Annotated in this window: 54 protein-coding genes, 1 tRNA gene, 5 pseudogenes and 1 riboswitch (2 of these 61 cut by a window edge); of the genes and pseudogenes, 22 read left to right on the forward strand and 38 right to left on the reverse strand. The window is 43.0% G+C overall.

What is annotated here, in order from left to right:
• From EAE92_RS10090 to nudF, 6 genes are all read right to left on the reverse strand, one after another.
• Positions 1–658: the 5' portion of a 1-acylglycerol-3-phosphate O-acyltransferase gene (locus EAE92_RS10090; protein ID WP_214067985.1), read on the reverse strand. It extends 86 nt beyond the left edge of the window; only the first 658 of its 744 coding nucleotides appear in the window; the start codon lies at positions 656–658; the stop codon falls past the left edge of the window.
• A gap of 30 nt (positions 659–688) precedes the next feature.
• Positions 689–2938 carry a DNA topoisomerase IV subunit A gene (gene parC / locus EAE92_RS10095; protein WP_214067986.1) on the reverse strand — a complete coding sequence of 750 codons (2250 nt, stop codon included), beginning with the start codon at positions 2936–2938 and terminating at the stop codon, positions 689–691.
• A gap of 43 nt (positions 2939–2981) precedes the next feature.
• Complete coding sequence (gene parE / locus EAE92_RS10100; protein ID WP_214067987.1) at positions 2982–4877, reverse strand: DNA topoisomerase IV subunit B; 1896 nt, start codon at positions 4875–4877, stop codon at positions 2982–2984.
• 72 nt (positions 4878–4949) lie between these two features.
• The gene (yqiA, locus tag EAE92_RS10105) at positions 4950–5558 is read right to left on the reverse strand and encodes an esterase YqiA (RefSeq protein WP_036808689.1); all 609 of its coding nucleotides are present in this window, start codon (positions 5556–5558) and stop codon (positions 4950–4952) included.
• Between the two features lie 131 nt (positions 5559–5689).
• Positions 5690–6529 carry a 3',5'-cyclic-AMP phosphodiesterase gene (gene cpdA / locus EAE92_RS10110; RefSeq protein ID WP_036808688.1) on the reverse strand — a complete coding sequence of 280 codons (840 nt, stop codon included), beginning with the start codon at positions 6527–6529 and terminating at the stop codon, positions 5690–5692.
• 99 nt (positions 6530–6628) lie between these two features.
• Positions 6629–7270 (reverse strand): ADP-ribose diphosphatase, encoded by a 642-nt coding sequence (gene nudF, locus EAE92_RS10115; protein WP_036808686.1) that lies wholly within the window; start codon positions 7268–7270, stop codon positions 6629–6631.
• 359 nt (positions 7271–7629) lie between these two features.
• Between nudF and tolC the strand changes: the two genes are divergently transcribed.
• The gene (tolC, locus tag EAE92_RS10120) at positions 7630–9003 is read left to right on the forward strand and encodes an outer membrane channel protein TolC (RefSeq protein ID WP_105399012.1); all 1374 of its coding nucleotides are present in this window, start codon (positions 7630–7632) and stop codon (positions 9001–9003) included.
• A gap of 121 nt (positions 9004–9124) precedes the next feature.
• On the opposite strand, the gene EAE92_RS10125 is transcribed toward tolC, so the two are convergent.
• Positions 9125–9526, reverse strand: coding sequence for a DUF2628 domain-containing protein (locus EAE92_RS10125; protein WP_214067988.1), 402 nt, complete (start codon positions 9524–9526; stop codon positions 9125–9127).
• Positions 9527–9951: 425 nt separating this feature from the next.
• Here EAE92_RS10125 and EAE92_RS10130 point away from each other — a divergent pair, with 425 nt between their 5' ends.
• From EAE92_RS10130 to EAE92_RS10140, 3 genes are all read left to right on the forward strand, one after another.
• Positions 9952–10656, forward strand: a complete 705-nt coding sequence (locus EAE92_RS10130) for a DUF1190 family protein (RefSeq protein ID WP_040148865.1) — start codon at positions 9952–9954, stop codon at positions 10654–10656.
• Positions 10657–10662: 6 nt separating this feature from the next.
• Positions 10663–11823 (forward strand): glutathionylspermidine synthase family protein, encoded by a 1161-nt coding sequence (locus EAE92_RS10135; protein ID WP_214067989.1) that lies wholly within the window; start codon positions 10663–10665, stop codon positions 11821–11823.
• 101 nt (positions 11824–11924) lie between these two features.
• Complete coding sequence (locus EAE92_RS10140) at positions 11925–12404, forward strand: Hcp family type VI secretion system effector (RefSeq protein WP_036808674.1); 480 nt, start codon at positions 11925–11927, stop codon at positions 12402–12404.
• Between the two features lie 1297 nt (positions 12405–13701).
• Here EAE92_RS10140 and EAE92_RS10145 read toward each other — a convergent pair.
• From EAE92_RS10145 to ribB, 3 genes are all read right to left on the reverse strand, one after another.
• Positions 13702–14985: a DUF1835 domain-containing protein gene (locus EAE92_RS10145; protein ID WP_214067990.1), complete on the reverse strand. Its 1284-nt coding sequence runs from the start codon at positions 14983–14985 to the stop codon at positions 13702–13704.
• Between the two features lie 188 nt (positions 14986–15173).
• A complete protein-coding gene (ygiD, locus tag EAE92_RS10150) occupies positions 15174–15959 on the reverse strand; it encodes a 4,5-DOPA-extradiol-dioxygenase (protein WP_214067991.1) in 786 nt (261 codons plus the stop codon).
• A gap of 194 nt (positions 15960–16153) precedes the next feature.
• On the reverse strand, positions 16154–16807 hold the full coding sequence (ribB, locus tag EAE92_RS10155; RefSeq protein ID WP_214067992.1) for a 3,4-dihydroxy-2-butanone-4-phosphate synthase: 654 nt from the start codon (positions 16805–16807) through the stop codon (positions 16154–16156).
• Between the two features lie 154 nt (positions 16808–16961).
• Positions 16962–17138, reverse strand: a riboswitch (FMN riboswitch).
• A gap of 136 nt (positions 17139–17274) precedes the next feature.
• Here ribB and ubiK point away from each other — a divergent pair.
• The gene (gene ubiK, locus EAE92_RS10160; RefSeq protein ID WP_040148857.1) at positions 17275–17562 is read left to right on the forward strand and encodes a ubiquinone biosynthesis accessory factor UbiK; all 288 of its coding nucleotides are present in this window, start codon (positions 17275–17277) and stop codon (positions 17560–17562) included.
• Positions 17563–17630: 68 nt separating this feature from the next.
• On the opposite strand, the gene EAE92_RS10165 is transcribed toward ubiK, so the two are convergent.
• The 6 genes from EAE92_RS10165 to EAE92_RS10190 all read right to left on the reverse strand — a co-directional run bounded on the left by EAE92_RS10165 (position 17631) and on the right by EAE92_RS10190 (position 25132).
• Positions 17631–18293, reverse strand: coding sequence for a DUF799 domain-containing protein (locus tag EAE92_RS10165; RefSeq protein ID WP_214067993.1), 663 nt, complete (start codon positions 18291–18293; stop codon positions 17631–17633).
• Entirely contained in the window at positions 18290–18649 is a 360-nt protein-coding gene (locus tag EAE92_RS10170) for a DUF4810 domain-containing protein (RefSeq protein WP_214067994.1), read from the reverse strand. The genes EAE92_RS10165 and EAE92_RS10170 overlap by 4 nt, the downstream gene beginning before the upstream one ends.
• 21 nt (positions 18650–18670) lie before the next feature.
• The gene (locus EAE92_RS10175; RefSeq protein ID WP_046397001.1) at positions 18671–19342 is read right to left on the reverse strand and encodes a CsgG/HfaB family protein; all 672 of its coding nucleotides are present in this window, start codon (positions 19340–19342) and stop codon (positions 18671–18673) included.
• A 474-nt stretch (positions 19343–19816) separates the two neighbouring features.
• Positions 19817–21241, reverse strand: a complete 1425-nt coding sequence (hldE, locus tag EAE92_RS10180; RefSeq protein WP_214067995.1) for a bifunctional D-glycero-beta-D-manno-heptose-7-phosphate kinase/D-glycero-beta-D-manno-heptose 1-phosphate adenylyltransferase HldE — start codon at positions 21239–21241, stop codon at positions 19817–19819.
• A 75-nt stretch (positions 21242–21316) separates the two neighbouring features.
• Positions 21317–24160 carry a bifunctional [glutamate--ammonia ligase]-adenylyl-L-tyrosine phosphorylase/[glutamate--ammonia-ligase] adenylyltransferase gene (glnE, locus tag EAE92_RS10185; protein ID WP_214067996.1) on the reverse strand — a complete coding sequence of 948 codons (2844 nt, stop codon included), beginning with the start codon at positions 24158–24160 and terminating at the stop codon, positions 21317–21319.
• Between the two features lie 33 nt (positions 24161–24193).
• On the reverse strand, positions 24194–25132 hold the full coding sequence (locus tag EAE92_RS10190; protein ID WP_214067997.1) for a CYTH domain-containing protein: 939 nt from the start codon (positions 25130–25132) through the stop codon (positions 24194–24196).
• A 262-nt stretch (positions 25133–25394) separates the two neighbouring features.
• Between EAE92_RS10190 and EAE92_RS10195 the strand changes: the two genes are divergently transcribed.
• A complete protein-coding gene (locus EAE92_RS10195) occupies positions 25395–26015 on the forward strand; it encodes a TIGR04211 family SH3 domain-containing protein (RefSeq protein WP_214067998.1) in 621 nt (206 codons plus the stop codon).
• Positions 26016–26032: 17 nt separating this feature from the next.
• Complete coding sequence (locus EAE92_RS10200) at positions 26033–27298, forward strand: multifunctional CCA addition/repair protein (RefSeq protein ID WP_214067999.1); 1266 nt, start codon at positions 26033–26035, stop codon at positions 27296–27298.
• Between the two features lie 59 nt (positions 27299–27357).
• Here EAE92_RS10200 and bacA read toward each other — a convergent pair whose 3' ends face one another.
• Both bacA and folB read right to left on the reverse strand, forming a co-directional pair.
• Positions 27358–28176, reverse strand: a complete 819-nt coding sequence (gene bacA / locus EAE92_RS10205) for an undecaprenyl-diphosphate phosphatase (protein WP_046396997.1) — start codon at positions 28174–28176, stop codon at positions 27358–27360.
• Positions 28177–28362: 186 nt separating this feature from the next.
• Entirely contained in the window at positions 28363–28713 is a 351-nt protein-coding gene (gene folB / locus EAE92_RS10210) for a bifunctional dihydroneopterin aldolase/7,8-dihydroneopterin epimerase (protein WP_214068000.1), read from the reverse strand.
• 106 nt (positions 28714–28819) lie between these two features.
• Here folB and plsY point away from each other — a divergent pair, with 106 nt between their 5' ends.
• Positions 28820–29467: a glycerol-3-phosphate 1-O-acyltransferase PlsY gene (gene plsY, locus EAE92_RS10215; RefSeq protein ID WP_214068001.1), complete on the forward strand. Its 648-nt coding sequence runs from the start codon at positions 28820–28822 to the stop codon at positions 29465–29467.
• An 80-nt stretch (positions 29468–29547) separates the two neighbouring features.
• On the opposite strand, the gene tsaD is transcribed toward plsY, so the two are convergent.
• Positions 29548–30561 carry a tRNA (adenosine(37)-N6)-threonylcarbamoyltransferase complex transferase subunit TsaD gene (tsaD, locus tag EAE92_RS10220; protein WP_214068002.1) on the reverse strand — a complete coding sequence of 338 codons (1014 nt, stop codon included), beginning with the start codon at positions 30559–30561 and terminating at the stop codon, positions 29548–29550.
• Between the two features lie 294 nt (positions 30562–30855).
• Here tsaD and rpsU point away from each other — a divergent pair, with 294 nt between their 5' ends.
• The 5 genes from rpsU (at position 30856) to EAE92_RS10245 (ending at position 36293) form a co-directional block, all read left to right on the forward strand.
• Positions 30856–31071, forward strand: coding sequence for a 30S ribosomal protein S21 (gene rpsU, locus EAE92_RS10225; protein ID WP_001144069.1), 216 nt, complete (start codon positions 30856–30858; stop codon positions 31069–31071).
• Between the two features lie 120 nt (positions 31072–31191).
• Complete coding sequence (gene dnaG, locus EAE92_RS10230) at positions 31192–32937, forward strand: DNA primase (RefSeq protein ID WP_214068003.1); 1746 nt, start codon at positions 31192–31194, stop codon at positions 32935–32937.
• A gap of 170 nt (positions 32938–33107) precedes the next feature.
• A complete protein-coding gene (gene rpoD / locus EAE92_RS10235) occupies positions 33108–34958 on the forward strand; it encodes an RNA polymerase sigma factor RpoD (RefSeq protein ID WP_036778300.1) in 1851 nt (616 codons plus the stop codon).
• Between the two features lie 469 nt (positions 34959–35427).
• Positions 35428–35504: transfer RNA gene (locus tag EAE92_RS10240), tRNA-Ile, on the forward strand.
• Positions 35505–36017: 513 nt separating this feature from the next.
• The gene (locus EAE92_RS10245; protein ID WP_214068004.1) at positions 36018–36293 is read left to right on the forward strand and encodes a helix-turn-helix domain-containing protein; all 276 of its coding nucleotides are present in this window, start codon (positions 36018–36020) and stop codon (positions 36291–36293) included.
• Between the two features lie 368 nt (positions 36294–36661).
• Here the strand turns inward: EAE92_RS10245 and EAE92_RS10250 are convergent, their stop codons facing one another.
• The 4 genes from EAE92_RS10250 to EAE92_RS10265 all read right to left on the reverse strand — a co-directional run bounded on the left by EAE92_RS10250 (position 36662) and on the right by EAE92_RS10265 (position 39790).
• The gene (locus EAE92_RS10250) at positions 36662–37072 is read right to left on the reverse strand and encodes a type II toxin-antitoxin system HicB family antitoxin (RefSeq protein ID WP_036808644.1); all 411 of its coding nucleotides are present in this window, start codon (positions 37070–37072) and stop codon (positions 36662–36664) included.
• A gap of 53 nt (positions 37073–37125) precedes the next feature.
• Complete coding sequence (locus EAE92_RS10255; protein ID WP_011147672.1) at positions 37126–37299, reverse strand: type II toxin-antitoxin system HicA family toxin; 174 nt, start codon at positions 37297–37299, stop codon at positions 37126–37128.
• Positions 37300–37418: 119 nt separating this feature from the next.
• Complete coding sequence (locus tag EAE92_RS10260) at positions 37419–39068, reverse strand: type VI secretion system Vgr family protein (RefSeq protein ID WP_214068005.1); 1650 nt, start codon at positions 39066–39068, stop codon at positions 37419–37421.
• The gene (locus tag EAE92_RS10265; RefSeq protein ID WP_339959371.1) at positions 39068–39790 is read right to left on the reverse strand and encodes a recombinase family protein; all 723 of its coding nucleotides are present in this window, start codon (positions 39788–39790) and stop codon (positions 39068–39070) included. Before EAE92_RS10265 ends, EAE92_RS10260 begins: the two co-directional genes overlap by 1 nt.
• A gap of 304 nt (positions 39791–40094) precedes the next feature.
• Here EAE92_RS10265 and EAE92_RS10275 point away from each other — a divergent pair.
• Positions 40095–40982, forward strand: a pseudogene (locus EAE92_RS10275) (terminase large subunit domain-containing protein); the annotation flags it as partial.
• Positions 40983–41030: 48 nt separating this feature from the next.
• On the opposite strand, the pseudogene EAE92_RS24545 reads toward EAE92_RS10275, so the two are convergent.
• The 8 genes and pseudogenes from EAE92_RS24545 to EAE92_RS10310 form a co-directional block, all read right to left on the reverse strand.
• Positions 41031–41276: pseudogene (locus EAE92_RS24545) on the reverse strand (replication endonuclease); the annotation flags it as partial.
• Positions 41230–41685: a hypothetical protein gene (locus tag EAE92_RS10280; protein WP_214068006.1), complete on the reverse strand. Its 456-nt coding sequence runs from the start codon at positions 41683–41685 to the stop codon at positions 41230–41232. The pseudogene EAE92_RS24545 and the gene EAE92_RS10280, both read right to left, overlap by 47 nt.
• 25 nt (positions 41686–41710) lie before the next feature.
• Positions 41711–42013 (reverse strand): DUF3850 domain-containing protein, encoded by a 303-nt coding sequence (locus EAE92_RS10285; protein WP_214068007.1) that lies wholly within the window; start codon positions 42011–42013, stop codon positions 41711–41713.
• A 206-nt stretch (positions 42014–42219) separates the two neighbouring features.
• Positions 42220–42519 (reverse strand): TraR/DksA family transcriptional regulator, encoded by a 300-nt coding sequence (locus EAE92_RS10290; RefSeq protein WP_246545124.1) that lies wholly within the window; start codon positions 42517–42519, stop codon positions 42220–42222.
• Positions 42443–42646 (reverse strand): DUF2732 family protein, encoded by a 204-nt coding sequence (locus tag EAE92_RS10295; protein ID WP_214068008.1) that lies wholly within the window; start codon positions 42644–42646, stop codon positions 42443–42445. The genes EAE92_RS10290 and EAE92_RS10295 overlap by 77 nt, the downstream gene beginning before the upstream one ends.
• Positions 42647–42725: 79 nt before the next feature.
• Positions 42726–43079, reverse strand: coding sequence for a DUF5347 family protein (locus EAE92_RS10300; protein WP_214068009.1), 354 nt, complete (start codon positions 43077–43079; stop codon positions 42726–42728).
• A gap of 146 nt (positions 43080–43225) precedes the next feature.
• Positions 43226–43736, reverse strand: a pseudogene (locus EAE92_RS10305) (phage regulatory CII family protein).
• A 29-nt stretch (positions 43737–43765) separates the two neighbouring features.
• The gene (locus EAE92_RS10310; protein ID WP_112878857.1) at positions 43766–43987 is read right to left on the reverse strand and encodes a regulator; all 222 of its coding nucleotides are present in this window, start codon (positions 43985–43987) and stop codon (positions 43766–43768) included.
• A 139-nt stretch (positions 43988–44126) separates the two neighbouring features.
• On the opposite strand from EAE92_RS10310, the gene EAE92_RS10315 reads away from it, so the two are divergent.
• The 4 genes and pseudogenes from EAE92_RS10315 (at position 44127) to EAE92_RS10325 (ending at position 46866) form a co-directional block, all read left to right on the forward strand.
• Positions 44127–44717, forward strand: a complete 591-nt coding sequence (locus EAE92_RS10315) for a phage repressor protein CI (protein WP_214068010.1) — start codon at positions 44127–44129, stop codon at positions 44715–44717.
• A gap of 247 nt (positions 44718–44964) precedes the next feature.
• Positions 44965–45406, forward strand: a pseudogene (locus EAE92_RS25380) (phage integrase); the annotation flags it as partial.
• Positions 45407–45481: 75 nt separating this feature from the next.
• Positions 45482–46027: a tyrosine-type recombinase/integrase gene (locus EAE92_RS25385; RefSeq protein WP_422616053.1), complete on the forward strand. Its 546-nt coding sequence runs from the start codon at positions 45482–45484 to the stop codon at positions 46025–46027.
• Positions 46028–46635: 608 nt separating this feature from the next.
• Complete coding sequence (locus EAE92_RS10325) at positions 46636–46866, forward strand: helix-turn-helix domain-containing protein (protein ID WP_214068011.1); 231 nt, start codon at positions 46636–46638, stop codon at positions 46864–46866.
• A gap of 483 nt (positions 46867–47349) precedes the next feature.
• Here EAE92_RS10325 and dinQ read toward each other — a convergent pair whose 3' ends face one another.
• Positions 47350–47421 carry a damage-inducible type I toxin DinQ gene (gene dinQ, locus EAE92_RS25390; protein WP_369293964.1) on the reverse strand — a complete coding sequence of 24 codons (72 nt, stop codon included), beginning with the start codon at positions 47419–47421 and terminating at the stop codon, positions 47350–47352.
• On the opposite strand from dinQ, the gene EAE92_RS10330 reads away from it, so the two are divergent.
• On the forward strand, positions 47414–47626 hold the full coding sequence (locus tag EAE92_RS10330) for a hypothetical protein (RefSeq protein WP_214068012.1): 213 nt from the start codon (positions 47414–47416) through the stop codon (positions 47624–47626). The genes dinQ and EAE92_RS10330 overlap by 8 nt on opposite strands.
• Positions 47627–47882: 256 nt before the next feature.
• On the opposite strand, the gene EAE92_RS10335 is transcribed toward EAE92_RS10330, so the two are convergent.
• The 3 genes from EAE92_RS10335 to idi all read right to left on the reverse strand — a co-directional run bounded on the left by EAE92_RS10335 (position 47883) and on the right by idi (position 49896).
• A complete protein-coding gene (locus tag EAE92_RS10335; protein WP_246545125.1) occupies positions 47883–48080 on the reverse strand; it encodes a hypothetical protein in 198 nt (65 codons plus the stop codon).
• A 202-nt stretch (positions 48081–48282) separates the two neighbouring features.
• Positions 48283–49227, reverse strand: coding sequence for an SAM-dependent methyltransferase (locus EAE92_RS10340; protein WP_214068013.1), 945 nt, complete (start codon positions 49225–49227; stop codon positions 48283–48285).
• 135 nt (positions 49228–49362) lie between these two features.
• Positions 49363–49896: an isopentenyl-diphosphate Delta-isomerase gene (gene idi / locus EAE92_RS10345; protein ID WP_105395935.1), complete on the reverse strand. Its 534-nt coding sequence runs from the start codon at positions 49894–49896 to the stop codon at positions 49363–49365.
• Between the two features lie 565 nt (positions 49897–50461).
• Between idi and EAE92_RS10350 the strand changes: the two genes are divergently transcribed.
• On the forward strand, positions 50462–51397 hold the full coding sequence (locus tag EAE92_RS10350) for a VirK/YbjX family protein (protein ID WP_214068014.1): 936 nt from the start codon (positions 50462–50464) through the stop codon (positions 51395–51397).
• Positions 51398–51450: 53 nt separating this feature from the next.
• On the opposite strand, the gene EAE92_RS10355 is transcribed toward EAE92_RS10350, so the two are convergent.
• Positions 51451–52050 carry a GNAT family N-acetyltransferase gene (locus EAE92_RS10355; RefSeq protein ID WP_036808631.1) on the reverse strand — a complete coding sequence of 200 codons (600 nt, stop codon included), beginning with the start codon at positions 52048–52050 and terminating at the stop codon, positions 51451–51453.
• Between the two features lie 405 nt (positions 52051–52455).
• On the opposite strand from EAE92_RS10355, the pseudogene asd reads away from it, so the two are divergent.
• Positions 52456–53561, forward strand: a pseudogene (gene asd / locus EAE92_RS10360) (aspartate-semialdehyde dehydrogenase).
• A gap of 348 nt (positions 53562–53909) precedes the next feature.
• A complete protein-coding gene (locus tag EAE92_RS10365) occupies positions 53910–55931 on the forward strand; it encodes an oxidoreductase (RefSeq protein WP_214068015.1) in 2022 nt (673 codons plus the stop codon).
• 104 nt (positions 55932–56035) lie between these two features.
• On the opposite strand, the gene sstT is transcribed toward EAE92_RS10365, so the two are convergent.
• Together sstT and EAE92_RS10375 are read right to left on the reverse strand one after the other, a co-directional pair.
• The gene (sstT, locus tag EAE92_RS10370; RefSeq protein ID WP_214068016.1) at positions 56036–57283 is read right to left on the reverse strand and encodes a serine/threonine transporter SstT; all 1248 of its coding nucleotides are present in this window, start codon (positions 57281–57283) and stop codon (positions 56036–56038) included.
• 290 nt (positions 57284–57573) lie between these two features.
• A protein-coding gene (locus EAE92_RS10375) for a TerC family protein (protein WP_214068017.1) crosses the window boundary here: on the reverse strand, positions 57574–57671 show its 3' portion. Its footprint extends 865 nt past the window's final position; the window shows 98 of its 963 coding nt (coding positions 866–963); the start codon falls outside the window, past its right edge; it ends in the stop codon at positions 57574–57576.

The following is a 57671-nucleotide window of genomic DNA, read 5'->3' on the forward strand; positions in this document are numbered from 1 at the left end:
CCGCCAGTTCACGCACCTGATCTTTGGTATATCCAGAAGTATCAATGGGTGGCAACATTTCAACAATGACTGAGCCATTATTCCAGCGATTCAACTTAATATTGTCATTAGTAATGGAAGAAACGCAGACCGGGACAATCGGTACTCCCGCCGAGATCGCAGCGTGAAAAGCACCGGTTTTAAACGGCAACAAACCTCGGCCACGACTGCGGGTACCTTCCGGGAACATCCAAACAGAAAGACGACGATTTTTAATCTGCTCCACAACCTGGGCAATCGTGCCATGTGCTTTAGCACGGTTAGCACGATCAATTAGGATATTACCTGCCAGCCAATAAAGCTGACCAAAAAATGGGATCAGCACCAGACTTTTTTTACCTACCGTCACAGTACCAGGCTGAACCGCATTGGACATGGTTATCATGTCATAGTTGTTTTGGTGGTTGCCAATGTAGATACTCGGACCATAATGCCTGGCTTCCGCAGGAATACGTTCAATAATTTTGACGCCAAATATTTTCGACAACCGACCAAACATATTACCAAACACCATAACATGGTCAGGATGACGTGGCCTGAATAAACAGTAAATAGCACCAGAGACACACACTACAATCGAAAACAGAATAACAATAATGCCGCGAATAATTGCTAACATAATCCCCTCTTATTTAATCCTACTATTTAGTTACGCAATAGCAGATGGTGTCTCAACCTGAACCCGTTCAATACGCTGCAACCCACGTGGTAGAGGGGTTCCCTTACGACCACGTTCTGCCCGGAATTTCTGAAGATCTTCAGGACGCAGCGTCAATTTACGCTTGCCAAAGTAAAGTGTAATAGACGATTGTGGCGATAGTATCAATAACCAACTCAACAGGTCATTTTCTGAGACTGACTGAACAGAAATTATCTTATTCCCTTTCCCTTTAGAAAGCTGAGGCAAATCTGCAACCGGGAACATTAACATCCGACCTGAGCTGGTTATTGCCAACAGCATATCATCCTGCGGGTGAGTTATTTCCAGCGGCGTCATGACGCGAGCATTTTCCGGCAAGGTAATCAGTGCCTTACCCGCTCGGTTTTTAGCGACCAAATCACTAAAATTACAGATAAAACCATAACCTGCATCAGAAGCCATCAGAAACTTCTGTTCATCAGGCGCCATCAATACATGCTCCACCGTTGCCCCAGCAGGTAAAGTCAGTTTCCCCGTCAGTGGTTCCCCTTGCCCTCTGGCAGAAGGCAAATCCCGAGAATCAAGCGAGTAACTGCGACCTGTTGTATCAATAAAAACAACCGGCTGGTTACTCTTACCTCGGGCTGCGCCACGGAAACTATCGCCCGCTTTGTAATTCAACCCGGCCGGATCGATATCGTGGCCTTTCGCACTGCGAACCCAACCCATCTCAGACAATACGATAGTCACCGGCTCAGAAGGCGCAATGTCATGCTCACTCATCGCTTTGGCTTCATCACGCTCTCTCATTGGAGAACGACGCTCATCGCCATAAGTGGCCGCATCAGCCACGATCTCTTTCTTCAACAGCGTGTTCAGTTTGCGCTCAGACCCCAGAATCGCCTGTAACTTATCACGCTCTTTTGCCAGCTCATTCTGTTCGCCACGGATTTTCACCTCTTCTAGTTTAGCTAAGTGGCGTAATTTCAGCTCAAGAATAGCTTCTGTTTGTGTCTCACTTAAACCAAAACGTGACATTAATACCGGTTTTGGTTCATCTTCACTACGGATAATGTGAATAACTTCATCAATATTGAGAAATGCGATCAGTAAGCCTTCCAGCACATGCAGGCGCTTAAGGACTTTTTCCAGACGGTGGTTCAGACGCTTACGAACGGTTTCCCGGCGGAATACCAGCCATTCGGAGAGGATCTCAACCAACCCTTTCACAGTCGGACGGTTATCCAACCCAATCATATTCAGGTTGACACGATAACTCTTTTCCAAATCTGTGGTCGCAAACAGATGATTCATCACCAGTTCCAAATCAACCCGGTTTGTGCGAGGGACAATAACCAGACGCGTTGGATTTTCATGATCCGATTCATCACGTAAGTCATCAACCATCGGCAGCTTCTTAGCCCGCATTTGGTTAGCGATCTGTTCCAACACTTTGGCGCCAGAAACCTGATGCGGCAGCGCAGTGATCACGACATTGCCATCTTCTTTCGACCAAACAGCACGCATCCGTACTGAACCACGGCCATTTTTATAAATCTTACGGATATCTTCGTGAGAAGTGATGATCTCTGCTTCGGTCGGATAATCAGGGCCTTTAACATGCTCCATCAAATCATCAAGGGAACTCTGCGGCTTATCCAGCAGCATAACCAGTGCGTTCGCCACTTCACGAGCATTATGGGGCGGAATATCTGTCGCCATCCCCACCGCAATACCGGTGGTGCCATTTAGCAAAATATTTGGCAGACGCGCCGGCAGCATTTTCGGTTCCTGCAACGTGCCGTCAAAGTTTGGCACCCAGTCAACAGTACCGTGGCCTAACTCAGTCAACAGCAACTCGGCATATTTGGACAGGCGAGACTCGGTATAACGCATCGCGGCGAAAGATTTGGGATCATCCGGCGCCCCCCAGTTGCCTTGCCCATCCACTAAAGGATAACGGTAAGAAAATGGCTGCGCCATGAGCACCATCGCTTCATAACAGGCGCCATCGCCATGTGGATGGTATTTACCCAGTACATCACCCACGGTACGAGCGGATTTCTTAAATTTGGCGGTATTGTTCAAGCCCAATTCCGACATGGCATAAACAATACGGCGCTGAACCGGTTTCAAACCGTCACCGATAAAAGGCAGCGCCCTATCCATGATGACGTACATGGAGTAGTTCAGGTAGGCGGTTTCCGTAAATGAGTGGAGCGGCAAACGCTCCACGCCATCGTGAGTTATCTCACTCATTCGTTAATTTCCTCAAAATCTTCTTTGACTATCCCTGTGGGTGTTACACTTCAATTTCTACACTATCGCCCTTCTCTTGCAGCCAGTTACGGCGATCTTCTGAACGCTTCTTCGCCAGAAGCATATCCATCACAGAGAAGGTTTCCTGATAGTTTTCATCATCGATAGTCAATTGCACCAGACGGCGGGTATTCGGGTCTAACGTTGTTTCACGCAATTGCATGGGATTCATTTCACCTAATCCTTTAAAACGCTGTACGTTAGGCTTACCCCGTTTGCGGCTTAGGCGATCCAGTACCGCGCTTTTTTCCTCTTCATCCAGTGCGTAATACACTTCTTTACCTAGATCAATACGATATAAAGGCGGCATTGCCATATAAACATGGCCATTTTTAACCAACGTTGGAAAATGGCGGACAAACAGTGCGCATAACAGCGTCGCAATATGCAAACCGTCTGAGTCTGCATCCGCCAGAATACAGATTTTGCCATAACGTAACTGGCTGAGATCGTGGCTATCCGGGTCGATCCCAATCGCAACGGAAATATCATGGACTTCCTGTGATGCCAACACTTCATCCGAAGAGACTTCCCAAGTATTCAGAATCTTCCCTTTCAGCGGCATGATCGCTTGATATTCACGGTCACGCGCCTGTTTTGCCGAGCCTCCCGCAGAATCGCCTTCCACCAGAAACAGCTCCGTGAAATTGAGATCCTGTGATGTGCAATCAGCCAGTTTCCCCGGTAACGCCGGGCCGCTGGTCAATTTCTTACGCACAACCTTTTTCGCGGCACGCATTCTACGTTGTGCGCTGGCGATCGCCAGTTCAGCCAGTTGCTCTGCCTCCTGAACGTTCTGGTTCAGCCACAAACTGAAAGCATCTTTAACAACACCAGAAACAAAGGCGGCAGATTGGCGCGAAGAGAGGCGTTCTTTTGTCTGACCAGCAAATTGCGGGTCCTGCATTTTTACCGACAGAACATAAGTACAGCGATCCCAAATATCATCGGCGGCAAGCTTCACGCCACGTGGCATGATATTGCGAAATTCGCAAAATTCACGCATTGCATCCAGTAATCCCTGACGCAGCCCGTTTACATGTGTTCCACCCTGCATCGTCGGGATAAGGTTCACATAACTTTCAGCCAGTAATTCTCCCCCTTCCGGCAGCCAAAGCAACGCCCAGTCAACCGCTTCGGTTATGCCACTGAAAGTACCGACAAAAGGTGCTGCCGGCAATGTTATCAGGCCATTAACCGCCGCCATGAGATAATCAGTCAGACCATCGGCATAACACCATTTCTGTTCTGTATCGTTGATCTTGTCTTTAAAAACAATTTCTACTCCCGGACATAAAACCGCTTTCGCCTTCAACAAATGAGTCAAGCGAGAAACCGAGAAACGTGGGCTGTCAAAGAAACTTTCATCAGGCCAGAAGTGAACACTGGTACCGGTGTTGCGTTTACCACAACTGCCTATCACTGTCAGTTCCTGCACTTTATCGCCATTTTCAAAAGCAATCTGATAAACCTGACTATTACGGCGAACAGTGACTTCAATCCGCTTGGACAAAGCGTTAACCACCGAGATCCCCACACCGTGGAGGCCACCAGAAAATTGATAGTTTTTATTCGAAAATTTACCACCGGCATGTAAACGGCTCAGGATCAATTCAACCGCTGAAACCCCTTCTTCTGAATGAATATCAACCGGCATGCCGCGGCCATCATCAATGACCTCCAGTGACTGATCGCTATGAAGGATCACTTCAATATGTTTAGCGTGCCCCGCCAAAGCTTCATCCACGCTGTTATCGATCACTTCCTGTGCCAAATGGTTCGGACGAGTTGTATCAGTGTACATTCCCGGACGACGGCGAACCGGCTCCAGACCACTGAGAACTTCAATGGCATCTGCGTTGTAACTAGATTGAGTCATGTTGTAATTCTGTTGGTTGCTTCTTGATTAAAGGGCTAATCAGTTTTGTATACTGTTGATAATACCAGTCGTTCAAACATTTTTGGCAAGTTTTTTCTCACCATCATTAGAAAGCCCAAGAAAATTGATGATTTGTGGGAAATAGTGTTCAAACCCGATAAAGGCATGATTACCGCCAGATTCAATAGTTTGCTTACATAATACCAGATAAGCAACCGCCTGGCGGTAATCAAGTACCTCATCTCCGGTTTGCTGCAATAACCAGATAAGATCCGGTGACTCCAGAGGTTCAATCTGCATGATTTTGAGATCATGAACATGGCGCGGTTCCAACGTATATCGTTGGTTGGTATAGGGATTAATATTTTCCCCAAGATAATCCCGCAGTAACTCAAACGGACGCACGGCTGGATTGACAACGACAGCAGGCAAACTGAAACATTGTGAAAGCCATATCGCCAGATAACCACCGAGAGAAGAGCCAACGATACCCAAATTATCCCCGGCGCGCTCCATCACCAAATTTTCCAGCAACTCAGCCGCTTCTTCCGGATAAGGCGGTAACTGAGGCACCAGCATTTCAATGTCAGGATGATGCTGATGCAGCCACGCTTTTAGGGCATTTGCTTTTGCAGACTGTGGGGAACTGTTAAAACCGTGCAAATAGAGTAACGTTGACATCAGGCCGTGCTCCTCAATTGTGCGTAAATACCACCGGCCACTACACTCCTGTGCAACAAGCCACAAATGGTGAGGCTTGATAAATCCAATAAACAGAGAGTAACACAGCGGCACAAAGAGACAAACACAACCTAATATCCATCCGAATCTAAATCAGGGCAGAACTCATTGCTCTCCAGTCGATGGACCTGAGTTGTCAGACCAAATTCGCCACGGTCAGAAATAGACAATTCGAGATAACGCCACCCCGGCGCGACCGTATCAAGCGTAAAATTAGTGCAATGTGGCTTGAATTGCACGCTTGTTGATGGTGTCGCCATCATACGGATGCCATTCCAATCCATATCCATCTCCTGATGGATATGTCCACAAAGCATCGCCTTAACCCGTGAGTAACCTTGCAGATACTGGGCCAGAATATGTGAATTGCGCAAACTATGCTGATCCAGCCAAGTACAACCTGATGGTAATGGATGATGATGAAGCAGGATCACCGTGTAACGTTCAGGGTACTGATCCAGGCACTTTTTCATCCATTCAAGCTGATATTCCGACAACTCCCCATGAGGAACGCCCTGCACCTGACTATCAAGCATCAGAAGTTGCCAGTGCTTACCGACTAAAATTTGTTTCGACGGAGAAACGCCAGCCGCCGCCAAGGCATCCACCATCGCGGGCTGGTAATCATGATTACCCGGCAACCAGACACAAGGCGCCGGTAAACGGGCAATACCATCAGCGAAATGTCGATAAGCTTCCAGCGACTGATCTTGCACCAAATCACCTGTCGCTACGATTAAATCAATATCAGCATTTTGCTTGAGGACGGCATCCAGCACCGCCTGGTAACTGCGATACGTATTGATACCCAATAAAGTATCTTCTTTGCTGGCAAAAAGATGCGTATCTGTTATTTGCAATATTTTGGCTGTGGTTCCCTCTACCACAGGCAGTTCAAACTGGCTTTCCAAATGGTTTCCTTGTCCTATAAGTCATCGGCGAGCATCATAACTCGTTTTAACGCAAGAGATCTGCTGACTGGCACACACTTCCCTTTTCTCGGTTAAAAATTAGGAATTATCTGAATTCCACTCTTTTTTTAATTTTTCATGGTGTAATGCCAGCCATTGTATCGCAATAACGGAAGCAGCATTATCAATAATTCCTTCTTCCATCCAATGATAAGCTTGTTCACGACTGACTACATGCACCCGAATATCTTCATGTTCACCAGATAATCCATGAATACCCGTCGCTGTCGTAGCATCCACTTCCCCCACCATCACAGAGATACGTTCAGTTGTTCCTCCTGGGCTGGAGAGATAACTCAACACCGGCTTGCAACGTTTAACTTCAATTCCTGCCTCTTCCATTGTTTCGCGGCGTACCACCTGTTCCACCTCTTCGCCCTCTTCAATCATACCGGCAACAATTTCCAGTAACCACGGCGTTGCTTTCGTCTCTATTGCCGGAATACGTATCTGCTCTATCAACACAACCTCATCACGACGTGGATCATAAGGCAACAACGCACCGGCATGGCCCCGCTCAAAAACTTCACGGCTAACCTCTTCACTCCAACCACCAGCAAACAAGCGATGACGGAAGCGGTAATTTGTCAGTTTAAAGAACCCATTGTATAAACTTTTTTTCGTGATAATTTCCACATCCTGCTTATCTAATATGACTGGTGTTGACGGCTTCTTATGCATAAAATTCTCCTAAATAGTTTCTTACTTGCTAGCCACTAAGATGATATTAATCAAGCGGAGTTAAAAAATTCATCCTTTGGTGGTGTAAAGTTAAGCTAAATTAAGGCAATATGGCACAAACGGCTACCTTTGGCTGATAGCATACTCTGCTAGAATCAGTAACATTTCGTTTTTCACCAAGGCAACATAAGAGTCTATCCCAATAGGCGTAATTGGTGCAGGCCGTTCTTGTAATTGAACAGTGAACTCGGGCAGCGGGCAGCCCCCAGAGCATTCACTCTTTATTACAAAGCATGGCAAATAAAATAGCCTAATGGGACAGACAACGAGCAAAATAGCTGTGCAATCAAGGAATTACAATGAAGAAACTGCTCTCCATTTTTATCGCTATGAGCCTGACGGGATTTAGTTCGATGAGTCAGGCGGAAGATCTTTTGCAAGTTTATAAGCAAGCAAAAGAGAGTAACCCTGAACTACGTAAATCAATGGCTGAACGTAATAAAGCTTTTGAAAAAATTAATGAATCCCGTAGCCCATTATTACCTCAGTTGGAATTAAATACCGGATACTCCTATAACAGTGGTTACCGCGATCAACGTGATACAGAAAGCAATACATTGAATGCGAAGCTTGGCTTGAGTCAGACCATTTTTGATATGTCTAAATGGCGCCAATTGAACTTAGAAGAAAAAACGGCAGGTATTGCTGATGTTACCTATCAAAGCAGTGAACAAAAACTGATTCTGGATAGTGCGACAGCTTATTTCAAAGTACTGCGCACCATTGATACGCTCTCCTACATTGAAGCTCAGAAAGCGGCCATTTACCGCCAGTTGGACCAAATGACTCAACGTTTTAATGTCGGTCTGGTTGCAATTACTGATGTCCAGAACGCCCGTGCTAATTATGATGACGTACTCGCTCAGGAAGTTGCCAAACGTAATGATCTGGATAATGCATTGGAAGCCCTGCGTCAGGTAACGGGGATTTATTACCCGCGGTTAGCCTCGCTAAATATTGATCATTTCAAAATACAGAAACCAGAAGCGGTAGATATTCTGCTAAAAGAGGCAGAGAAACGTAATTTAAGTTTATTATCTGCTCGTTTAGGTCAGGATCTGGCCCGTGAACAAATCAAAGCGGCCCAAACCGGCCATATGCCAACTATTGATTTAGGCGCTTCCACCAATGTTTCAAATAGCCAGAATCATGCACCAGGCAGATCAAACAACTATAGCGGTGAAAACAGCGTCGGCCTGACACTTCGTCTGCCAATTTATAGCGGCGGCGCCACCAGTTCCCGCGTTGAACAGGCACAATATGGTTTTGTCAGCGCCAGCGAACAATTAGAGAGTGCTTACCGTAATGTTGTACAGACTGTCCGTTCTTCCTTTAACAACATATCTGCTTCCATCAGCAGTATCGACGCCTATAAACAGCTTGTTGTTTCTGCTCAAAGCTCACTCGACGCAATGGAAGCGGGTTATCAAGTTGGTACACGTACCATTGTTGATGTACTGAATGCCACGACAACGTTATACGATGCCAAACAGAAGCTATCCAATGCTCGCTATGATTATCTGATTAATCAACTGAATATTCAGCATGCACTGGGTACGCTAAACGAGAAGGATTTAGTTGCTCTGAATAATTCGCTAGGTAAACAGCTCTCAACTTCCGCTAATAGCATTGTTCAAGAAATAGCAACGCCAGAAACATCTGTTCGTAACTGATTCAACCCTTCACTTTCACTAATTAACGGCCCGCCATAAAGCGGGCTGTTTTATTTCCAATCAGCAGCAATTTACTCCGAAAGAAAATCCGATATTTACCTTAATGCAGAAAATATATAACTCAGAAAAGTCCTTCAAATGGATTCCAGCTCTTGCTATTCACTGTTTCTTTCAAATAATAAGCATAATTAGCAGTAGTACTCCATATTGCCGAAAAACTAAACTGAACTGCCAAAATAGTAGCAAAAGGAAGCTCAATCCCCAGAACGCCTTCCATAACCCCCAATATCATCATCACTACAACAGCAATGCCAAATAACGTCAGATTTTTCCGCCATAATCCTAGAACAAAGAAGTAAATAAAACCAAAAAAGAAGGCAATAAAATTCATGTTCAACAATATACGACGCATAGAGGGTTCTGCTTTCATGGCAGCTTTATGCTCAGGCGTTTTGGGAGCACCATTTTTTTCAAAGAATGCAAAACGCGTCTGCCACTTTTCTGGATATTGAATTTTATCCATGCTACTTAATTCCTTAATTAAAATAGAAAATACAACACCAATAATATAATAATTCCTGTTATTAATTTAAGATTATATTCCTAGGATTATTTTCTGGAGATATAAAATAGAGAATATAATTAGTAGATTCACTTACATCATCATGTTACATATTCAATCACCCTTAATTTACCGTAATTAATGGATTTCAGATTAATACCATAAAATATTAATTACAGCACTATTTTTCTAAAAAATGGAGGTTTTTCAACATTAAAACCAGATTAAACAGAACACCAGACACTCAATATCCGGCAATCCCTTTATCAGACAAAAAATCAGGCTAGCAATTTGAAGGTTTATGCTTTAATTTTGTTCATATTTCCCCTATCCTTAAGACTATTTCATGCAAGAATTATAGACACCTAAAATCTGGGTATACGACTATGACAATAAAGCGGACCAAAGATATTAACCACGGCACCTTCCGTAAGGCTTGGCGTAACTATCGCCTTGCACCTGTGGCAATGGCTGTCAGTGCGGTTTTCATGTTATCTGCCTGTGAAAAGAGTGATGAAACTGTCTCTCTTTACATGAATGCAGATGAATGTTCTAAAGCCAATCCATCACAAAGTGAGCAATGTACTACTGCTTATAACAATGCGTTGAAAGAAGCGGAAAAAACAGCGCCTAAATATGCCACCAAAGAAGACTGTATTGCTGAATTTGGTGAAGCACAATGTACTCAAACCCCGGCACAAGCTGGCCCTGGTACCTCTACTTCCAGTACCTCCACCAATGGCCAAGCTCAGGCACAGCAGCAAAGCGGCAGCTTCTGGATGCCGCTGATGGCAGGTTATATGATGGGGCGTCTAATGGGAGGCGGTTCAGCGCCGTCACAACCTCTGTTTAGCTCTAAATCCGCCACCAGCCCGGCAAATGGTCAATTCGTTGATGCGTCGGGTAAAAGCTATGGCCCAGCAACCGCAGGTGGTCGTTCCATGACAGTGCCTAAAACGGCTATGGCGCCAAAACCAGCAACAACCACAACCATTACCCGTGGCGGTTTCGGTGACTCTGTTGCAAAACAGTCAGCTATGCAACGCAGCAGCGCCTCTTCTGGCTCCACATCTCGTTCAGCGGGAGGCTAACCAAGGATGAAACGTATTGCTATTACTGAACGCCCGGATTGGCGTGAAAAAGCGATAGAATATGGCTTTAATTTTCACACCATGTATGACAAACCCTACTGGTGTGAAGAAGCTTATTACCAGTTTTCGCTTGCCCAAATTGAAGAAATCGAGGCCACCACTGCTGAACTGCACCAAATGTGTTTACAAGTAGTGGAGAAAGTTGTCGATAGTGAAGAGTTACTGACTAAGTTTCAGATTCCAAAGCATTGTTGGGATTTTGTTCGTAGCTCCTGGATTACCAGTCAGCCATCACTCTATTCCCGTTTAGATTTGGTTTACGACGGTAAAAGCCCGGCAAAATTGTTGGAAAATAATGCTGATACACCAACTTCGCTATATGAGTCCGCTTTTTTCCAATGGATCTGGTTAGAAGATCAGATGAATGCCGGGTTACTACCAGCACATGCCGATCAATTCAACAGCATGCAAGAGCAATTGATCGAACGCTTTGCTCAGTTGCGTGATGAACATGGCTTTGGCTTACTGCACATGGCCTGCTGTCAGGATACGGAAGAAGATCGCGGTACTGTTCAATACTTGCAAGATTGTGCGCTGGAAGCGGGTGTTCCAACTGAGTTCTTATTTATTGAAGATATCGGTCTGGGGGAAAAAGGCCAGTTTACTGACCTGCAAGACCAGGTGATCAGTAATTTGTTCAAACTCTACCCTTGGGAGCTGATGTTCCGTGAGATTTTCGCGACCAAATTAGAAGATGCTGGCGTTCGTTGGTTAGAACCCGCCTGGAAAAGTATTATCTCTAACAAAGCATTGCTACCAATGTTGTGGAAGATGTTTCCAAATCATCCAAACCTGCTACCCGCTTATTTCGCCGATGATAATTATCCGGCAATGGAGAGCTATGTTATTAAGCCGCTGTTCTCACGGGAGGGGGCTAATATCCGTATTATTGAAAATGGCAAGGAAATTGCCAATGTTGATGGCCCTTATGGTAAAGAAAGTATGATCGTTCAGCAATTTCATACACTGCCAAAATTCGGGGACAATTATACGCTAATTGGTAGTTGGCTGGTGAATGATCAACCTTGCGGTATTGGTTTACGGGAAGACAGTAAACTCATAACTCAGAATTTATCCCGCTTCTACCCACATATTATTTTGGATTAGTTCTCAATAGGGAGGAATGAGGAAAATACCCAAAACTCCTCCCTTAAATATCCAGTGAAGAAACTTTGTACCCTTATAAATTTATAATAAAGGTAAATACTATGGCGAACACAATATATTTAACTATTACAGGTAAGAAACAAGGACTTATATCCAGTGGTTGTTCTACCTATGATTCCATTGGCAATAAATATCAAACTGGTCATGAAAATGAAATTTATGTTTACTCATTTGACCACGATATCAGCAGAGAACAGAATGTTAATCATGCACCTATCTCAATCACTAAACCTATAGATAAGTCATCTCCTCTATTAGGCATAGCAATATCAGAAAATGAATCTATCAATTGTAGATTAGATTTTTATAGAACATCAAATAATGGTGCTCAGGAAAAATATTATTCAATTGAAATTATGCACGCCTCGATAAAAAGCATATCCACCCATTATCCTAATTCACTTACCCATAATGACGCACAGCCCTACGAAATAATATCCATTGCCTATGGCAATATAACATGGAAACACCATATTGCAGGTACATCTGGTTATAGTATATGGGATGAAAGGGTCAGTTAAAATTAATATATTGGGGAGAAACCCCCAATATATTTTCAATTATTTTATCTCTTTTGAAAAAACCAATATTAAACATTTATTTCCTTTATGAATAGTTTTCATAATATCAAACAATAATTAGAGCTTATTAAACTCATTTAACATTTTCAGCGAAGGTTAATGCTAAGCAATGTTCTTTTTTCTCATTCTCAACTACAGACGATTTTGACAATATAAAAGAATCATCATATATAGTCTCAAAACCTTTCATATACCATATTTCATCATTATTTACTGTATAACCAGTTGATTTCATATAATTAATCATTCTATTATAGATATTATCCATGTCTATCAAATCACAAAAATAAACGGAGCTATATATCGGCGATGATTCATCATTAGGATAATATTCAAAAAAAATAATTTTTAGAAATACGAGGAGCTTCTTTTATTTTTTCATTAGTAAGAAGATGATACTTTAAAAAATCACTTTCTTTATAAAGAACATTAGGCATCATAAATAACCATAAAAATACACATATACAAGATAACGCCATCATTAATATCATCACTATTTTTATGGTTAATTTCCTCATAATTTCAGGCCATAAATCGTTGTAGGTTTATAATGACTAATAACAATATCTTTTTCATAAGATATTTATCAACAGGTCCATAATAACCCCATATCTTATAGTCATATTCTTTATTTTTAGGCTTTGTTAAAGACATATAATTTCTTGGTAATACAGACTTATAGAAACCGAGTAAATTTGAAACCAAATCTTCGCAACTAAATTCACTATCACTAAAAACGGGAAAAGAACGAGTTTGATTATAAAGTTTCAAACTCCAATGAAACACAATACATTATTGAATGTAAAAACACGTCATAGCCAATTTACTTATCTTTGACTACGGACGTAAAATCAGACCACTGTTCAATACGGAACGCACGAATGTTTCAAGAAAAATAGCGATATCACGCCTTTCACAAACCTACGTTTTCAAAAACAAGGAAATAGTATTCCTCGCTGTTTTGTCTTGCCTGTTACCGATCAGGTAGTCCATTTGCCTTACCGACAGCAATGCCGAACCGATCCACCATTACACACTTAATGCCATCCTTCGTCATGGCGGCTCAACCTCTGCGAGATCTAGAACCACGCCGTCGCTATGTGACTTTAATTACAGTGATTCTCATTTACGGCTTTTTTCGCTCGCACTCTATTAATCTACTCATGAATCTTTAACATATTTCAATCTACAACCAAAGTTTCAACAAAACCTGCATCTTCAACTTTAGTTTGACATATCAATCTGAAAATATCAGAGTTCTCCGTTGCTGATCCCAACGCCAACAAGATTGATCTCCCGTGATACACACACCTCCCAACCAACGCTCCAAGGGAAAACTATCCATCCAATCCCGCTTATTAGACAATAATTCCTGACCAAACTGCGTCAATATCAATGTTAAAGACCCAGAGTCAAAATATATCGCGGATTCTGGTGAAAGGCGCAGATTATCAATAATGGCATCAAGCATAATATCTCCCAACCAAGGCAGAGGTTCATGATGCTCTGTCAGTTGCTGAAATAATTGCTCATTTGTACAAGGCTGCTCCGCCAAAATATTCAGCACTAATTGCTCTGTCAAACCCAATCCATTATCAAATGAAGGAAATTCCTGACAATGACGAAGTAATGCCTGAGAGAGGTAAGGAAGCTCATGCGCTACTTTTCCTACCATTTCAATTAAATGTGAAGGATTATCTGAACGAAACTGCTCCCAAACTTCGCTCCCCAATTGACACTGAATAGCCGTAACTGGCTGGCGATTCTGCCACAACAGAAGCAATGATTCCTCAGGCAACTGCCCAAGCCCAATAAACCGCCTGCTGCCAGGGTAATGATTGACTGTCACCATCTCCAGTAATGACGCAGGATATCTATTAAAATGCGCCAAGCATCGGGCGAGAGTCAATTGGTCATAGCTATCATGCTCAAACCACAGTACGACGCGCTGATATTTGGCAGAAGCAGATAACAAAATTTGCTCTTCCTGTTCACGCTGATAAATAAGTTGATTCTGATTGACACCAATCCGTGCAACATAATGTTCAGAAAGAAATTTTACCCGTTTCGATAACCAACTCTTATCTGACACTACCGGCCCTTGGCAGAATGGATCACTGTAGGCCAAAAAGTCTCCGCGAAAGCCTGCCAGAGTAAGATTGTTCTGGATATCAGATCCGCAACGAATATGTAGCGTCGAAAGTTCATGATCTGGTGTTAAGCCCTGTGTTTGGATCGCTATTCGGGCCTGTTCCATCGCTGTCACATGGGCTTTCAATTTAGACCAACTCGGAAGTCCCAGTTCACGGGCAATTATCCACTGAGCATCACTCAATCGATTGTGCTGTTGAACCAATTCATCTTGCGTTAAATGCGGATAATGGCGACGAAAACGCTCAATTGCTTCAGGAAATGATTGTCGCAATGCATTACGCAACTCTTTTGCCCGCTTACGCTGCTGCTCAAGAGTAATTCTAAATGGTGAAGGGGAAAATAAAGACGAAGCTCTGGGTTGAGTCATGATCGCAGCCCTTTTCTAAAATCTGTGTCCGCCAATCAGACAGAAAAGGGAAGCCATACGGCATATCGTTTCAATGATCATGGGCGCAGCCCTTTCCGCGGACAAGGTGGCGATGATCTCGCCGTCGGTCATCCTAACAAAAGGAGAAAGGGCTTTCAATCAATATGAAAGCCACAGAAGTTAACTATTCAACCAACCTGCACAGACAACATACTCAGCGAACCAGACTCAAGACCATCTACAGGAATGGAAACCGCTTCTTTCCTATCCCACGTTCCCATGATATACAGCAACGGTAAAAAGTGTTCAGGAGATGGATTGGATAACTGCCCCTCTTCCCTGTCCAGTGCATGAATCAAAGGATAAGGTTGCTCATAACTGGTAAGGTTATCACGCACATAATGGTTAAATGATTCTGCCCAAGGATATGGTTCAGCATTAGGTTCCTGCCTCTTCATGGTACGAAGATTGTGTACCACATTACCACTCCCCAAGATTAAAACACCTTCATCTCGTAAAGCAGCCAGCTTTTTCCCTAATTCATAATGGTACGTCGCTGGCTTGGCATCATCTATACTCAGTTGAATGACTGGAATATTGGCCTGAGGATACATCTTAACCAGAATTCCCCAAGTCCCATGATCCAACCCCCATTGATGATGATCAGCATAAACTTCCACAGGTTCCAGCATCTCTTGCACTAAAGCGGCCAGCTCAGGAGAACCCTTGGCCGGATACTGAATTTCATACAACTCCTGTGGAAAGCCTCGAAAATCATGAATAGTCCTCGGTTGATTCATGGCGGTTACTGCTGTTCCATTGGTATACCAATGAGCAGAAATCGCCAAAATCGCTCTGGGTACAGGCAGTCTTTCACCAAGTTCACGCCACACATTGGTATAGCGATTTTCTCCCAGTACATTCATTGGACTGCCATGACCAATAAACAGTGCCGGCATTCTGGAAATATTCATAACGACCTCCCACACCAAATATAGGTAATTTTAATACTTGCGGACAGGTTACGCCTTTCAGATCAGCAAAACAGTGGGCTAACGGTGATGGAGTTTTTCAAAAAAATTGAAAAGTCACAGCTTGCGTAAACTGTGACTTTAGAGAATATGTAGGTTATAACTGATATTTCGTCCGTTTATCAGACAATTACGACTCAGCTTGCTTTCTGTTCCATTGCCTGGCGATAAATTACCAGATCTTCAATAGTGACTACCGGCATATTATGCAGTTTCGCAAATTGCACTACCTCAGGAGTACGCGCCATTGAACCGTCATCATTGGTTAATTCGCACAATACACCAGCCGGTTTAAAACCAGCCAAGCTGACTAAATCAATTGCTGCCTCAGTATGTCCCTGACGAACCAGCACTCCACCAAGTTGAGCGCGTAGTGGAAAAACATGCCCCGGACGGTTCAAATCACTGGGTTTGGCATTATCTGCAATCGCAGCACGAATAGTCGTGATACGGTCAGCCGCAGAAACCCCTGTCGTCACTCCCCGAGCTGCCTCAATGGTTACGGTGAATGCTGTTTGAAACGGACTAGAGTTATTTTCTACCATCATGGGTAATTGTAATTGCTGGCGGCGCTCTTCTGTCAGACATAAGCAGACAATACCACTGCCATGACGAATAGTCAGTGCCATTTGCTCTACAGTCATTGTTTCGGCCGCAAAGATAATATCACCTTCATTTTCACGATCTTCATTATCCAGCACCATCACCCCTTTTCCATCACGCAAAGCGTTAATAGCGTGTTCAACACGTTCTGATGATGTGCCATATTCAGAAAGTAGCGTCTGATTCATGGTAAAGAAACCTCATTAAAATTTATGGATTACCAGAATCAGGGCGGTCTTGAGGAGTTCTCGCTATAACATCACGCCGTAACATTAATATTATTAATATCATGTGTGAATACCATAGCCGGAACAACAGACGAGCACAAAGCCCGACAGATGCCGTTATTCTCTCCCATCCGGACTATCACCGTCGGCTCCAGAGTTACACTGGATCTGCTGACCTCCGCTTTATCATAAAGATAACTACAAACGGAGCGCTCGCGGGCTTCACTATACCATCCATAAGATAGCCTAATGTTACCGCCGGTGGGGACTTTCACCCCGCCCTGAGATAAGCTAGTGAACTATAACGCTAATATTTGCCGGCGGCAATCAACAAAATCAAATGTGAAACCTGGCTCACAATGGCTTGTGGTTTTACTATCTGGTATTACACTATCCAGAAATTATTTATGTCATAAAAAGGATGCATCATGCTCGATCCCAAAAAAATTGAACAAATTGCCCGCCAGATCCAGGATTCTTTACCAAAGGGGGTTAAAGAGTTTGGTGGTGATGTAGAGAAAAAATTACGGATGATTTTGCAATCCCAACTTGGCAAGCTTGATTTAGTGAATCGTGAAGAATTTGATATTCAAACTCAGGTTCTGTTACGTACCCGTGAAAAATTGACCGCGATGGAACAACGTTTAAGTGAATTGGAAGCGAAGTTTGAAAATAAAAATACCCCATCTGCTGATAACATGGCAAAAGAAGAATAATTATTACTATACATAAAAACAACCGTGATAATGAGCAGAATGTGATATCTGCTCATTATTATTAGAGATTAATGCTGCTGGTTTTCTTTACCGTAATGCTCAGAACGTGGGCCATACAGCAAACTATGACTACCACCGGCCGTCAGTAAGCGGTTACCTGTAATGCCAGCAATTTCATGGCCTTTATCCATGATGGTATTAGCTATCTGTGAAACTACAGCAGACACCAACATACCAACAAGACTATTCGAATTGTTTTGATTTTCAGTTGATGAAGCCGTTGCACGGCCGTACCACAGTTGCTTGCCACTACGCAAATCCACCAGCTTCGCGGAAGCCGTTACACGAGTATCGCTGTTGATAATCTGATATTGCGTACCATATTCCTCAATATCCAAATAGAGCGCTGAATCGGCACCGAAAATATCATGCAATTTTTTGTAACTGATATTCTGAACATCCTGTGCGGCTGTCACACCATTTTGCTGAAATGTCTCTTCCACAACAGCAACCGGAAAGACATAATAGCCAGATTCCGCCAATGGATATGTCACATGAGAAATTAGGCTGTGCCCTGCTTTAACTTCCACAGATTTGTTTACCGCCGGCAGAACCAGAATGGATTTCGGTTTGCTTTCTTTAAATGCAGTGTAATCATAAGGAACAGATTTACTACACCCTGTCAGCACAAATGCCGCCAGTAGACTTAACGCGACGAGAATACGGTTCATTGCATAGTTCCTTTATTTTTACTTAATAAAAAGTCCATAAATGGCGCTGACTCAGGAAACAATTTTTTCTCTATTTCAAACTGATGGAACGCTTCTGAAACACGACCTGTTTTGCTATAAAGCAGACCAATCTGTGCATGCAGACCAGGTGGTACAGGTTTATCCTTCGCTTTAGCCTTTTCAATGACTTGCTGCAAAGCCTGTAACTGCTCTTCAAACCCTATCTTATCCTGCTGATAATACTGATAAATTGTAGGTTGGTATTTATCCCACTCATAAATTGTTTTTGGCTGCGCGGCACAACCCGCTAAAGCCATAGCTGCCAGCAATAAGCCCGCTTTTTTCATTAATATCATGAACATATATCCCTATATTTATTAATTAGATGGCTTCCATGCACCGGTTTCAATACTTTCAACCAGACGGTTTACTGCTTCACGAATAGCCAGATCCAATACTTTACCATTCAGTGTGGAATCATAGCTGGCAGTGCCGCCGAAACCGATAATTTCACGGTTGGATAATTTATATTCTCCGGCTCCCGCTACAGAAAAAACCACTTCGGAAGTTTCTACATTCACGACATTCAGCGTGACTTTAGAATAAGCCACCTGTGACTTACCGCGCCCTAACAATCCCCATAACTGATGATCACCCACTTCTTTACGGCCAAATTCAGTCACATCACCGGTAATAACATAAGCAGCACCTTTCAACTTCTGCGATTTACCTTGTAAACCCGCTTCCGCTTTCAGTTCCGCCATATTGGTGCGTTCCAGCACCGTAAAGCGTCCAGTCTGCTGTAAGTGCGAAATTAAAATCGTTTTAGATTGATTACCGAGGCGATCAACGCCATCAGAGAAAATCCCATTTTGATAACTGGAACGGTTTTCAAACTTACCTATCGCAATTGGGCTACGAACCCCTTGATATACGGTATTGTAAGAATTAACTTTTTGTACTTGAACGGTATTAGAAGATTCAGTCGCACACCCTGCTAATATTGCCGAAGCTAAACAAATTGAAGATAAAATCAACTTACCTTGCATAAAAACTTATTCCTGCGTAAAAAATTTATCCGTTTATCTACTAACTTTAAAATGTAAAGGTTATAGATAACATATTTCATTAAAAAATCATTTACATCAGAAATCATTATGAATAAGCCAACGTTATGTGACCAGCATTTTATGCCACAAAGATAAAAAAATATCTGTTACATCACATTTCATCAGATTAATCCTCCACCAATCTAGATAATAAAATCACGTTAATTTGAATTATTATTATAATATTTTGATAATGTTTATGTCGTTAATTAAATTACTCGTACCTGATATTACAAATATCCATTTACTTATGGTTAAATATCATTCAATAAACACAAATTAAATAAAAAAATAACCGGGAAGATTTCATCTCTTACCCGGCTTTCATTCAAATAATATGATCAAATAAATAATCTACAGCGCTCAATACAGTAATATCTTCCAGCTGTTTTCAATGACAAACTAAAGCATTATTTACTGATTTTTAATCACCTTGATGATATTGGTTGTTGAAATACCATCTTCAAAGTTCAGCACTTTGACTTCTCCGCCCGCAGCCCAAACTTCTTTACTGCCAGCAATTTCTTCCGGTTTATAATCTCCCCCTTTTACCAATACATCCGGCAAAACATCCGCAATCAATCGCTGTGGTGTATCTTCTTCAAATGGCACAACCCAATCCACAGCGCCCAGAGCAGATAACACAATCATTCGTTGTTCTAGTGGATTAACAGGACGGCTTTCACCTTTCAGCCGTTTAGTCGATGCATCACTGTTAACAGCAACAATTAACCGATCACCCAGTTTACGGGCATTCTCCAGATAAGAGACATGACCCGCATGCAGAATATCAAAGCAGCCATTAGTCATCACAATCCTTTCACCACGTTGGCGAGCATCAGCGACAGCCTGTTTAAGCTGAACTTCGGTCATCACACCAAAACCCGTTTCAGCACGGCCACGGATAGCATTCTCCAATTCAATCGGCGAAACAGTCGATGTACCCAGTTTGCCAACAACAACACCCGCAGCAGCATTCGCCAGGAAACAGGCTTCATTCAATGGCTTTCCAGCCGCAATCGCCGTTGCCAACACACCAATAACCGTATCGCCGGCACCAGTGACATCAAACACTTCTTGCGCCTGCGTAGGCAAATGTAATGGCGGTTGATCAACACTCAATAAACTCATCCCCTGTTCAGAACGGGTAATCAGTAATGCCTGGAGATCCAAATCCCGAACCAATTGAGTTCCCTTCTCAACTAATTCATTGTCATCTTTGCAGTGACCCACCACCGCTTCAAATTCAGACAGATTTGGCGTGAGTAAAGTTGCGCCACGATAACGTTCAAAATCATTACCTTTCGGATCGATCAACACCGGGACTTTGGCAGCGTTTGCCAATTTGATCATGTCATGAACCTGACTCAGCGCACCTTTGGCGTAGTCAGATAAAACTAGTGCTCCAATATGGGGCAACGCCTGTTCAATGCGCTCAAACATCGGCTGCGCATCGACATTATCGAAACCTTCTTCAAAATCTAAGCGAATTAACTGCTGGTTACGGGAAAGTACCCTCAGTTTGGTAATTGTCGGATGTGTCGGAACAGAAACAAAATCACAGCGCACCTTAACGCTACTCAGTTTCTCACTCAGCGCATGTGCTGCGTCATCAATCCCAGTCAAACCGATTAAATGCGAATTTGCTCCAAGAGCCGCAATATTCATAGCAACGTTAGCTGCGCCTCCCGGACGCTCCTCAATGGTATTGACTTTTACAACCGGCACCGGCGCTTCCGGTGAAATCCGGCTGGTCGGCCCATACCAGTAGCGATCTAACATAACATCACCGACGACTAAAACTCCTGCACAGTGAAAATCCGGGAGTGTCATTTTCATCCCTTGCTCCAAATATTAGATATTAAATTGGTGCCAAATATTATCATACGACCATAAAATCCCTACACCAAACCGTTATTGTTCACCTAACCACTGTTGCCAACTACGACGTACCCGCTCTTGTTGCTCACTGAAACAATGGGTTGATACTCGACTGGAAAGCGTCTGTAACGCCAAATGATGTAGTTCATCACGCATAGAAACGTAAGCCTGTGTTAATGCGGCTGCCTCATCTTCATCCATAATTTCATAAGCCGCCATTAATTGGAAAATCCGTACATTATCCGACCAACGCACCAAACGCTCATTTTCAACAGCATAACGAAGCACCAGATATTGAGCGATAAATTCGATATCGGTGATCCCCCCCGGATCAGCTTTAATATCAAATTGATCTGAATGGTGACTGCCTAAATGTTTATGCATCTTTTCCCGCATTTCCCTTACCTGCTGACGCAACAAAGCGGGTTCTCGTCGCGTACATAACGTCTGATGACGTATCCGCTCAAAATCCCGATGCAAGTTCTCATCACCAAATACCATACGAGCACGTACCAACGCCTGATGTTCCCAAGTCCACGCTTGATTCTGCTGATAATCTGCAAATGCGCCGATGGTACTGACTAACATGCCTGATTCCCCGGAAGGACGTAGGCGGACATCCACGTCATACAACACGCCAGAGGAGGTTCGAGCGCTGAACAAGTGCATAATTCGTTGGGCAAGACGCAAATAAAATTGCCGGGCATCAATCGCTCGATCGCCATCGGTCATCACATCCACCGGGCAATCAAGCAGGAAAACTAAATCAAGATCAGAACTGTAACCCAGCTCCCAACCACCCAATTTGCCATAACCAATCACAGCAAATCCCAGACCTTGCCGCTGGCTCAGATGTGATGGAACACCATAACGTTTTGCCATTTGTCCCCACGCCTGTTGAACGACTGCTTCAATAATCGCTTCTGCCAAGTAAGTAAGATGATCACTGACTTTCATCACCGGCAACACGCCAGTGATATCCTCCGCCGCAATCCTCAATAATTGCGCTTGCTTAAACTGGCGGAGCGCCTCTAGTTGCTGCTCGTCATCATCCTCAGGTATCCGCAACAAATATTGCCGCAATTCATCTTTGTAAGCATTCAATGGCAAAGGTTGATACAAGAATTGTGGATCAAGCAGTTCATCCAACAACAATGGGTGACAGGCAAGCTGAGTCGCAATCATTGGTGAAGCCGCACACAACCGGATAACATGTGTTAATACAGCCTCCGATTCAAGTATCAGCTCCAGGTAAGTTGTACGGCTGACAATACTTAGCAACAACGGAATAACCCGTTCTAGCACGATATTGGCATCTTGTCGCAAACAAACTTTTGTCAACAAACGAGGCATAAGATGGTCGAGCACATCACGCCCACGCGGGCCAATGGTTCTTTTGCCCACATCATGACGGAACACAGAAATGATATGCAATATCTGCTGTGCAATTGCTTCATCCAAGTGCGGAGCTAATATGATTAACTCTTCTTTTTCGAGATTTTCCAGCCACAGACTTTTAAGTGGCACATGACCAGGTTCCTCTTCACTATTATCGCTGTCATCGCCAATTAATTGCGTAAAAATAGCCCGAACAGCCCCCATCTGGCTGTTCAATTCAATTGTCAGAGCATACCAACTTTCAAATCCCATTCCCCACGTCAGTCGTGCACGATTCAACTCATCTTCTGGCAGAATCTGAGTTTGTTGATCGTTAATTGACTGTAAAAGATTTTCTAGCCGCCGCAAAAAGAGATAACCGTCAGCAAGTTGTTTCACCTGCAATGGTTGCAAAATCCCCAATTGAGCTAATATTTGAAGAGTTGGCAGCAATGCCTGAGATTGCAAACACAGTTCACGCCCACCACGAATAAGCTGGAACACTTGGGCGATAAATTCAATTTCACGGATACCACCAGCGCCCAGTTTGATATTGTCTTTCAAGCCACGGCGACGCACTTCCCGTTCAATCATGCCTTTCATATTTCTCAGAGATTGAATCACACTGAAATCAATGTAACGGCGAAAGACAAACGGTCTTAGCATCCTGCGTAATTCTTCACCATACCCTTGGTCTCCAGAACCCATAATCCGCGCCTTCACCATCGCATAACGTTCCCAATCACGCCCTTGCTCTTGATAGTAATCTTCCAATGCAACAAAACTGAATACCAATGGGCCACTATCACCGAATGGACGCAAACGCATATCCACCCGATACACAAAACCATCCACAGTTTGCTGATCAAGCACTTTGATAAGACGCTGCCCCAAACGGGTAAAAAACTGAGCGTTATCCATTTCACGACGGCCGCCTTGGGTAAGACCGTTTTCAGGATAGACAAAAATCAAATCAATATCAGAAGAGAAGTTCAGCTCACCGCCGCCAAGTTTTCCCATACCGAGAATTAACAGTGGTTGTGGCTCTCCCCGCTCATTGCAAGGGGTTCCCCAATCCTGACAACAACGCTGATATAACCAGTCACGGGCCGCAATAATCAACGTTTCAGCCAACATACTGAGTTGTTGCAGCGTCTCCTGGGTCGTAATGCTATGCAGTGCCTGCGACCAGGCTATTCTCACCAGAATCTTGTTACGAAACTGACGTAAAACCCGCATAAGGGTATTTTCATCCTCTACTGATGCGAGTAATTGTCGCAGCCATTCATCATATTGATGCCACTCCTGCGCTTTAGGTGGATGTTGGCGGATCTCAACTAACCATTCAGGATGAGCTTGCAGATTTTCAGCAACAAAATCACTCAGTGACAATACCGCCAGCTCATGAACAGCAAAAGGCTCAACACTTAACATCAGTTGTTTAAAATGTTCGGTCACACGCTGTAACTGAGTAAGAAGCGGGGTTGAAAGTGGCAACATAGAGAATTCCTGTTATTTAAGCGGAGAAATTTATTAACCACATAGATTTATTGACCACATAGTCAGTGCCAACTTACATTGCAAATAGAACGAGCTATAACATAGCGTTTCAGCTTCTGTTTCCGTATCCAATAATTTCTGGTTGATAGCAACTAATTGGTTATCCAACTGTTCCGGCTCATTAGAATATTTGATCGTCTGCTGAACCAAAGTCAGTACTTGCTTTAAACCATCCCGCCCATCCGATAAACCGGCCAACCAACGTTCCTCCTGTTCTTGCCAATGGGCCAATATTGACGTGAGTACCGAAGGTAATGGCCGCTGCATATCAATTTCTACCTGAGTTGAAAGCAAAACTGCTTTTGGTTTTCCCTGAGCTAACTGATAACCACGAGCTGCTTTACTTTTATTTCCTTGCCTCAAGCCGTTTGATTTTGCCAACTCAACCGCCAATCCTAATACATCGGTTATAGTTCCTTGCTTTAACTCCAGTTCAAATTCACAAATTAGCGCCTTACGATTGGCTGCAATAATTTCTCCCTGATCGAGCACCACTTCAATCTCACTTTGCCCATAAGTCACCACCCACTTCTCACGCATAAAGTCAGTACTGAATAACGCATTCAAGCGGGATTGCAACGCTTCCACATCACAGTTGTCAGGCCAGATGTGCTGTGGAAACAGAGTCAATGCCAGTTCCGGCTTTACCAATGGCACATTATATTCCGGTCGCTGATGCAACCCGCCAACCACCTTACCGGCTGTTTTGATCGTCATCTCATACTGGTCATCAAAACCACGGATCCGCAACCCCATATCAAGACCGCGCAGTTGGTTATCCGGCGTTTCGAAATAGATATTGGTCAACTTTTGGGGAGAAAAATAGTCATGAGGAAATAACAGTAACTGCTGACGAATTGCAGGAATAGCTTGTGGTCTGGCGATAAGTTTTAATTCAATTTCTACACTCATATCTGCACCATTGATGACAATCTTTGCCCTTCATCTTACCTTGATTTCGCTTTTTTCCACGATGAGTAAGAAGAAAATTAAAATTTCTCTTTCCTGCAAGTTATGATAGTAATTAACAGGAAATGTTTCGTTCAACAGACAACAAGCCCTGTATTCAATCGATTAGAAAAGTGTCATTTTGGTTTACCGATTGCTCTAGCAAACTTAACTCTTTACTATCAAATTCTAAACTCACCATAGATAAAGAACAGTTGAAATCACAATGCGAAAATTACATTTACTTCTTACGGCGCTATTGAGCCTAAGCTTTTCGCTGACTACCCATGCGGAAGAAAAGCGCTATGTATCTGATGAGTTATCTACCTACACACACGCCGGGCCGGGTAACCAATACCGTATAGCCGGTACACTAAATGCCGGTGACGCAGTCACGTTGATAAGCATCAATCGGGATAGTAATTACGCTCAAGTGAAAGATGATAAAGGCCGTCTTGTCTGGCTGCCAGTTAACCAGCTTAGTCATAAACCCAGCTTGCGTACCCGCCTGCCGGAGTTAGAACAAGAAGTGAAAACATTGACGGATAAGTTAGCCAATATAGACAATAACTGGAATCAACGCACTGCCGACATGCAACTGAAGGTTGCCAACAGCAGTCACATTCTTACAGAACTGAAAAAAGAGAATGAGAGGTTAAAAAACAAACTGACGGTAGCAGAAAAAAAGCTCGATGCCGCAAATCTGCAACTTGACGACAAACAACGCAATATCATTCTGCAATGGTTTATGTACGGTGGTGGTGTTGCAGGCGCTGGTTTAATCTTTGGGTTATTACTACCACATATGCTCCCACGCCGTAAGCGTAATGACCGTTGGATGAGTTGATTTAAGGAACATATTAGGTGAGAGTCTATCTGGTTGGCGGCGCAGTACGTGACCGCTTGCTAAATTTTCCTGTAAACGAGCGGGATTGGGTTGTTGTAGGTGGAACGCCAGAAGAATTGCTATCCCAAGGATATCAGCAAGTTGGCAAAGATTTCCCGGTGTTCCTGCATCCCAAAACCCACGAAGAGTATGCGCTGGCGCGCACCGAGAGAAAATCCGGCCAAGGATATACAGGTTTTACTTGTTATGCTGCACCGGATGTCACACTGGAAGACGATTTGCAGCGCCGTGATCTGACAATTAATGCGATTGCTCAAACACCCACGGGTGAACTTGTCGATCCTTATCATGGTGTTGATGATTTAAACAATCGTATCTTACGCCATGTTTCTGATGCTTTCTTTGAAGATCCACTAAGGGTATTACGAGTGGCTCGTTTTGCCGCTCGTTTCGCCCACTTAGGGTTTACCATCGCCCCAGAAACACAGGTGTTAATGTCAAATATGGCAATTAACGGCGAGCTATCAGCACTCACACCAGAACGTGTCTGGAAAGAGACCGAAAAAGCCCTTGTTACCCATTCCCCTCAGGTCTTTTTTCAGGTTTTACGTGATTGTGACGCATTGGCGGTGTTGTTTCCTGAAATCGATAATTTGTTTGGCGTTCCCGCACCAGAGAAGTGGCATCCTGAGATTGATACCGGTATTCATACGTTAATGGTGCTGAAAGTAGCGACTGAATTAACAGATGAAGTCGATAGCCGTTTTGCCGCTCTATGCCATGATCTTGGTAAAGGGCTGACCCCGCCGGAACAGTGGCCTCACCATTATGGACATGGGCCAGCAGGCGTTAAGTTAGTTGATCAATTATGCCAACGTCTGCGCGTTCCTAATTCTGCCCGTGATTTGGCAAAATTAGCTGCTCAATATCATGATTTAGTGCATACCGTTGCTCAATTGCGGCCAAAAACATTACTTAAATTGTTTGATGCCATTGATGCATGGCGTAAGCCTCAGCGAATAGAGCAATTGATTATCATCAGTGAAGCCGATGCACGAGGTCGTACCGGTTTTGAAGATACGCCATATCCGCAAGGCGATTATCTGCAACAGGCATTCAAAGTTGCCTGCAAGGTTCAAGTGAAAAACATTGTAGACAGCGGGTTACGTGGCGCGGACATTGGTCATGAGCTACGACGTCAACGTCAGCGCGCATTGGCAGAATGGAAACAGCGAGACAATACTGTTCAAAACAATGCTGTTCAAGGTAATACTGTTACCTAAAACATCCCCTGATATCAAACATTAGGCAATCTTCGAATTGATATCAGGGAAACTATTCGTTACATAAATACCCAGTAGACAGCGGCTGCCACAATAAAGCGGTAGATAGCAAATGGGATAAAAGATATACGTTTAATCAATGCCAGAAACGTTTTAATGGCGACTAACGCGACAACAAATGCAGTAATAAAACCGACAGCAAACATTGGGATATCAGAAGCACTCAAAAAGTGTAAGCTCTTATATAAATCTAATCCACTCGCCCCCATCATCATCGGTACAGCCAGAATAAACGAGAACTCTGATGCAGTATAACGATTAACCCCCATCAGCATTCCACCAGAAATTGTCGCGCCTGAACGAGAAAATCCCGGCCACAACGCCAAGCACTGGAAGCAACCAATCATAAAAGCCTGACGATAAGTAATATCATCCAGCCCTTCTGCTCTCGGAGTTTTAGGTTTCAAGATTTCTGCTGTAATCAGCAACACACCACCAATAACCAAGGCGTACATCACGCTTTGTGGGTTAAACAGCGATTTGATGACATCATGGAACAGCAACCCAAGCGTGACCGCAGGTAACATTGCTAAAATAATATGGCTCAGTTTCAGTTTGCCATTGGTTTTACCTTCGTGGGGAACTTCACCAAAGTGGATACCAATGAGCCCAAACAAGCGACGCCAAAACACCACTACCACAGCAAGGATAGATCCAAGCTGGATAATAACTTCAAATGTTTCAGCTTTATCGCCAGTAAATCCCAACATATGGCCAACGATAATCATATGGCCGGTAGAGGAAACAGGAAGAAATTCAGTTAGCCCTTCAACAACACCAAGAATAGCTGCATGAAACAAGGTAGAAAGGTCAGTCATATAGAGAAGTCGCCCATTAATAAATATCCGAAACAAGTAACATGGAATAAATTCAGCTACCATTATCCCCATTGTCATTAATCAATTGACATAATTATCAAGCCTGGCACTACTACGTGCCAGTACGTGCCAGTCTATGTAAGAACAATGACAATAATATGGCTGCCGAATTCACTACTGATCAGATTATTTTTTTCTTTCAATAATAACACCAACTTGACGCGCCTGCGCGACAGCGCCCGGTTTACTGACTTTTATCCGTACCCACGGCGCATTAAAGCGTTTTAACAGCAGATCCGCTACCTCTTCAGCCACTCTTTCAACCAGAGCAAAATTCTGATTTTCTACATGACTGATAATCGCTTCGCTAACTTTGGCATAATCCAGACAATATTCGACATTATCACTGGAAGATGCGCGTTTATTATCCCATCCCATTTCGATATCGAACACTAACTTCTGTTTAATGGTCTGTTCCCAGTCGTAAACACCAATTGTGGTAATCACGACTAACTCCTCAATAAATACGATATCCATCACGTCATTTTCCTGTTTTTCAATTTGTCGGATACCACTTCCGACTAAATATGCGTATTATCCATGACTAGGCTAAGAAAACGACCATTATTATTGGGGAGACATTATGAGTGCTATCGCGCTTGGTATGATCATCTTCGCGTATCTTTGCGGTTCAATCTCCAGCGCAATACTTATTTGTCGTCTGGCTGGGTTGCCTGATCCTCGTCAACATGGCTCAGGCAACCCAGGCGCGACAAATGTACTGCGGATTGGTGGCCGCAGCACTGCGGCAATAGTACTAATGTGTGATGTTCTGAAAGGGATGATCCCCGTCTGGTTGGCTTATCAACTCTATGTTCCCCCTTTCTATTTAGGAATTACAGCAATAGCGGCGTGTCTCGGTCATATTTACCCGATCTTTTTCCAATTTAAAGGCGGTAAGGGTGTCGCAACCGCTTTTGGCGCTATCGCGGTAATCGGTTGGGATCTAACAGGTTTGATGATGGGTACCTGGTTGTTGACTATATTACTAAGCGGCTATTCCTCTTTAGGGGCAATTATCAGCGCCTTGATAGCGCCGTTCTATGTCTGGTGGTTTAAACCTGAATTTACTTTTCCCGTCGCCATGCTCTGCTGTCTAGTGCTACTACGTCACCATGATAATATCCAGCGTCTGTGGCGCGGCCAAGAAAGTCGTATTTGGAGCAAGTTCAAAAAGAAAAAAGAGATGACCGAAAAAGAAAAAAACCGAACAGAAAAAGAGCAAAGATAAAGAAGATCAACAACAGAACCAGATAAAAACCAGCAACTCATTGAGTTACTGGTCTCTTATTTTCATTATATCAAGAAGATTTATAATGCGGATAATTCCGACAGCGGCCAGCGGGCTTTGACTGTCACGCCAAGTGAATCACTCACCTCTCCTTTTAGGCGAATCATACCGGCAAGCGCAATCATGGCACCGTTATCTGTACAGAATTCAGGACGCGCATAAAATACTTCGCCATCCAATTTTGCCATGACCTCTTCCATCTTGGTGCGCAATGTACGATTGGCGCTGACACCACCTGCCATTACCAATCGCTTGAAACCGGTCTGCTCAAGCGCTCTTTTACATTTAATCGCTAATGTATCAACCACCGCATCTTCAAAAGCACGGGCAATATCCGCTCTAGTCTGCTCATCATCGCTGTTGCTATGAATAGTATTAGCAGCAAAAGTTTTCAATCCTGAAAAACTGAAATCCAGCCCAGGACGATCTGTCATCGGACGAGGAAAAACAAAACTCCCAGCCTCCCCTTTCTGAGCCATCCTGGAGAGTATCGGCCCCCCTGGATAATCCAATCCCAGTAACTTAGCGGTTTTATCAAATGCTTCACCAGCGGCATCATCTATTGATTCGCCAAGCAGCTCATATTTACCAATACCCGTTACACTAATGAGCTGTGTATGACCACCAGACACCAGCAAAGCCACAAACGGGAATTCAGGGCTGTTATCTTCCAGCATCGGGGCAAGCAAATGCCCTTCCATATGATGAACAGGAATCGCAGGAACATCCCAAGCAAACGCCAGAGAACGGCCAATCGTCGCCCCTACCAACAATGCGCCAACCAGACCAGGACCTGCCGTATAAGCCACCGCATCAATATCTTTACGGGTTAATCCCGCCTCTTTCAAAGCAGCTTGAATCAAAGGTACTGTTTTGCGGATATGGTCACGTGAAGCCAATTCAGGCACGACACCGCCGTAATCAGCATGCAGTTTAATCTGACTGTATAATTGATTTGCCAATAAACCGGCTTTGTCGTCATAAATTGCGATCCCGGTTTCATCGCAGGACGTTTCTATACCTAAAACTCGCATTACACTACCTATATTCCACAGAAGAGAGCCAGTTTATCATTAATAAGATAATTTGCGCGGCTTACATGCTGACTATTTTTGCCGCTTAGTCTATAATCAGCCCTCTACGTAAAACTCCTGTGTGGTTATCGTCAATATTACGGAACTGATTTGCAGATCACCGTCGTAATGTTATTGTTTCAATTTGCGGCGGCGCTTTACAAAGCCGTGTTCATTGAAGTAAAATTCCGCACCATTTTAAGATGGCTGGCATCCCACGCCAGCAAGACCGATTTCTATTGAGGTGAGAGGCACATGCCGGTAATTAAAGTACGTGAAAACGAGCCATTCGACGTAGCATTGCGTCGCTTTAAGCGTTCCTGCGAAAAAGCAGGTGTATTAGCAGAAGTTCGCCGTCGTGAATTCTATGAAAAACCAACGACTGAACGTAAACGCGCTAAAGCTTCTGCTGTAAAACGTCACGCTAAAAAGCTGGCTCGTGAAAACGCACGCCGCACTCGTCTGTACTAATCCTTGCGGTTGATCCGCATAGTGATTGAATTTGCAGACAACAGTAGTTGCAGATAAAGGCCGTGCTTTCCGAAAGGAAGCGCGGCTTATTGTCGTTCATCAACAGGCGTAAAAGGGCTTATGGCTGGACGAATTCCGCGCACATTTATCAATGATTTATTAGCTCGTACCGATATCATCGATCTGATCGATGTTCGTGTGCCACTTAAAAAACAGGGTAAAAATCACCACGCGTGCTGTCCATTTCATAACGAAAAGACACCCTCGTTTACTGTTAATGGCGATAAACAGTTTTATCATTGCTTTGGTTGCGGAGCTCACGGCAACGCCATCGATTTTCTGATGAATTACGATAGACTTGAGTTTGTCGAATCCATCGAAGAATTAGCTGCTATGCATGGTCTGGAAGTCCCTTATGAAGCAGGTTCCAGTAGCAGTCAGATAGAACGTCACCAAAGACAAAACCTTTATCAACTGATGGATAAGCTTAACAGCTTCTATCAAAATGTATTAAACACTCCCGCAGCACAACAAGCCCGGCAATATCTGGCTCAGCGTGGGCTTAGTGAAGAAATTATCCACCGTTTCTCGATTGGTTTCGCTCCCGCAGGTTGGGATAACACCTTGAAACGGTTTGCTCATAATGCAGAAGAGCATAAACAGTTAAATGACGCCGGAATGCTGGTCGCAAATGATAATGGCCGTACCTATGACCGCTTCCGCGAACGAATAATGTTTCCAATCCGTGACCGCAGAGGGCGCGTGATTGCATTTGGTGGGCGTGTTCTGGGAGATGCACTCCCAAAATACCTCAACTCACCAGAAACTGAAATTTTCCATAAAGGCCGTCAGCTATACGGTCTCTATGAAGCACAACAAAATCACAGTGATCTTTCACGGTTATTAGTGGTTGAAGGTTATATGGATGTGGTAGCACTGGCGCAGTTTGGTATTGATTATGCTGTTGCCTCACTAGGTACTTCCACTACATCGGAACATATTCAATTACTTTTTCGTGCTACTGATAACGTCATCTGCTGTTACGATGGCGACAGAGCCGGGCGTGATGCGGCATGGCGAGCATTGGAAACAGCGCTGCCTTATCTGAATGATGGTAGGCAGTTACGTTTTATGTTTTTGCCTGATGGCGAAGATCCTGATTCACTAGTCCGTAAGGAAGGCCGGAAAGCATTTGAACAAAGAATGGAACAATCTCATACATTGTCTGAATTTCTGTTTGAATCATTACTGCCGCAAGTTGACCTGAGTAGCCCTGAAGGGAAAACAAAACTCAGTTCACTTTCTGTACCATTGATTAACCAGATTCCTGGGGAAACTTTGCGTCTCTATATGAGACAAGAACTTGGCAATATGATAGGCATTCCTGATGCAGTACAGTTGGAACGTTTATTACCGCAGCGTCTGGAGAGTGGGAATAATTATCAGATGCCGCAGCTAAAACCGACAACTATGCGTATACTTATAGGACTGTTGGTACAAAACCCACACTTAGCCGCTTTAGTTCCCCCCCTACAGGGAATTATGCAGGCCAAAATCGCAGGCTTACCATTATTCATGGAGCTTGTGGAGGTTTGTCTTACTCAGCCAGGGCTGACAACTGGACAACTGCTAGAACAATATCGTGATAATAAATTTAGTAAACAACTTGAAAAATTAGCTACATGGAACGATATACAAGTAGAAGAAATAGCAGAAAATACATTTCGTGACGCATTGGATCATCTCGTTGATTCAGCGTTGGAAGAACGTTTAAACATTCTTATCGCCAGGGCAAGAACAGAAGGCCTGACACCGGAAGAGCGCGAAGAAGTTCGCTTGATTAATGAATCCCGTGCCAGAAAGTAAACACTGAATTCACGGCTTAAGTGCCGCATTTGGTAGGGAAATAACCCTACATTTTGCCGCTATAAGTGGGCAGCGGCAATATAACGAAAACGCCCTTAAAAGTTATTGTTGGCAGATTAGTTTCGCCGACCGACACCAACCCAAATACTCTGAAGTGTGGATACCGTCTTATGGAGCAAAACCCGCAGTCACAGCTAAAGCTACTTGTCACCCGTGGTAAGGAGCAAGGCTATCTGACCTATGCTGAGGTCAATGACCATCTGCCGGAAGATATCGTCGATTCCGATCAGATCGAAGATATCATCCAGATGATCAATGACATGGGCATTCAGGTAATGGAAGAAGCACCTGATGCCGATGATCTGATGCTAGCAGAAACCGCTAACGACACAGATGAAGACGCTGTGGAAGCTGCTGCGCAAGTCCTGTCTAGTGTTGAATCTGAAATCGGTCGCACCACCGACCCAGTACGTATGTACATGCGTGAAATGGGTACCGTTGAGCTATTGACCCGGGAAGGTGAAATTGACATTGCTAAACGCATTGAAGATGGCATCAATCAGGTGCAGTGCTCCGTTGCTGAATACCCTGAAGCAATCACCTATTTACTGGAACAATATGACCGTGTGGAAGCAGATGAGGCTCGCCTGTCAGATCTCATTACCGGTTTCGTTGACCCAAACGCAGAAGAAGACCTTGCGCCTACTGCTACTCACGTTGGTTCTGAGCTCCCACAGGAAGAACTTGATGATGATGAAGACGACGATGATGAAGACAGTGATGACGATAGCGACGGTGATGATGACAACAGCATCGATCCAGAATTAGCGCGCCAGAAATTCCAAGAACTGCGACAACAGTATGATATTACCCGTCAGGAAATTAAAGATAACGGTCGTAACCATCCAAATACTGCGGCCGAAATTTTAAAACTTTCAGAAGTTTTCAAACAGTTCCGACTGGTGCCAAAGCAGTTTGACTATTTGGTCAACAACATGCGTTCTATGATGGATCGCGTTCGTCTTCAAGAACGCCAAATCATGAAAATGTGTGTTGAGCAGTGCAAAATGCCGAAAAAGAACTTCATCACGCTGTTCTCCGGTAATGAAACCAGCGACATTTGGTTTACTGCTGCAAAAGCAATGAACAAACCGTGGTCTGAAAAACTACTTGAGGTGGAAGAAGAAGTACAGCGCAGCCTGCAAAAACTTCGTCAGATTGAAGAAGAAACTGGTTTAACCATTGAACAGGTAAAAGATATCAACCGTCGTATGTCCATCGGTGAAGCAAAAGCTCGCCGAGCGAAAAAAGAGATGGTTGAAGCCAACTTGCGTTTGGTTATTTCAATTGCCAAAAAATACACCAACCGTGGCCTGCAATTCTTGGATCTAATTCAAGAAGGCAACATTGGCCTGATGAAAGCGGTTGATAAATTTGAATATCGTCGTGGTTATAAATTCTCAACTTACGCCACATGGTGGATACGTCAGGCAATTACACGTTCAATTGCTGACCAAGCTCGTACCATTCGTATACCCGTTCATATGATTGAGACAATCAACAAGCTCAATCGAATTTCCCGTCAAATGTTGCAAGAAATGGGACGTGAACCAACGCCGGAAGAGCTGGCGGAACGAATGTTGATGCCGGAAGACAAGATCCGTAAGGTACTGAAAATAGCCAAAGAACCTATCTCAATGGAAACGCCAATTGGTGATGATGAAGATTCACATTTAGGTGATTTTATTGAAGATACAACGCTGGAACTGCCGCTGGATTCTGCAACCTCAGAGAGCCTGCGTTCAGCAACCCACGATGTTTTAGCAGGTCTGACCGCGCGTGAAGCAAAAGTACTGCGTATGCGTTTTGGTATTGATATGAATACTGACCATACGTTGGAAGAAGTTGGTAAACAGTTTGACGTTACCCGTGAACGTATCCGCCAGATCGAGGCGAAGGCACTACGTAAACTACGTCACCCAAGCCGTTCTGAAGTTCTACGCAGCTTCCTTGATGAATAATTGGAAATTTTATTCATTCTGACTAAAAAGCGTCTGCTTCGGTAGACGCTTTTGTCTTTTATATCGGAGATACTTTTTAAATCCTATGACAATGTGGTGTTTACGCAGAAATATCATCACAGGTTCTCTGATATCACTCAATTAACACTCTCTCCAGCCGATAGATAAAAAAGTCGTTTTCCATTTGGTGATTAAAGAGGGATGAAAGGGATATAGTTATCATTCAAATAATCATGTATAAAATATCTTTTCATCGGAATAATTAATATAATCAGATGACTCAAAATCGCTTCTGAAAAATTAATTCAGTGACGGATAAAAACGTTAAATAGGCTATAAAAACAACTAACATATATCACTCCTCGTTTTCACTACTTACTAAAAACGCAATTTTGAACATAAAACGATCATACGAATTTACAAAGCTAGACCGCGAGCAAAACTGTACGTATAATCCTTTCCATCCAACGGCCCCTTAGCTCAGTTGGTCAGAGCAGGCGACTCATAATCGCTTGGTCACTGGTTCAAGTCCAGTAGGGGCCACCAGATTTTCTCTGTAAAAACAGATAGATAGACCACTCAAGCAAGAGTGGTTTTTTTATGTCTTTTAGCCAGTGTCCCCTTTTTGTCCCCTGAGAAAATTTTTATGTCTCTGTTGTGCCATTGTTCATACACAAGGAAGATTATTTTTTGACCGAACGAACCAAACGCGAAAAAAATTTTCTGCCAATGAAAATATATTTACTTAACTTAGTCGATTTCAATTTTCTAATAGCCACGAGACCACGCTAGTACTGTGTTTTGCAATTTCCTTCGGCTTATCTTCGTGATCTTACTTCTTACGTAAAATAGAAATATTCCATTACTATCATTGAATTAACCTTTCTGCTGTGCTCCTTCCTAGATCTACAAACTGAAATTTCCTAAAAATCTTTTCAATCATTTCAGTTTGTGATTTCTCCCACTCCGCCAGTGCTGGCGCGGTTTGGCAGTTTGCCTTGTAGGATTTTAAAACTGAAAAATTTTTTTGATCCAAAACGTGCAGGCGGGTGCGGTGTAGTGCCGTTTTCGCCAGACTGGCATACCGCCGATATTATCGCAGAGATACGCAAGAAGAATAAAACGCTGGCATCATTATCCAGAGAGCACGGTTTAAGTTCTTCAACATTAGCAAATGCTTTAACGCGTCCTTGGCCTAAAGGGGAATGGTTGATTGCTCAGGAAATTGGTGTCACCCCTGCTGAGATATGGCCCAGTCGGTATTTTGACGAAAATAAGCAACCTATCAAACGAATCATCCGAAATGATTTACCAAACAATTCTGATATCACATAAGTTATTTCTATATCCGAAAAAGTAACGACAACTTTTAAATCACTAAGCTAATATAACACGCTGAATTATCAGTTTTTTATTACACTTATTGCCCATTCTTTTAATATCAGAATTGTATTCATAGCTCTATGAAGATGTAAAACAGCCCGCATATTTTGCGGGCGAGATAATTAATCAATAATGTGTTTCAGACCATCAGAACACGAACCCGTAGTGTTGATTGATACCGCATTATTAACCTAGTACGCGCATTATTAACCTGGTACGTATTAGTTTGATTGATAACAGTGCTGTGTGCATCTGGTTGCAGTTTATCAGGATATAAAAAAGGCCACGTATTAACGCAGCCTGTTAATTAATGGTGATTTTCATTCAATGGACAAAGTTAACTGATGTCCGATAGCCGATGCGACCTTACCCACCGTATCAATTTTAGTTGAGTGCCGTAAATCAAAGATACGGGTCACTTCCTGCTTTTTCACCCCCATACGGTTGGCTAATTCAATTTGCGTTAATTTGGAATCAAGAAACGCATTGAGCATAAGCACCTTAGAGGCCACGCTTAAGGGCACATCAACATAATCCTGCCCTACGGGGCCAGGAAGCGGGATCTTTTCATTATCTTCGAAGTAAAATTCAAAGGCGGTTATTAGCGCATCGAGTGCCATCTCTAGCGCCTCTTCCCGTGTATCCCCCTGGGTTAAAGCTTCGGGGATATCCGGGAACGAGACGAAATAACCGCCCTCTTCTACTGGCTCTAGTGTGACTGGATATCGCATATTTTTAATGGTGAACCTGTGCGAGAACCCGCCCCTTGCGAGGCGGGTTTTTATCACAATCCTAATTGCTTAATGATTGCTTTCCTCAGCGGCTCTTTGATCTCTTGGCTAGGGTGTCTCGGCATAATGCTTCGTTTCCCCTGATATCTCAGTTTCAGATGGTTTGTCCCATTTGAAACTTCGACGCCTTGAGCTTCCAGCCACCGTCTAAACTCGCTTTGCTTCACCACTCCTCCATTCTGTTGAACATACAAACACAGTAAACATTTATGATTACCGCGTCAACACTTTTGTTTACCATATAGAAAAGGTAAAAATAAACCTTACCGAAGAGAGGCCAATCAATCTAGCCAATCACAGGAGAATACTTCTGTTTCAGCTCATCCGATTTATAGGCCGTGTTCCTGATGGCGCTGGCGTTCTCCGGTGTACCTGTATTATGGTGTGTATGGCTGGCTGTCAGTTCAGCCAACTCTTTAACCATCTCCAGCGTCTCTAACATCAATTGCATAACGTTGATTTGCTGGCTGCCCACCCAAACCACGGGCGCGACGATTTCTTGCCTAGCTCGAGCGATGCTCTGCTTAAGCAGACCAATCTTCTCTATCAGCTTTTGCCCGACTTCAACATTGGCCTCTTTCCCCACACTGGCAACGAAATTTGATGATGTCACCATACTATAGTCACCGTCTGCGATTTGCTGGACAGCACCCGCTAATAGCGTAGACGTGCCCAAAACCGTGGTTTTATCCGTGGCCTGTATCGTGGTTTCCCGTGCGACTACGGTACGCATTTCCGTGTCTGCCCTGACTTCACGGTGCATAGACGATTCATCAATAGTTTGGTCAGTCTGACGAATCCAGTGCCCTTCCTGAGTCACCCTCTGCGAGACTTCCGCCCGCTGTTGCTGCAATTGTTCGCCCGGCTTGATATCGGGCAAAGTATTGCCCTGGCTTAATGTCTGCCGGATAAAGGGCTTGTCCGGTCGGCCTCCTTCGAATGCAATTTCTACAATCGTTCCGACTGGCGGATATTGGAACATACCCGATTCACTGCCCGCCATCGGCAAAGGCAGCGGTACAGCGTGGTAAACAGGAGCGGCAGCATCGTTACCGTCACCAGCCAATAATTGCACATCAACCGCATAGCGTGGCCGGAATGGATCGGAAATATCACCGCTAGCCGTGCTTTCGGTGTGTGCCTCAATGCGGGCAAATTTGGGTAAATGCAGCCCTGCCGATAATTCGGGGTAGGCGGCATCAATCTGACTCTGCATTGGCGTTCTGGTCTGCGACTGACCGGTCAGTTTGTTGGCGGCTTCCCATGTAATGACCATGTTTGCATTGCTCAGATTGACTTTGTTCAGCCGGTACTGGTTGATCACCACGCCAGGGCGCAACGATGGGATCATGGGAATGGTCATCGCATTGCCTGCGGACTGACGCTGGCTAAATTCATTGGGGATCTCTACCGGTTTCCCCGCAAACATCGAATGCGCCCCGCTGCCCACATAAACCGAACCATCCGGCAATTGATGCCAGAGATAATCCTCAATCGAAAAAACCTGCCCAAGATTAGCCAGCAACTGATAGCCGGTACCATGATGGGTAAAATGCGGGATGGGTGTCTCCGTATAAGGGGCATCCGGCAATGTGAAGGTGAGTCCGCTGTACTCCTGCAACCAGTCCGCAATCTGGCTCAGTGTTGGATGCTGAAATGAACACGGCCATAATCGATCAAACACACCGACCAGCTCACGCACAAACAAACGCTGATAACCGTTTTGGGCTGGCTGTGAGCGTGCCACATAGCCCGTAAACCAGCGTAATACCAAATCCGTGTAACCCACGTCCAGCCGCACCAGTTTTCCGGTGTAATCGGATGTCGTTTCCGCCGTGATAAAGCCACGTCCACAGGATGCCAGTTCCAGCATAATATTGGCGTCAACCAGGTGAATTTCATCACCGGAAAGATAGAACCGGTTAATCGGTGTCATTATTTAGCCGGTCCTATTTTGTCATTAATCGGTTTCAATACTTTGCTTTCAAACCAGCTTAATTTTTCCGGCGCTTCCTTGGCGGTAGCACTTCTTTGCGTTGCCTGTGTCTGTTGCTTAGTCTGTACCTTGTCGGCAACGCGGGCGTCTCGTTTTTCAGCAACGGATAAATGTTCACGCAAAGTAAATGTCACCTGCCATGCCTGTTTACCGTCGATTTTGTTGGCATCAATGGTATGGGTGAATGTCCCGATACGAAAATTGATGGCCTGCGCGGTGAGGTTAGCGACACGGTAGCGTTTCAGATTTCCCTTATCTTTGGCCTCCGCCAGTGCAAACAGGCGTGACAGCGTTTTTTGTTCAGTAAACGGAATGATCCCCGTAACACGTAACTCCTTGGGCTTAATGCCTTGCTCCGCTACGGCGGTACTGGATGACTGGCCGCTTTGGTCTGTGTCCTGAAACATCACCGATGGGGTTACGGTCAGACTTTTTAATGGGATGGCCTCGCCATCAAGGGCCAGTCTATCCAATTTCCAAACAACTAAAGTATCTCCTTTTTTAAGTTGCCTTAAAGCCCGCTTTAAACCGGGTCTGTTAGTTGTTTTTCCACTTAATTTATCCTCAAAAATTTGTTCGCAGTTTATACTCATCAACGCATTTTTTTGTAAATCGCTATTTTGGTCATTTGTTGACACTCGGATATAACCGATCTTTGACATGTAAATTCCGTCGCCGCGCATAGAATAAATTGTATTTATCAAAATTAGCTCTATATGTGAGTGTGCGGAAAACCTCACGCTGACTTACAGTGTTTCCATCTGTATAGGTCGCTCAAGCGGCCTTTTTTAGATCAATTAACGTTCAAAATGAGTGTTTGTAGGAATGTAGAAAGAAATGAGTAAAATTCAGTCAATTATTGACTATAAAAGGGGCTAAATAAACCACATGTTTTGATAAAAAGCGCGGTGTAGAAATTTTATCAATTTAAATGACGCGCTTTTTCAATTTATGCGGCTCGCTACACTGGAATTAGACGAACTCGACCGATTGATTGCACATCATATAAAACTGATGGCACAGGAAAATAAGCATCAAGAAAAGCTGGCCGAAATTAGGGCGCAAGAAAAATCAGGCGGTGATTATATCCCATCCAGTGAGGATGAACCCAAGAAAAAGAAACGCTATCGTAAAAATGATATTTCGACACTGACTAAAGAAGATTTTCAGCAGTTTGTCGATAAGACGCTTTTCGGCTATCAAAAACATTTGCGCAATAATCTGGCAAAACAGATCAGAAATATCCTCAAAAGTCGGCAAATCGGTGCAACCTGGTATTTCGCCTTTGAGGCATTCGAAAATGCCGTGTTAACCGGCGCTCCTCAAATATTCTTATCAGCCTCAAAACCACAGGCAGAAGTTTTCCGCTCGTATATCGTCAATATCGCCGAACACTTCTTCGGTGTGACGCTGACCGGCAATCCTATTCGACTCAGCAACGGCGCCGAACTGCGTTTTTTGTCAACCAATAAAAACACGGCACAATCCTATTCCGGCCATTTGTATTGTGACGAATATTTTTGGGTACCTGATTTTAAACGCCTCAATGAAGTGGCGTCGGCAATGGCGACACATGATAAATGGCGCACCACGTACTTTTCAACCCCCAGCGCCAAAACCCATCCCGCCTACCCGTTCTGGATAGGTGATGAATGGCGCGGCAATGATCCAAAACGCAAACATGTTGAATTCCCCTCATTTGATGAATTGCGTGATGGTGGCCGTGATTGCCCGGATGGTCAATGGCGTTACGTCATTACGCTGGAAGATGCCATTAAGGGTGGATTCAACCTGGCATCCATTGAAAAACTGCGGAACCGCTATAACCCAGACACATTTAACATGTTGTACCTGTCCGACAGCAATTGCAATATGTTCGGCACGAATATCACGTATCCGCTTTAAACGGATGTACCACCATTGATCTGACATCATGCGCAGCAATCCCGCACATAGTTGGTCTTCTGTGGGTTTAATTCGACCTTTTGCAAATTGCTGCCAATATGGGGCTATCGTTCCCGCTTGCTGTGTCAATTTAGCCAAACGGGTATAGACGTGAATTAATCTACGGTAAGCATCCTGCTCATTCTGTAGGGCCTGTTCAACATATTGGTCGTAACTCTTCAGCCATAAACCGCGCAACCTCATGCGCAAACTGTTTTATTTCTTTACGTCCTAATGTTGGCAATTGTTCCAGTGATTCGATAAACGGGAACGGCATAACACCAGATACAATATGCTGGAACTCGTATTGTTCATTGACCAATTTTAACCGTGGTAATACGTTCTCGCAGAACTGACGTAAAAACGCATTAGCCCGGCGGCGACCAGATTGATTGAAAATGTTGGCGTAGCGTGTTGCAAGGTAGATAGCCAGTGAATGCGGCATATTCTCAAGATATTGATGCCGCCATGCATAATCGTTGGGGTTCGCTTCCCACATAATACGTTCAGCCAGCGTTGCATCATTCGGCAACCCTAGCTGAAATTCTATACTCTGGCGATACATTGAACGCAGTGCATCGCCGTTATTTTCTTCTTTTCTTACAATATTCATGTTACAGACAATTAACGGGAATTAATTAAAATGAAAGCAAAACAAATTCTTCCGCTCTCTGCGGATAAAAATTTTTATTAATTACCGTTACATTTGTTATTTTTCCTGAAATCAATCTTCCTATGAAATTTCCATTATCATCAATTTTATTCAATGCAAGAAAATCACCTGTTTTATATTCTTGATCATTTACTCTAAATTTTGATTTTTTCTTTCCGTTATCAATGGCTATAAAAAAACTATTTTTTAATGATGAGTTTTGTTTTTCACTTTCATGATTATTCACCCTCACGAAAGAAAAAATTCGGTGATAGCGATGTAAGTTCATATCTGATATTTCCATATGAATAATCACAGCTAACATCATCTCTTATGACAGAATTAACGATAAAGGTTTTAACCCTAACGCCTTTATATTCACGTAAAATAACAATATCGTTTTCCTCAATTACAGGCATAAATACCGATACATCAATGCAAAGCTGACTATCTGACACAATGCAATCAAAATTTTTAGTTGTTAGATCATGATATCTAGTCATCCCATACACTCCGATAATGTTTCTGTTCCATCTCGAAAACTTCCTGACAGGAAACACAACGGGTAACACCCATGACTTTCATCCGTCGCTCTGATGAGATTAATTCCCCACAATCTTCACATTCAAACGTAGAAACACTCACAGGGCGGTTTATATGCCTTAATATTTTGCGTTCCAGTGTTTCCTCTGCATGTTGACAAGCTTGGTCGATAACATCAGATATAGTGCCACTCCTGGGCCTGACGCTCGACGTTCTCAGATTCACTTTGCAAAAGCGCTGCACTGGCCGCATGATCCATTTTATTTTTCAAAACATGAACGGACAGTTTTGCTAAACGGAATGAAAATAAATCTGCATAATGTTTACGTTCATCCTCCCGCACCTTTTTTATTAACTGCTCAATACCTGTAGCTTTCATTTATTAATTTCCTTGTTTTTGGTAATAAAAATCCCTGACGTGTTAGCGCCATTAAAATTAGAACGATAGTTATTTTTATTTAGTTCGGCAACGATAAATTATTGGGTAATAATACACTCGTTGCCTTGATAATATTTATTGCTCGTATCAGACTAATCATTTTTTCACGAGTTAATTCATTCAATGCCAGTTCATGCCTATTGGTTGGCATACGTGCTATGTAGAAAATGGCAGCTAACACGCGTTTATTATCCACATAGTTTTCGCTACGTTTATCTCTCATCTCATTAATAAAGACACTTAACTCTTTATTATCAGATTTGAAATATTGTGCCCTGACTTGAGCAACTTTATTTAATCCATTAACCCGCGTTTCAAAAGATATTGAGAATGCACGTTGTTCGCTTGATTCAAATTGATATTCCGTGTTCATATAAACCTCATCGAATCAGGAACAGAATAAAATAAGCAAAAGCACATAGAACGATTGGATAGATAAACCTATCTTTTTGGGGTTTAAATGATTCACCAGTCAATTTATATTGGTGTTCTTGTTGCTTTAATGCGTTCATGCTGACCTCACACTAACAATGCTCCAATACCTGCAACAACATCAACCACCGAACTAGACGCAGGCATTAGAATGCAATCTTGATGAAATGGTAATACCCACTAAAGTTAATAATCTGATCGCATTATTAACCGTCCTCTTAAACTCAGCCACACGGGTATGATTGAAATGACCTCCCGAAACAACAGCACTTGCCAGTTTTCCCACTTCTGCCGTTACACCTAACAAATAATTCGACATGTTGGAATCACAAATCTCATTCACCGGTACCGATGGCTGACACCGCAACTGCTCCAGTAATCCATCCAAAATAGATGCGTCTTGCGTTACATCGGTTAACTTCATTAAGTCAACACAAGTCAGTATGTGAGGCTGTTCAGGATTTAGCTTGTTACGCAGCATTTGCGGATTCATTCGGATAGCTCCCGAAATTTGAGCTAAGTTGCCCCTATGAACGTTGGCAAATGCCTGGCAAGCATGATCAAAGTGTGTTTGTTTGGAAACTTGATAATCAAACATTGCTGTTTTTCTCCAAAAGCGAAGAATTATTACGCTTCAAGCGAAATATCGTAGCCGCTGAGAGCTTGGATAGTGAGTGCAGCCATGTTGACTTCAACAAGCCCCTTTTTCTGCTGTCCCTTGGGCTTGATTGGCAGTTTGCCATATCCAATCAAACGACGAGCAGTACCGATAGGTGTTCCAGTTCTACGGCAATACTCTGCCAATGGAAGGAAGGGTTCCGGGATAGTAATTGTAATGTTAGGGCGCATAAGGCAAAATCCTCTTGTTAAATATTTTGCAATATTAATAAATATTGCTTATTTCTATAAATACAGGATTAGATTATCTCGCATTTTAAGAACACCCAACAAATGAGTTGCATATTGCGAGATTAAACATGTGAACGATATGGCTAAATTCAACATTGATATGACTGGAGATAGTGCTCCCGTCTTAGACCGAATCATTGAAGCGTATGGATTTACAACAAAGCTGATGCTAGCAGATCATTTTGATATGGCGTCAAGTAGTCTATCCAGCCGGTACAAAAGAGGAGGATTTCCTGCTGATTTAGTTGTTAAATGTATGGCCGAAACAGATGTAAGGCTGGAATGGTTAGCAACTGGACAGGGTAAAAAATATGATGACGATGAATTAGGCATCATGAAGTTATCAAGCCACAAACTAATAGATAGGCAATTGCATCAGTCTGGCTATGTCATGTTTGATGAGCAGATGTTTACCTCTGGCATTCCTCTGCCTTCTGACCCTATTTGTGTCATAGATAACAAAACCCGCTACATTATTGACCGCAAATTTGCCGATGTTTATGACGGTGAATGGCTAGTTAAGATTGAGGGAAAAATCAGTATTCGCGAATTAACTCGAATTCCGGTTAAACGTGTCCGTGTTTCTGGCGTGGGTATGGCTTTTGACTGCGATCTAAATGACATAACAGTCATTGGCCGTGTTGTCACAACAATAAAAAATCACATCTAAGGAATAGTAATGAAAAAATTACTTATGGATTAACTATTTTTTCAGTTTCTACATTTGCTAAGTCAGAAAATTGCCAGAAAACAAAAATCTCATTTCACCAATCAAGGAATCACAAGATAGTATGAGTAAAGCATATCAAAAGCTAGTAGAAGATTGTGGAAAATAAGACAATATCAATAAATTAACAAATTCAGGTAAAACTAATTCGTAGTCATGACTTGTATTCTAATTAATTGGAATTTTACTCATGCCAGTCAAAAAACTACCATCAGGTCAATGGGTATCTGATTTTTATATTGAAAACCGTTCCGAAGGCAAACGAGGTAAAAGAGTTCGTAAAAAGTTCGCAACTAAAGGCGAAGCGTTGGCCTATGAGCGTTATGAACTTGATAAACTAGGTGGCAAACCGTGGGTAGAAACTAATACTAAAGATACCCGTAAATTACGTGACTTGGTTGAAGCCTGGTATAAAGCGCATGGAATTACGTTAAGCGATGGCTCAAAGCGCCATACCACTATGCTCTGGGCGTGTGGGTGATCCACTTGCCATTGAGTTCACTGCGCAACTATTTTCTAAGTACAGAGAACAAAGGCTATCCGGCAAACTCTCCAGAACTAAGCGAGTGGAAAAAGTTTCCACTGGTACAGTCAACCTTGAACTATCCTATTTTCGGGCTGTTTTTAATGAACTAAAGCGATTAGGTGAATGGGAAAGAGCTAACCCTATTGAAAATGTTCGAGCATTCAGAACTGATGAATCCGAAATGGCGTTTTTAACCCATGAACAAATTGATACCTTATTCAAAGCCTGTGAAGAAAGTAGCTCTCAAGATTTATCTCTGATAGTCAAGATAGCGTTATCAACTGGCGCAAGATGGTCAGAAGCCGAAACCCTAACACGCTCACAAGTAACCCAAAATAAAATCACATTCGTGAAAACCAAAGGTAAACGCAATCGTACCGTACCCATTAGTCAGGATTTATACAATGAGATTCCCAAGAAGAGAGGAAAGCTATTTACACCTTGCTATTACGCATTCAGGTCAGCAATAAACAGAGCTAAGATTGAATTACCTGACGGCCAATTATCTCACGTTCTCAGACACACATTCTCATCACATTTTATGATGAATGGTGGCAATATTTTAGTACTACAAAGAATACTAGGTCATACAGATATAAAAATGACAATGAGATATGCTCACTTTTCACCTGATCACCTTGATGATGCACTGAAACTCAACCCCCTGGCAAAAAGTGTCGCACGAAAAAATAAATATTGTATAATTTTGAGCTTTATTTACACCTAAAGCATTGTTTTTATTGTTAACTTATTGTTTTTACAGTCCCTATCACAGTTCTCATAATCGCTTGGTCACTGGTTCAAGTCCAGTAGGGGCCACCAGATTTTTTCTGTGAAAACAGATAGATAGACCACTCAAGCCAGAGTGGTTTTTTTATGTCTTTTAGCCAGTGCCCCCTTTTTGTCCCCTGAGAAAATTTTTATGTCTCTGTTGTGCCATTGTTCATACACAAGGAAGATTATTTTTTGACCGAGCGAACCAAACGCGAAAAAAATTTTCTGCCAATGAAAATATATTTACTTAACTTAGTCGATTTCAATTTTCTAATAGCCACGAGACCGCGCTAGTACTGTGTTTTGCAATTTCCTTCGGCTTATCTTCGTAATCTTACTTCTTACGTAAAATAGAAATATTCCATTACTATCATTGAATTAACCTTTCTGCTGTGCTCCTTCCTAGATCTACAAACTGAAATTTCCTAAAAATCTTTTCAATCATTTCAGTTTGTGATTTCTCCCACTCCGCCAGTGCTGGCGCGGTTTGGCAGTTTGCCTTGTAGGATTTTAAAACTGAAAAATTTTTTTGATCCAAAACGTGCAGGCGGGTGCGGTGTAGTGCCGTTTTCGCCAGACTGGCATACCGCCGATATTATCGCAGCGATACGCAAGAAGAATAAAACGCTGGCATCATTATCCAGAGAGCACGGCTTAAGTTCTTCAACATTAGCAAATGCTTTAACGCGCCCCTGGCCTAAGGGGGAATGGTTGATTGCTCAGGAAATTGGTGTTACACCTGCTAAACGAACCGTCCGAAATGATTTACCAAACAATTCTGATATCACATAAGTTATTTCTATATCCGAAAAAGTAACGACAACTTTTAAATCACTAAGCTAATATAACACGCTAAATTATCAGTTTTTTATTACACTTATTGCCCATTCTTTTAATATCAGAATTGTATTCATAGCTCTATGAAGATGTAAAACAGCCCGCATATTTTGCGGGCGAGATAATTAATCAATAATGTGTTTCAAACTATCAGAACACGAACCCGTAGCGTTGATTGATACCGCATTTAAAAAGGCGTCCCAATGTGATTATGTGTATGACTCGCGGTAAACTACACTAATCTGTTGGCTATCCTCCCATACTACCGAAGCAATAACCGCTTGAACACGGGTTCAAGTCCAGTCGGGATTACCAAATTTAAGCTTTTAGATTAGTATATTGGGCCACTTAAACAAGAGTGGCTTGCTTGAGCAAAAGCGGTAAATGTTAAAGGCCACCGGGAGGTTACCCCGATGGCCTTAGCTACGTTTCCGTTATCTATTTCAGAAATGCACGGATCAGCTCTAAAAGCGCGATTAGCGCTTTGAGAACGATGATAGCAGTGTCAATAAATGCTTTCACCCGTTTGCTCCCGCCAGGAGCACGACTTAACCAGCCATTGCCTTTACGCTGCCTGTCCGGCTGGCCCTCATCTGTGTTAGCAGGAGAATATCGCGCTCTGACCGAGGCACTGAATCAGCACCACCTGTACTCAGCCAGGACTTACGAAAACTTGCGTCAGAGATACACAGGTCAGAACACTACCCCAAACTAACAGCCGTTGATTATAGGTTTATTTTCAAATGATTCAATCAATTAAAATGATGAGTAGATAAAAATAAAAAACCAACTGGTGAGGTTGGTTTTTTACTTTTACCCTTGGATAGGGCGGTTTGTCTTTGCGCTATACGAGATTGGTAGCCTCGGTTCCAGCGCGACATTCTCCTGCTAACACAATCAGTCTACACCTTAAAAAAGGTGTTATCAACCTATGCCATAGCGTAAAAAACCTCACATAAATGGAATGATATTCACCCAATCACAGGAGAATACTTCTGTTGCAGCTCATCCGATTTATAGGCCGTGTTCCTTATCGCGCTGGCGTTCTCCGGCGTACCTGTGTTGTGGTGCGTATGGGCGGCAATCTGTTCCGCCAGTGCTTTAACCACATCCAACGTCTCTAACATCAAAGTTATGACATTGATTTGCTGGCTGCCCACCCAAACCACAGGTGTATAAGGCTCAAGAACTGAAATTTATTAGAAATTTTTCAGTTGGAGATTTCTATCGCGCCATCAATGCTGGCGCGATCTAATCAAGCTACTCCGTAAAAAAGGGGCCATAGATTTTATTTCTAACCGTCAGTGACAACAAAACAGCAACAAAGGTTTTAGCAGCCCCACTCTTCAACTAAGAAAACAAAGCTACTTGCTATGGCTTCTGCGCGATAACGCTATAAACCGACACATAGTTTTTCACCAAGGCAATCGATAAATTTTCAGTTACTATACGCAGCTCTTCGAAGGCACCACTAACACCTTCAGGAAAACTTCGTTCGATATTAGACTTAATATCTAGCAGCCAATGCACAACATCAATATTAGATGGCAACACCCTCATGTCTTTAATAATAAAGCCACTTTCTTCCAACACTTGTCTGAAATAAGCGGGCGTTTTGCGATTACCACAAGCTAGACGATCAATGGTGTCAGAAATGCCCGATTGATAGCTATTCAAAGTCATATTATAGAGGCTGTCAGAAACCACCACCTGACCACCCGTGCTCATGCGTTTAAACAATGCACACATAGCTTTCTCATACAATGAGTTAGGGAAATGTGTAATAGCACCGCGGATAATCGCCAGATCATAAGACTCCTGTGAGTCAGGTAAGCAATCAATATCCTGTGCATTACACAGATACAAATTGATACGCTCAGAAAGTCCATGTTGTGCATGAAATTTGGCACAATACTGCAACTGCTGTTCGCTAATATTTACGCCATCCAAACGTTTACATTCAGGAAAACGCTCAGCCAGATATTTCAAGATATAACCCCAGCCACAACCGAGATCCAAGATACGCCGAATTGGTGGTCTTTCGACCTTTGTTTCCAAACCAGCCAATAGCAACTGACGCTCAAAATAACGGATACCTGACTCATCCAATGAAATTGGTGGCTTTGAAGCCGGATCATCGTAAACACCAAACTGGAATAACAGCGTATCACCAATCACCTTACGCCAATATTCTGGATCCTCGCAATAAGTTTGTACCACCTTACTTTCGTAGTCGTTGGTAGTTTCCCCCCGAATGATATGATAGGGCAGGACAGGCTCAACATCAGTGTAAAATACATTATTAAAGCTACTCATGAGCTTTTCCTTATTAAAGGTTTTTAAAACGTCGCACCCTTAATTTGTCAGGATTTGCGGCGTATTGGTAAATTTTAATGAGATATTCATATCTATTTAATTCAATGTCGTAATTACCGATAAATTACATTACTATCAGATCAGTCTTTGCCACTCCTCAATATCTTGATACGAAAGGCCATCAATGATTTTTTTAAACCACACCGTATATACATCAGGAGCATTATTAATTAGCTCCCTCAATTTCAGTGGATTAACCCATTTGTAATCTGACACCTCATCAGGATTAATTATCGGTTCTTTATCAAAACGCCCAATAAAAACATGATCATATTCATACTCAATCAAATCATTAGGCAGTATCGCGTGATAAATAAATGACGAAACCTTTTTCAATGGACAGTCAAAACCCATCTCTTCGCCAAGACGCCGGCGCGCAGCGGCTTCCAGAGCCTCACCAACTCTAGGATGACCACAGCAGCTATTAGTCCAAAGTCCGGCTGAATGATATTTGGTTGCCGCTCGCTTCTGTAGGAGTAAATTTCCTTTATTATCAAAGATAAAGATAGAAAAGGCACGATGTAATATCCCCTTCTGGTGAATATCAGCTTTTCCCGCTGAACCAATGGGATTGTCATATTTATCAACAAGAACAAGTATTTCATCCATTATTAATAGCCTTTGTGTGTATTGAATAACATAGAATCACAAACTTTAATTAACAATAAAACATAATCCATATTCTGCAAGTGCCAAATTAACTTTATAAGAATAAGAAATTCATCATAAAAATATGACATACATCATAAAATAAAAATATCTCATCCATTCCATTTTGATATTAATGAAAAAAACAGATTAATATAATAATTATTAATACTTTAATTAAATGGATTTAAAAAATAATATATTCAATATTAATCATTTACCATCAATACTCACCTGCTAAATTTGTTACAGCTCATGACCTCCGGTATCACACTAAAGTCATAGCCGTTTCTCTCATTTTTTAGAGGTGTTTTTACAACAGAAAACATCACAGAAAACTCAACGAATAATAAACAAACAAGAAAAAATCCCCTCAATAACTAAACATTCATTAAACAACTGTTGATTTTTTATCTTAAAAAAACAAAAATAAACATCCGTTGAAGTTTTGTTTAATACCAGAGGAGTATACTCAGGACTTACAATTCATCTTTCCTCCCCGTAATTTTTAGAACTAGATAAAGCAATGGAATATATGTATCAACCTGCCAGTTCAGGAATCCGACTGTTCACAGATTTAGTCGGAAAAAAAATCAGCCCGAGCCCCCATTGGTATTCTGCACAGAATCGCACTAAATTTGCTTTACGCAGCGCCCTGATGCCAATAGCGACGTTAAAACTATTAAACCAGATAGTTAATACACCGTTTTATCTGGATATTTTGAAGAAACAACCTTGTTTACCTTCTAAACTACATCGCCCCTATCTGAGCATTAACTTCAACAGAGGGCAGACATTACGCGCAATAAATGAACATTACCAACTGTTATTTACTGGGCTAAACCAGTCTATTGTTAATAAAATATTTCGTTCCAATGCATATCCATTAGCGGTTATCAATGGTAAGAGTGGAGCTTATACTATTTTTTTAGATTCTATGGACTGTTTTAATAAAGAAGGTGAGCTTACTCTATTTATTGCAACAGAAGATAATAAAACTTTGGCGAGATGTGCTTTCACATTACTCACTATTGCCGGTAAAAAAACACTGTTCATCGGTGGGCTGCAAGGCTCCAAAGGCGATGCAACCCTTGACATTATCCGCGATGCAACGAAAGATTGTTATGGATTATTTCCAAAACGCTTACTGATTGAATCTATTTGCCGCTTTGCTGCCCACTTTAAATGTCAGCAAATTCTGGCAGCCAGCAACGATACCCACATCTATAAAAGCCTACGCTATTGGCATAAAAAGAAAGATAAATTAGTCGCTGATTACGATTCTTTCTGGGAATCATTAGGTGGAACAAAGGAAAAAAATAAAGATTTCCATCTACCATTATCTATTGAAAGAAAACCTCTTGAAGATATAGCCAGTAAAAAGCGGGCGGAATATCGTCGCCGTTATCAATTACTAGATGAACTGGACAATGGCATGCTGCATTCCCTACTTTCAAATTAAATCAGATATCAGGCCGCTCCCTTTCACAGGACGGCCTAATTTTGCGATGACTCTTACCTCGGTTTAACCATCTGCCATTCAAGATGCATTTTAACCGCAGGCCATTCACAACTGATAATACTGTAAACACAAGTATCCCTGATACTGCCATCTTTAGATACAGCATGACTACGCAAAATCCCATCAAGTTTTGCGCCCAGTCGCTCTATCGCCTTCCGACTCTGATGATTAAAAAAATGAGTGCGAAACTCCACTGCGATACATCCCAGTTCTTCAAAAGCGTATTTCAATAAGAGATATTTTGCTTCCGTATTAATATGTGTCCGCTGAACAGAACGTGCATACCAGGTATAACCGATTTCCAACCGGCGTGCGCCAGAATCAATATTCATATACGTGGTCATTCCAACCGCTTTGCCTGTTCGATGATCAACAATAGCAAAAGGCAGCATAGTACCTTTTTCATGTAGCAATAAATGGCGTTCAATCTCGTTACCTAGCTCAGCTGGCGAAGGGACACTGGTGTACCACAATTTATGCAATTCACCCTCTTCGATTGCCTGTAAAAACTCATCATGCCGTTGGTGTGTCAGAGGTTCTAAAGTCACCCCTTTTCCCGCCAAAGTTACCCATTCAATCATCTGTTTTTTCATAATAACCACCGAGTTATAAATTAAATCAGAATAAAGGAGTTCACCCTATTCCGGAGTCAAAACCGGAATTAAGTTAATATATGGAAAATCAATTCCCTATTAAAGCAAAACCCGCACTTTTAATATCTCAAGTGGCTCTCACATTATTCAGAAAAAAATACTAAAACTGGGTAAACAAATCGCCTTGCCAAATCAGTTATATTCTCCTCTGGTAAGAGCATAAAAGCCATGCCACGGATTATCCGGTAAAGTGAGCGACTGAAATCGATTATGGCCCGGCCCATATTATTGTTGAGAAAATTTATCCACAAATTATCAATGCTCGGTAATCTTTAATGACATTACCCCATCGCCGATGTATAACAAACGATTAACAATGCTACAACTTAATACAGGTAAGATATGATAAAAAAAGTCGGTTTAATTGGCTGGCGGGGAATGGTGGGCTCTGTTTTGTTACAACGCATGCTGGAAGAAAACGATTTTCAAGGCATTGCTCCTCACTTTTATAGTACATCGAATGCTGGCTCCTCCGGTCCTACCATTGATGGCATTACTTATCAACTCAAAGACGCCAATGCAATCAACTCATTGACGGACATGGATATAATTATTACCTGTCAAGGCGGCGATTATACTAAGGCAATTTATCCTGCTCTCAAGGCCAGTGGCTGGAAAGGCTATTGGATTGATGCTGCCTCGGCACTACGTATGGATAAAGACTCCTGCATCATTCTCGATCCGGTCAACCGTAGCCAAATTGATTATGAAGTTAGCAAAGGCACCAAACTTTTCGTCGGTGGAAACTGTTCTATTACACTGAGCCTTATGGGACTAGCCGGTCTCATAAAAGCTGATTTAATCGAATGGATGAGCTTGATGACCTACCAATCCGCTTCTGGCGCGGGGGCCAAGTATGTACGTGAACTGATAGCACAAAATTCACACATCAACCAATACTTGAGCACAGACGATCTAGCCGATAAAGGCTCAATATTACCTCTGGTAAAAAAAGTTACCAATCTGATCAGCAGCCCAGAATTACCAACACAAGCTTTCGGTGTGCCTCTAATAGGTAACATTATTCCTTGGATTGACAGCGACCTCGGTGACGGCAATAGTCGTGAAGAATGGAAACCAATAAGCTCCTAGGCCACCAGCCCGGCACTATTAAGGTCAACGGTCTGTGTGTTCGCGTCGGTGTAATTCGCTGTCATAGCGCAGCTATCACCATGAAGCTGAAACGCGATGTCAGCGAAACCGAATTTGTTGAACTAGTGCAAAATGCGCATCCGTGGGTGAGCTATGTGCCCAACAACAAAGAAGAGAGCATAAGCAAACTGACCCCAGCCGCTATCAGCGGTTCTTTGCGTGTAGGTGTCGGCCGCTATAAGAAAATGTCACTTAACGATGAGCCGATTTATTCAGTCCTCACTGTCGGCGATCAACTACTGTGGGGTGCAGCCGAACCGTTGCGCCGTATGTTAAACATTCTGCTCAACCAAGCATAATCAATAGATAAAAATCAGAACGATGAATTAACGTTTGAGCCATTTCATCGTCTGTTTTTTTACTTTCTGTTTGACTACCTGTCTAATGCCCTCCTGATTTACAGCGCGTTCTGTCTCGGCGCGTTGTAGGTCAACCCCAAGAAAAACCCGATTTTAAGCATTTAACTAACCCCATGAAAGAACCTGATTTCATGACCTTCATCACATTCATTTAACATTTTTTTCCCAATTAACCTTATTCCATCTAAATTTGAACCATTACTCATCCGACCACCTGGAGTTTTGTCCCGTGGTTTAGGACACAATAATAATCTGGTTATGATTGACAAACACCCGACGGAGATTGCAATGAGCCATTATCCTCACCTGTTGACCCCTCTAGACCTAGGGTTCACCACACTGAAAAACCGCATTTTGATGGGATCAATGCACACTGGGCTAGAGGAACATCCCGATCGCGCTCAGAGGCTTGCCCGCTTTTACGCTGAACGAGCAGCCGGAGGCGTGGCATTGATTGTCACAGGAGGAATTTCACCAAATAAACAAGGTGTTATAGGAAAAGGCACTGCATTTCTGGTAGATGAAAAAGATCTCATTCACCATAAAATTATTACAGATGCAGTTCATCAGGCTGGTGGAAAAATCGCCATGCAAATCTTACATACCGGCCGTTACAGCTATCAACCACACCTTGTCGCCCCCACAGCTATTCAAGCACCGATTAATCCATTCATGCCCCGTGAAATGACAGAAGAGGACATCCAGCAAACCATTACTGATTTCGCTCACTGCGCACAACTGGCACAGCAAGCCGGCTATGATGGCGTAGAAATTATGGGTTCTGAAGGTTATCTGATTAATCAGTTCCTGACTGCTCGTACCAACCACCGCCAAGATAAATGGGGCGGAAGTTTTGAAAATCGCATGCGCTTTGCCGTGGAGGTTGTTAAAGCTGTCCGCCAAGCAACTGGACGAGAATTTATTCTAATCTACCGGCTTTCAATGCTAGATTTAGTAGAAGAGGGATCTAATTGGCAGGAAATCGAGCAACTCGCTGTTGCCATTGAGCAAGCGGGAGCATCTATTATCAATACCGGTATCGGCTGGCATGAGGCTCGGATTCCAACAATTGCCACTATGGTTCCCCGTGCCGGATTCAGTTGGGTAACGCAAAAGCTGATGGGCAAAGTTTCTATCCCATTGATCACAACAAACAGAATTAATGATCCCAACATTGCAGAGCAAGTGCTAGCACAAGGTTGTGCCGATATGGTTTCTATGGCACGACCTTTTCTGGCCGATGCTGAATTTGTTATGAAGGCCCAACAGGGACGGGCCGATGAGATTAACACTTGTATTGGCTGTAATCAGGCCTGTCTGGATCAGATTTTTGTCGGTGAAATAGCCTCTTGTTTAGTTAATCCTCGCGCCTGCCACGAAACAGAAATGGCCGCCGAACCTGTTACTATGCCTAAAAAATTGGCGGTTGTCGGCGCCGGACCTGCCGGATTGTCATTCGCCGTGACCGCTGCCAGTCGTGGTCATCATGTCACTCTGTTTGAACGTGACGGACAGGTTGGCGGACAATTTAATATTGCCAAACAGATCCCTGGTAAAGAAGAATTTCATGAAACACTGCGTTATTTTCAACGTCAGTTAGCAATCCATCATGTTGATGTACGGTTGAACCAGGCCGCAACAACAGAAGCGCTTTCTGATTTTGATGAGGTGATTATCGCCAGCGGCATTGCGCCTCGCCAACTCACGATCGAAGGTATCCACCACGAAAAGGTACTGAGCTACCTAGATGTATTAAGGGATAAGAAAAATGTCGGTCAACGTGTAGCTATCATTGGCGCAGGCGGCATCGGCTTTGATACCGCAGAATATCTGAGTCAACCAGGAAAAAGCTCTAGCCTTGATAGCATCGCTTTCAGTGAAGAGTGGGGTATTGACTATAATCTGACACATCGTGGTGGTTTATCCCCTCAAGGCCCCAAACCAGAAGCTTCTCCCCGGAAAATTTATTTATTGCAACGTAAGCCGACAAAGGTTGGTGAAGGACTAGGTAAAACAACAGGTTGGATACACAGAACCAATCTACACCTGCGCGGCGTAAAAATGCTAAACAACATGCAATATTTAAAAATAGATGATCAAGGGCTACATATTAGTTGCAATGGGGAACAGAGCTGTCTTGCCGTAGATAACATCATCATTTGTGCAGGGCAAGAGCCACTGAGAGAATTGTATCAACCGTTACAGCAAGCGGGAAAAACTGTGCATCTTATTGGCGGGGCAGATGTTGCTGCCGAATTGGATGCTCGACGGGCTATCGATCAAGGTACTCGGTTGGGCCTTAAAATTTGATGATAAATAATAGCGATCACAGACAAGTCGTAAAAACAAAGTAAATCCTCAAGCCGCGCCATTCCTGGCGCGGACATTTTACTCGTTTTTTAAACCGAAACACTTTAATTACGTTGAGTTAGCTGATCCGATGACAGCCGGTCATCCTCGGCCTGACAAACAGCAGCAGTGAATAATACATCGGTAGAAGAGTTCAGACTCGTTTCCGCGGAATCCTGTAATATACCAATAATAAAACCGACTGCCACAACCTGCATAGCCATCTCATTGGAAATCCCAAACATGCTACACGCTAAAGGAATTAACAATAACGATCCCCCTGCCACACCAGAAGCGCCACAGGCACAAATCGCCGCCACCACACTTAGCAACAAAGCTGTAAGCAGATCAACCGGCATCCCAAGCGTATTGACCGCAGCCAAAGTCAATACCGTAATAGTTACCGCAGCGCCTTCCATATTGATGGTTGCTCCCAACGGGATAGAAACTGAATAAGTATCTTCATGCAAATTCATACGGCGGCACATCGCCATATTTACCGGGATATTTGCCGCCGAACTGCGGGTGAAAAATGCAGTTACGCCACTTTCACGCAGGCAAGCAAATACCAGCGGATAAGGATTACGACGAATTTTCCAGTAAACAATCAATGGATTTACAATAAGTGCCATAACCAACATGCAACCCAGTAATACAACCAGTAATTGGACATATCCCAGTAAAGCCTTAAACCCCGTTTCTGCAATGGTTGAAGACACTAGACCAAAAATACCAATCGGTGCGAGACGAATGACCACTCGAACAATCTGAGTAACCGCCTCAGACATATCATGAATCAGAGATTTAGTTGAATCCGTCGCATGACGCAGTGCGATCCCAAGACCAATAGCCCAAGCAAGAATACCGATATAATTACCGTTCAGTAACGCGTTTACTGGATTAGCGACAATATTAACCAGTAACCCTTTAATCACCTCCATAATGTTTTCAGGCGGAGACATCTGAGCATCATTGACAGCTAGCACCAGTTGTAACGGGAACATAAAGCTACCGACCACGGCAACCAAAGCAGCAAAAAAAGTACCCAAGACATAGAGGATAAGGATCGGACGAATATTGGTTTTCTGGCCTTCTTTATGGTTAGCAATAGAAGACATAACCAGAATCCATACCAATACAGGGGCTACCGCTTTCAAGGCGCCAACGAACAACGTCCCAAGCAAACTGACTGATTTGGCAACCGAAGGCGTCAACCACGCTAACAGTATCCCTGCAATTAAACCTACCAAAATTTGTTTAACCAGGCTCCCTTGTACAAGGTAATACACGAAGCCACGTTTTTGTTTTTCCATAGCTGATCCATTTTATTAACAGTTCTGTTAAGCCTATATTTTTTGTGTTTGTTTCCTCAGTATAGGGAAACCAAGAGTAGTGAAAAGCCGCGATAGTTAAAATATACAACCTCGCCAGCACTTATTAACAATACATTCACATTTGTGTGATCAAAACGGCAATTTACACATTTACAAAACACAATTATTTATTTTTATGTTTAATCATTTCGCAGCAATTTAAGACAAAAAGAAACCATATCTTCCCATTCAAGAAAGATATGGTTATCTGTTAAAAAATAGTTATCTAATTACTGGATCTCTTTAGTTTTATACTTATTTACCCAAACATTAATAATCATTGTTATTATCAAAATACTCGCTACAGCTCCCAGGGAAACCCCCATAG

This window comes from Photorhabdus hainanensis, assembly GCF_018448965.1.
GTDB lineage: Bacteria > Pseudomonadota > Gammaproteobacteria > Enterobacterales > Enterobacteriaceae > Photorhabdus > Photorhabdus akhurstii.

Coding starts and splice junctions, on each gene's coding strand:
- EAE92_RS25385 (WP_422616053.1), top strand. CDS start 45,482: ATGGCGTTTTTAACCCATGAACAAATTGATACCTTATTCAAAGCCTGT.
- ubiK (WP_040148857.1), top strand. CDS start 17,275: ATGCTCGATCCCAAAAAAATTGAACAAATTGCCCGCCAGATCCAGGAT.
- rpsU (WP_001144069.1), top strand. CDS start 30,856: ATGCCGGTAATTAAAGTACGTGAAAACGAGCCATTCGACGTAGCATTG.
- folB (WP_214068000.1), bottom strand. CDS start 28,713: ATGGATATCGTATTTATTGAGGAGTTAGTCGTGATTACCACAATTGGT.
- EAE92_RS10250 (WP_036808644.1), bottom strand. CDS start 37,072: ATGCGATATCCAGTCACACTAGAGCCAGTAGAAGAGGGCGGTTATTTC.
- EAE92_RS10280 (WP_214068006.1), bottom strand. CDS start 41,685: ATGAATATTGTAAGAAAAGAAGAAAATAACGGCGATGCACTGCGTTCA.
- hldE (WP_214067995.1), bottom strand. CDS start 21,241: ATGAAAATGACACTCCCGGATTTTCACTGTGCAGGAGTTTTAGTCGTC.
- EAE92_RS10170 (WP_214067994.1), bottom strand. CDS start 18,649: ATGATATTAATGAAAAAAGCGGGCTTATTGCTGGCAGCTATGGCTTTA.
- EAE92_RS10295 (WP_214068008.1), bottom strand. CDS start 42,646: ATGAAAGCTACAGGTATTGAGCAGTTAATAAAAAAGGTGCGGGAGGAT.
- nudF (WP_036808686.1), bottom strand. CDS start 7,270: ATGCATAAGAAGCCGTCAACACCAGTCATATTAGATAAGCAGGATGTG.
- EAE92_RS10315 (WP_214068010.1), top strand. CDS start 44,127: ATGGCTAAATTCAACATTGATATGACTGGAGATAGTGCTCCCGTCTTA.
- bacA (WP_046396997.1), bottom strand. CDS start 28,176: ATGACTGACCTTTCTACCTTGTTTCATGCAGCTATTCTTGGTGTTGTT.
- EAE92_RS10285 (WP_214068007.1), bottom strand. CDS start 42,013: ATGAACTTACATCGCTATCACCGAATTTTTTCTTTCGTGAGGGTGAAT.
- dnaG (WP_214068003.1), top strand. CDS start 31,192: ATGGCTGGACGAATTCCGCGCACATTTATCAATGATTTATTAGCTCGT.
- EAE92_RS10125 (WP_214067988.1), bottom strand. CDS start 9,526: ATGGATAAAATTCAATATCCAGAAAAGTGGCAGACGCGTTTTGCATTC.
- EAE92_RS10135 (WP_214067989.1), top strand. CDS start 10,663: ATGAAACGTATTGCTATTACTGAACGCCCGGATTGGCGTGAAAAAGCG.
- EAE92_RS10340 (WP_214068013.1), bottom strand. CDS start 49,227: ATGAGTAGCTTTAATAATGTATTTTACACTGATGTTGAGCCTGTCCTG.
- sstT (WP_214068016.1), bottom strand. CDS start 57,283: ATGGAAAAACAAAAACGTGGCTTCGTGTATTACCTTGTACAAGGGAGC.
- EAE92_RS10140 (WP_036808674.1), top strand. CDS start 11,925: ATGGCGAACACAATATATTTAACTATTACAGGTAAGAAACAAGGACTT.
- glnE (WP_214067996.1), bottom strand. CDS start 24,160: ATGTTGCCACTTTCAACCCCGCTTCTTACTCAGTTACAGCGTGTGACC.
- EAE92_RS10260 (WP_214068005.1), bottom strand. CDS start 39,068: ATGACACCGATTAACCGGTTCTATCTTTCCGGTGATGAAATTCACCTG.
- parC (WP_214067986.1), bottom strand. CDS start 2,938: ATGAGTGAGATAACTCACGATGGCGTGGAGCGTTTGCCGCTCCACTCA.
- EAE92_RS10175 (WP_046397001.1), bottom strand. CDS start 19,342: ATGCAAGGTAAGTTGATTTTATCTTCAATTTGTTTAGCTTCGGCAATA.
- EAE92_RS10300 (WP_214068009.1), bottom strand. CDS start 43,079: ATGAACACGGAATATCAATTTGAATCAAGCGAACAACGTGCATTCTCA.
- parE (WP_214067987.1), bottom strand. CDS start 4,877: ATGACTCAATCTAGTTACAACGCAGATGCCATTGAAGTTCTCAGTGGT.
- plsY (WP_214068001.1), top strand. CDS start 28,820: ATGAGTGCTATCGCGCTTGGTATGATCATCTTCGCGTATCTTTGCGGT.
- EAE92_RS10265 (WP_339959371.1), bottom strand. CDS start 39,790: ATGTCAAAGATCGGTTATATCCGAGTGTCAACAAATGACCAAAATAGC.
- EAE92_RS10145 (WP_214067990.1), bottom strand. CDS start 14,985: ATGACTCAACCCAGAGCTTCGTCTTTATTTTCCCCTTCACCATTTAGA.
- ribB (WP_214067992.1), bottom strand. CDS start 16,807: ATGAATCAGACGCTACTTTCTGAATATGGCACATCATCAGAACGTGTT.
- ygiD (WP_214067991.1), bottom strand. CDS start 15,959: ATGAATATTTCCAGAATGCCGGCACTGTTTATTGGTCATGGCAGTCCA.
- EAE92_RS10165 (WP_214067993.1), bottom strand. CDS start 18,293: ATGAACCGTATTCTCGTCGCGTTAAGTCTACTGGCGGCATTTGTGCTG.
- EAE92_RS10290 (WP_246545124.1), bottom strand. CDS start 42,519: ATGCGGCCAGTGCAGCGCTTTTGCAAAGTGAATCTGAGAACGTCGAGC.
- EAE92_RS10355 (WP_036808631.1), bottom strand. CDS start 52,050: ATGAAAAAACAGATGATTGAATGGGTAACTTTGGCGGGAAAAGGGGTG.
- EAE92_RS10365 (WP_214068015.1), top strand. CDS start 53,910: ATGAGCCATTATCCTCACCTGTTGACCCCTCTAGACCTAGGGTTCACC.
- tsaD (WP_214068002.1), bottom strand. CDS start 30,561: ATGCGAGTTTTAGGTATAGAAACGTCCTGCGATGAAACCGGGATCGCA.
- tolC (WP_105399012.1), top strand. CDS start 7,630: ATGAAGAAACTGCTCTCCATTTTTATCGCTATGAGCCTGACGGGATTT.
- idi (WP_105395935.1), bottom strand. CDS start 49,896: ATGGATGAAATACTTGTTCTTGTTGATAAATATGACAATCCCATTGGT.
- EAE92_RS10350 (WP_214068014.1), top strand. CDS start 50,462: ATGGAATATATGTATCAACCTGCCAGTTCAGGAATCCGACTGTTCACA.
- EAE92_RS10130 (WP_040148865.1), top strand. CDS start 9,952: ATGACAATAAAGCGGACCAAAGATATTAACCACGGCACCTTCCGTAAG.
- EAE92_RS10195 (WP_214067998.1), top strand. CDS start 25,395: ATGCGAAAATTACATTTACTTCTTACGGCGCTATTGAGCCTAAGCTTT.
- rpoD (WP_036778300.1), top strand. CDS start 33,108: ATGGAGCAAAACCCGCAGTCACAGCTAAAGCTACTTGTCACCCGTGGT.
- EAE92_RS10190 (WP_214067997.1), bottom strand. CDS start 25,132: ATGAGTGTAGAAATTGAATTAAAACTTATCGCCAGACCACAAGCTATT.
- EAE92_RS10310 (WP_112878857.1), bottom strand. CDS start 43,987: ATGCGCCCTAACATTACAATTACTATCCCGGAACCCTTCCTTCCATTG.
- yqiA (WP_036808689.1), bottom strand. CDS start 5,558: ATGTCAACGTTACTCTATTTGCACGGTTTTAACAGTTCCCCACAGTCT.